The sequence below is a fragment of the Clostridium sp. AM49-4BH genome (assembly GCF_003478335.1).
Lineage (GTDB): Bacteria > Bacillota > Clostridia > Lachnospirales > Lachnospiraceae > Butyribacter.
Window position 1 is genome coordinate 1 of sequence record NZ_QUFB01000027.1, and the last position, 42,755, is coordinate 42,755.

The 42,755-nt window shown below is 42.0% G+C and carries 39 protein-coding genes; 2 read left to right on the forward strand and 37 right to left on the reverse strand.

Annotated elements, in window-relative coordinates:
• Positions 1 to 138 precede the first annotated feature (138 nt).
• From DW981_RS08800 to cls, 34 genes are all read right to left on the reverse strand, one after another.
• A complete protein-coding gene (locus DW981_RS08800; RefSeq protein WP_118507452.1) occupies positions 139 to 1,119 on the reverse strand; it encodes an aminoglycoside phosphotransferase family protein in 981 nt (326 codons plus the stop codon).
• A gap of 20 nt (positions 1,120 to 1,139) precedes the next feature.
• A complete protein-coding gene (locus DW981_RS08805) occupies positions 1,140 to 1,370 on the reverse strand; it encodes a cysteine-rich KTR domain-containing protein (RefSeq protein ID WP_118507453.1) in 231 nt (76 codons plus the stop codon).
• Positions 1,348 to 2,100 (reverse strand): DUF3795 domain-containing protein, encoded by a 753-nt coding sequence (locus DW981_RS08810; RefSeq protein ID WP_118507454.1) that lies wholly within the window; start codon positions 2,098 to 2,100, stop codon positions 1,348 to 1,350. The genes DW981_RS08805 and DW981_RS08810 overlap by 23 nt, the downstream gene beginning before the upstream one ends.
• Before the next feature lie 69 nt (positions 2,101 to 2,169).
• On the reverse strand, positions 2,170 to 2,529 hold the full coding sequence (locus DW981_RS08815; protein ID WP_022024825.1) for a hypothetical protein: 360 nt from the start codon (positions 2,527 to 2,529) through the stop codon (positions 2,170 to 2,172).
• A gap of 704 nt (positions 2,530 to 3,233) precedes the next feature.
• On the reverse strand, positions 3,234 to 4,112 hold the full coding sequence (locus DW981_RS08820; protein WP_118507455.1) for a GNAT family N-acetyltransferase: 879 nt from the start codon (positions 4,110 to 4,112) through the stop codon (positions 3,234 to 3,236).
• A 220-nt stretch (positions 4,113 to 4,332) separates the two neighbouring features.
• A complete protein-coding gene (locus DW981_RS08825; protein WP_118507456.1) occupies positions 4,333 to 5,202 on the reverse strand; it encodes a carbon-nitrogen hydrolase family protein in 870 nt (289 codons plus the stop codon).
• A gap of 410 nt (positions 5,203 to 5,612) precedes the next feature.
• A complete protein-coding gene (locus DW981_RS08830) occupies positions 5,613 to 6,284 on the reverse strand; it encodes an ABC transporter ATP-binding protein (RefSeq protein WP_182434202.1) in 672 nt (223 codons plus the stop codon).
• Entirely contained in the window at positions 6,281 to 9,190 is a 2,910-nt protein-coding gene (locus DW981_RS08835; RefSeq protein ID WP_118507458.1) for an FtsX-like permease family protein, read from the reverse strand. Before DW981_RS08835 ends, DW981_RS08830 begins: the two co-directional genes overlap by 4 nt.
• 321 nt (positions 9,191 to 9,511) lie before the next feature.
• Positions 9,512 to 10,786: an MFS transporter gene (locus DW981_RS08840; protein WP_182434203.1), complete on the reverse strand. Its 1,275-nt coding sequence runs from the start codon at positions 10,784 to 10,786 to the stop codon at positions 9,512 to 9,514.
• Positions 10,787 to 10,940: 154 nt separating this feature from the next.
• On the reverse strand, positions 10,941 to 11,627 hold the full coding sequence (locus DW981_RS08845; protein ID WP_207663994.1) for a WYL domain-containing protein: 687 nt from the start codon (positions 11,625 to 11,627) through the stop codon (positions 10,941 to 10,943).
• Between the two features lie 32 nt (positions 11,628 to 11,659).
• Positions 11,660 to 11,860: an HTH domain-containing protein gene (locus DW981_RS15370; RefSeq protein WP_207663995.1), complete on the reverse strand. Its 201-nt coding sequence runs from the start codon at positions 11,858 to 11,860 to the stop codon at positions 11,660 to 11,662.
• Positions 11,861 to 12,146: 286 nt separating this feature from the next.
• Positions 12,147 to 13,268: a 5-methyltetrahydropteroyltriglutamate--homocysteine S-methyltransferase gene (locus DW981_RS08850; RefSeq protein ID WP_022024817.1), complete on the reverse strand. Its 1,122-nt coding sequence runs from the start codon at positions 13,266 to 13,268 to the stop codon at positions 12,147 to 12,149.
• 488 nt (positions 13,269 to 13,756) lie between these two features.
• Complete coding sequence (locus DW981_RS16175) at positions 13,757 to 14,326, reverse strand: ATP-binding protein (protein WP_347474548.1); 570 nt, start codon at positions 14,324 to 14,326, stop codon at positions 13,757 to 13,759.
• A gap of 162 nt (positions 14,327 to 14,488) precedes the next feature.
• Positions 14,489 to 15,418, reverse strand: a complete 930-nt coding sequence (locus DW981_RS08860) for an acyl-CoA thioester hydrolase/BAAT C-terminal domain-containing protein (RefSeq protein ID WP_182434204.1) — start codon at positions 15,416 to 15,418, stop codon at positions 14,489 to 14,491.
• 229 nt (positions 15,419 to 15,647) lie between these two features.
• Positions 15,648 to 16,565, reverse strand: a complete 918-nt coding sequence (locus DW981_RS08865; RefSeq protein ID WP_118507460.1) for a hypothetical protein — start codon at positions 16,563 to 16,565, stop codon at positions 15,648 to 15,650.
• A 167-nt stretch (positions 16,566 to 16,732) separates the two neighbouring features.
• A complete protein-coding gene (locus tag DW981_RS08870; RefSeq protein ID WP_118507461.1) occupies positions 16,733 to 17,218 on the reverse strand; it encodes an HD domain-containing protein in 486 nt (161 codons plus the stop codon).
• 104 nt (positions 17,219 to 17,322) lie between these two features.
• On the reverse strand, positions 17,323 to 17,985 hold the full coding sequence (locus DW981_RS08875; RefSeq protein ID WP_118507462.1) for a thiamine diphosphokinase: 663 nt from the start codon (positions 17,983 to 17,985) through the stop codon (positions 17,323 to 17,325).
• Positions 17,986 to 18,101: 116 nt separating this feature from the next.
• Entirely contained in the window at positions 18,102 to 18,818 is a 717-nt protein-coding gene (locus DW981_RS08880) for a PilZ domain-containing protein (protein WP_182434205.1), read from the reverse strand.
• Positions 18,808 to 19,479, reverse strand: coding sequence for a ribulose-phosphate 3-epimerase (gene rpe, locus DW981_RS08885; RefSeq protein WP_182434206.1), 672 nt, complete (start codon positions 19,477 to 19,479; stop codon positions 18,808 to 18,810). The genes DW981_RS08880 and rpe overlap by 11 nt, the downstream gene beginning before the upstream one ends.
• A 54-nt stretch (positions 19,480 to 19,533) precedes the next feature.
• A complete protein-coding gene (gene rsgA, locus DW981_RS08890) occupies positions 19,534 to 20,412 on the reverse strand; it encodes a ribosome small subunit-dependent GTPase A (RefSeq protein WP_118507465.1) in 879 nt (292 codons plus the stop codon).
• Positions 20,412 to 22,499, reverse strand: coding sequence for a Stk1 family PASTA domain-containing Ser/Thr kinase (gene pknB / locus DW981_RS08895; protein ID WP_118507466.1), 2,088 nt, complete (start codon positions 22,497 to 22,499; stop codon positions 20,412 to 20,414). The genes rsgA and pknB overlap by 1 nt, the downstream gene beginning before the upstream one ends.
• A gap of 23 nt (positions 22,500 to 22,522) precedes the next feature.
• The gene (locus DW981_RS08900; RefSeq protein ID WP_022024713.1) at positions 22,523 to 23,242 is read right to left on the reverse strand and encodes a Stp1/IreP family PP2C-type Ser/Thr phosphatase; all 720 of its coding nucleotides are present in this window, start codon (positions 23,240 to 23,242) and stop codon (positions 22,523 to 22,525) included.
• 138 nt (positions 23,243 to 23,380) lie between these two features.
• Positions 23,381 to 24,406: a 23S rRNA (adenine(2503)-C(2))-methyltransferase RlmN gene (rlmN, locus tag DW981_RS08905; RefSeq protein WP_118507467.1), complete on the reverse strand. Its 1,026-nt coding sequence runs from the start codon at positions 24,404 to 24,406 to the stop codon at positions 23,381 to 23,383.
• 30 nt (positions 24,407 to 24,436) lie between these two features.
• On the reverse strand, positions 24,437 to 25,837 hold the full coding sequence (gene rsmB, locus DW981_RS08910) for a 16S rRNA (cytosine(967)-C(5))-methyltransferase RsmB (protein ID WP_243034702.1): 1,401 nt from the start codon (positions 25,835 to 25,837) through the stop codon (positions 24,437 to 24,439).
• 23 nt (positions 25,838 to 25,860) lie between these two features.
• Complete coding sequence (gene fmt, locus DW981_RS08915; RefSeq protein ID WP_118507468.1) at positions 25,861 to 26,814, reverse strand: methionyl-tRNA formyltransferase; 954 nt, start codon at positions 26,812 to 26,814, stop codon at positions 25,861 to 25,863.
• An 81-nt stretch (positions 26,815 to 26,895) separates the two neighbouring features.
• Entirely contained in the window at positions 26,896 to 27,372 is a 477-nt protein-coding gene (gene def / locus DW981_RS08920; protein WP_022024709.1) for a peptide deformylase, read from the reverse strand.
• A gap of 16 nt (positions 27,373 to 27,388) precedes the next feature.
• Complete coding sequence (locus tag DW981_RS16180) at positions 27,389 to 27,514, reverse strand: hypothetical protein (protein ID WP_347474549.1); 126 nt, start codon at positions 27,512 to 27,514, stop codon at positions 27,389 to 27,391.
• The gene (priA, locus tag DW981_RS08925) at positions 27,511 to 29,625 is read right to left on the reverse strand and encodes a primosomal protein N' (RefSeq protein ID WP_347474550.1); all 2,115 of its coding nucleotides are present in this window, start codon (positions 29,623 to 29,625) and stop codon (positions 27,511 to 27,513) included. The genes DW981_RS16180 and priA overlap by 4 nt, the downstream gene beginning before the upstream one ends.
• Positions 29,626 to 29,655: 30 nt before the next feature.
• Complete coding sequence (locus DW981_RS08930) at positions 29,656 to 31,125, reverse strand: UDP-N-acetylmuramoyl-L-alanyl-D-glutamate--2,6-diaminopimelate ligase (RefSeq protein WP_118507469.1); 1,470 nt, start codon at positions 31,123 to 31,125, stop codon at positions 29,656 to 29,658.
• Positions 31,126 to 31,208: 83 nt separating this feature from the next.
• Positions 31,209 to 32,057, reverse strand: a complete 849-nt coding sequence (gene dapF, locus DW981_RS08935; protein WP_118507470.1) for a diaminopimelate epimerase — start codon at positions 32,055 to 32,057, stop codon at positions 31,209 to 31,211.
• Between the two features lie 67 nt (positions 32,058 to 32,124).
• Positions 32,125 to 33,126 carry a Holliday junction branch migration DNA helicase RuvB gene (gene ruvB, locus DW981_RS08940; protein ID WP_118507471.1) on the reverse strand — a complete coding sequence of 334 codons (1,002 nt, stop codon included), beginning with the start codon at positions 33,124 to 33,126 and terminating at the stop codon, positions 32,125 to 32,127.
• A 31-nt stretch (positions 33,127 to 33,157) separates the two neighbouring features.
• Positions 33,158 to 33,769, reverse strand: coding sequence for a Holliday junction branch migration protein RuvA (ruvA, locus tag DW981_RS08945; RefSeq protein ID WP_022026150.1), 612 nt, complete (start codon positions 33,767 to 33,769; stop codon positions 33,158 to 33,160).
• 98 nt (positions 33,770 to 33,867) lie between these two features.
• Positions 33,868 to 34,119: a MerR family transcriptional regulator gene (locus tag DW981_RS08950; protein WP_022026149.1), complete on the reverse strand. Its 252-nt coding sequence runs from the start codon at positions 34,117 to 34,119 to the stop codon at positions 33,868 to 33,870.
• 89 nt (positions 34,120 to 34,208) lie between these two features.
• Positions 34,209 to 35,861 (reverse strand): cardiolipin synthase, encoded by a 1,653-nt coding sequence (gene cls / locus DW981_RS08955; RefSeq protein WP_118507472.1) that lies wholly within the window; start codon positions 35,859 to 35,861, stop codon positions 34,209 to 34,211.
• Positions 35,862 to 36,037: 176 nt separating this feature from the next.
• On the opposite strand from cls, the gene DW981_RS08960 reads away from it, so the two are divergent.
• Positions 36,038 to 37,231 (forward strand): ribonuclease H-like domain-containing protein, encoded by a 1,194-nt coding sequence (locus DW981_RS08960; protein ID WP_182434207.1) that lies wholly within the window; start codon positions 36,038 to 36,040, stop codon positions 37,229 to 37,231.
• A gap of 203 nt (positions 37,232 to 37,434) precedes the next feature.
• Here DW981_RS08960 and rpmF read toward each other — a convergent pair whose 3' ends face one another.
• Both rpmF and DW981_RS08970 read right to left on the reverse strand, forming a co-directional pair.
• Complete coding sequence (rpmF, locus tag DW981_RS08965) at positions 37,435 to 37,617, reverse strand: 50S ribosomal protein L32 (protein WP_022024243.1); 183 nt, start codon at positions 37,615 to 37,617, stop codon at positions 37,435 to 37,437.
• Positions 37,618 to 37,713: 96 nt separating this feature from the next.
• Positions 37,714 to 38,904 carry an acetate kinase gene (locus DW981_RS08970; RefSeq protein ID WP_022024244.1) on the reverse strand — a complete coding sequence of 397 codons (1,191 nt, stop codon included), beginning with the start codon at positions 38,902 to 38,904 and terminating at the stop codon, positions 37,714 to 37,716.
• 181 nt (positions 38,905 to 39,085) lie between these two features.
• Here DW981_RS08970 and DW981_RS08975 point away from each other — a divergent pair, with 181 nt between their 5' ends.
• Positions 39,086 to 40,420, forward strand: coding sequence for a nucleotidyltransferase family protein (locus DW981_RS08975; protein WP_118507474.1), 1,335 nt, complete (start codon positions 39,086 to 39,088; stop codon positions 40,418 to 40,420).
• Here DW981_RS08975 and DW981_RS08980 read toward each other — a convergent pair.
• The gene (locus DW981_RS08980; RefSeq protein WP_118507475.1) at positions 40,395 to 42,491 is read right to left on the reverse strand and encodes an Ig-like domain-containing protein; all 2,097 of its coding nucleotides are present in this window, start codon (positions 42,489 to 42,491) and stop codon (positions 40,395 to 40,397) included. The two genes, DW981_RS08975 and DW981_RS08980, sit on opposite strands and share 26 nt — an antisense overlap.
• Positions 42,492 to 42,755 lie beyond the last annotated feature (264 nt).

Here is a 42,755-nt window from a genome sequence, read left to right on the forward strand (position 1 = left end):
GAAAACGCCCGGTACTTCATTTGCAAAGCTGAAAGCTCCGTCCTTACTGCTAAAGAAATATCCTTTTCTCATTTCTTTACCACATTTTGAACATTTCATCTTCTAATCCTCCTGTGCCTGTGCTTTCTTTTGCTCTTATCAATTGTGATCCATCACAGCCGTTTCCAGCTTCCCCACTTCTCTTGCAAAATCATCCAACACCCAGTCATACATATGTGGATCTTCGTATTCACGATATCCGCACTCCACCACCATTCCCAAGCGCTGCCAGATACGATAGATCTGAATACGAATTTTCTCATTTTTGGTAAATTCTATTTTGCCATAGCCTTGCAGAAAATATGGATTAGGAACATCTCCAAAGTCGTGAAAATCATGGCTTAATAATGGATCTGCCCATAACACCGCTGCATAATCAATAAGTCCTGTCAGCTTGCCGTTTTTTATCAAAAGATTACCATCCCATGTATCGGTATGTACATAAACCGGGACAGTTACTTCATCCAATTCTTTTCCATACTTCCGAATCAGTTTCTTAAGGTCAGCCGATGTAATTCCGGGAATAGCAATTCCCTTTTCTTCGGCATCACACAACAGCCAGTCAAACAATAGATTTATAAAATCACTGTTTTTCTTGCAATAACTTTCCGGTATATTGGGAATTCCAAAGATATCTGCCTTTAAGGAACATATCTTTCGTGTGATCTCTCCCATTTCCTTCTTTACATCTGCTCTTTGAGCATCCGTAATCGTCTGATCATCACACAACGGCACTCCATCCAGATAACTCATAAAGAAATACGGAACATCACATATTTCTCCACTGTCATCATAAAAGAGTAATTTCGGCATCGGAATATCCAGCCATTCCTGAAATAATTTCAACATTTCCGCTTCCGTTGGAATATATTTCACTTCATTGCGCATAACCTTTACTCCTGTTCCGGATGCAAGCTTAAGTACCATTTTTTCTTCAGCCGTTTCTACCAGATATACGGCACTACAAAATCCCCCGGATAATCTCTTAATGTTTTTTATTGCAACCGGATGGCCTAATGCCTGATCTGTCATTTGCTGTATCTGCTCCTCGGAAATCCAATTTTTCGTAATTGCATCCATTCTGCTTTCCTCCTCTAAATTTAATTATCACCCTTATAAACGGCATTCATATAACTGATCCGAATATGACATGGGGCAAATATAGTTGCAAATATAACCAACATAATGTTTCCACTGATAATACCACTCTCCTTACATTTTGGACAAAACAGTGGAAAACGTTTTAATTCCGTATCGTCCAATATCTGTGTCCTGGTCTTTGCTCTGCATACCGGACATAAGATCCATTTATCCGTTACTACTGTCTGCATCTGACTCATCACCTCCCGATAAAGCTTGTAAAATATCCTCCCCGACACCCAAGCCTTTTAAATATGTCATCCCCGTATTGTGAAGCATACAATACATATTTTCTTTTGTATCCTGAACGATTCCCGAAGCAATCAAGGTTCCCATTCCCTGTGTATATACCATCATCGTCATGGCAAAATCCATTGCCTGCTCTATCGTAATTTCCAACATATCTGCTATCTTCTCATACATATTGGGTCCATCTGAAAGATCCTGCTGCAGCTCGAAACCATTGCTTAAAAGCTGACTTCTCTCACCCGTATAAAGAAAACGAAACAGATATGGTCTCTCCAACGCTAAATCTATAGTTCCTTTTCCTCTTTGTTCAAATGCGACAAATTCATTTTCATTGAAACTATAGTAGGTATTCTCCACATATTTCTCTGCAAAAGGAATTAATTCCTGCCGCAATCCTTCCATCTGCGAACAATCAGCACAGGTATCCAGTCCATTTTTCCGAACACAATTATGTATAGGACAGAGTTTGTCGCAGAACGGTGTTTTTACACCCTCTATGCGACATCCGACGCAGTTGATCATTTCCGGTGTGATCGTTACCCCGTTGAGCTTGCTCCACAGAGTGGCGGTTTGCTCACGCAGGGCATTGTCGTCTGTAATTGTTGCGATCCTGGCATCACACTTTTCGCAATCAAGTCCGCAACAGCCAATCAGTTGGTTTTTGTTTTTCATCGTTTTCTCCATAGCGTTTCCTATATAACAAAGAATTATTGAACTCTTTGCATAGATAAAATTTCAGTTTTACTTTGTAAGAACCTTCTTACAATATTTATGTGCTCCACAATGTGGACATACTAATTTTCGCTTTGTAATTGTATGAGGTCCCATAATATATGACTTCATATTTGGAACAAATCTATTATTACATTCAGGACACTCATAGGCTCCTGCTTTTATATCAAGGACACAGGCAATTGCAATTCCTCCAACCAACACAACAAAACCTATCCCTATAAGAAGTACTCTAATCCAGTTCTCTATCTCCAGCATCCCCGACAATATAAATAATGGAACTGCCGCTATAATTGTAAGTCCTGCCACCATTGCTGATAGGACAATTTTCTTTTTACTTTCCTGTGCTTCTTTGACTAAATTCACCATATTTTTCTCCGCTTTCTTTATATAATCTTCTACGCTCCCCCGTAGAGTAACATTTTAAATTTACTTGTTGCGCAAGAACAATGTTCTTAACTATTGTTCCTTTTTAACCATGTCATCCATTGCGTCTTCCCCCTTTCCTATCTGCAAATACGCTCCTTTTATCCATTCGCTTTTTTCTTTCTGCGTTCTGCAATCCTCCGGTTTATCTTATCTGCCTCTTCTTTCTCGAGATACCACTTCACAAGTTCTTCCGTTACTCTCATCGTTTTTCCTTTCCGGCTCCATAGCTAATGTCCTTATTCTCACAACCATATCTTCTATAGCCTTTGCCCCCGCACTATTTTCCTGCGCTGCTGCGGTTACATGTTCAATTGCCTGGTAATTGCTCCGTGTATTAACATTTACCTGCGGTACGCTCACAAAGCATTGTAAAAATAGCAGCAACTGCAATTAACACCATTGCTCTTCACAATAGTTACAAATATAACCGCACAGATTGCCAGCAAATATTTAACATATGCACCTTCCAATTTTGCAATATTCACAATGTCTGTACCAGGACTCCACTTCGTTCTTCCATACCAGCTACCTCTCCATATATTATTTGGCAATTTGCCACTGTAATTACTCTATCGTGATTTGATTTCATTGTCTATATACAGACAACTAACATGCATAAAATGGATACCAAAATGCATCCGTCTTTATGCATGTGAAAGTTTCGGAAAATAAAGTTTTTCCTTCTCGATACTTTTTAGCTGCTCCCCGAAATAAAACAGCCTGTAATCGTCGGATCCATCATATTTCTCTGCCTCGCACATATCCATGTCCTTCAGATCCGGCACGAAACCAAGCTGACATTTATGATATTCCCCTCTCACTCTCTGCAAAACATCCGAAAGTGCCACTTGATTTTCACAGATGATACTCTGTAAAAATAGTGTATCCCCCTCTGTCTCTGCTACGATAAAACAGTCCATATCCTTTGCATAATATACATTTTCCATATCTGCAGTATAAAACATCTGCAAACCAAATTTGTTGATCTGCTCCATAGAAGAATTTGCTGCACTGTGCCGGATCATGTCCATATATTTTTGCTTCATCTGCACATCTGCAGTATTTACCGGGACAAACCACTCTCCCTTAGACCTGTTCCTGCAAAACTCCTCTTTGACCTTATACTGATACTCCGTTTCCCTTGAAAAGCCACACTTATCATAAAAGTCTAACGCATCCAGATTGGCAAACAGATAAAATCCGTCACAACTATCCTTGTACTGTTTCACCACATGCTCGATCAGTTTTCTTGCCAAGCCCTGTCTGCGATATGCCTCATCGGTCATGACCGTTCCGATCTGTATGTAATTTCTCTCTACACCATTCTGAAGAAAAGTCATCCGATTTGCGGATACATTTGCAATTATTTTTCCATCCTCAATAAAGGAATAGGGAATATAATCTCCCTCAAAATATCCACCTGTCACCCAGTCTTCAAAATCGAAGAAGAATGTTTTTCTTGTCAATTCATTCAGTGCGTGGCGCATGGTATCCTCACGCATGTAATCGCTTACTAATTCCATGTTTTAACCCTCCTCTTTTCCCTTTTGATCCTTAAAGTTAAAAGCTGCAATGCAACACCCAAAAGCACCTACCCACACTAATGCAGCGTAAATTCATTGATCTATAAGACCAAATATGCAGCCGGCTATCACCAGCAATATGCCTGCTGTTCTTAATAAACGAATTGCTTTTTCAAACATCTTCCCCTTCCTCCCTGTCAATTCCTTTCTTCTCTCGAAATCAATTTAAAAAGTTTGATTGTTTTAACAGCTCATTCTGACCAGGTCTTATAAAGGGTTCCTTAATTTCTTTACTTAACAACTGACTGTATGCTTCTACCTTACGAAATGTATTTCCTAACATTTCCCGCCTCCTATAATCTCTAATCGCTTCCATATCAAACTCCGCATAAAAAATCCCCTCTGTTTTATCGTCAGCCAGCAATACTGTATTATCAACACACTCTCCATTTCTGTCCCAGCAAATCGGGCTAAATGCACAGGAACATCCAGCATTATCTCCATTCGGATTTGCCATAGCAACTGCAACCATATTTTCATATGCTCTTGTAGAAAGTGCTCGGATTCTTGGCTGCATAGAACCACAATCATTTGGTACAAGAATGATTTCTGCACCTTTTAACATCAGTATTCTTGCACTTTCCGGATACTCTCTGTCATAGCAAATCATAACGCCCAATTGTATTCCCTCAAAATCGCACACCTTAAATTCCTTCCCTGATTCAACATTTCTTTCATCGGCAAAATCACAGGTATGTACCTTTGAGTATTTCATTAATATATTGCCTGATTTATTGATAACAAAGGCTGAGTTCTGCGGTTGCTTATTACCTTTTGTAAATGCCGTGAGTACTACACCTATTTTATATTTTTTCGCTTTCTCGCATATTTTTGCAATGCTTTTATCATCATCTGCAATGCTTTTCTCATACGACATAGGCAGATCATACCCGGTAACAAAGCATTCCGGCAGCAAAAGAATATCTGCATGATTTTCCGATGCCTCTTTCATTGCCATAATAATGCTTTCCATATTCTTTTCTATTTGTGCATTAAGGGCTCGTTTTTGTAATATTGCAACCTTAAACATTTTTATGTTCTCCTTTCACTAACTCTCAACATATATTTTTCTTTCAAATATCATAAACAAAACGCGGAACCAATCCATTTTTCTTTTCGGATCAGCTCTGCGTCTCAGCGTCTGGCTCATTTATGATTTGTGTTTCATCAACAGGTGATGAAACTAATGTAACCTGCCTTAATACACTTTATTGAATAATTCTCTGACGAACAGGATTCATAAAAACATCCGCAATTTCTGTTTTTATTAAGTTTCTTCTCCTTTTATTCTCTATTTTGATTATATTCTCATTTTTGATAATGTAAAGTGTTATTTTCTTTTTGTATTTATTATCACTACAGAAAAGACGCAGATGAAAGCCAGTTAGTTATTTACTGGTAATCTTTCCCCTGCGTCTCTGGTGCTTCCATTATCACTGGTCATGACTCACAAATCATTCCATCCGATAGTTTAATAACATTTTCACATTTCATTGCAACATCCATATCATGCGTTACGATCACAACTGTTTTTTTCAATTGATGCATCTGGACAAAAATATCCATAATCTCTCCGGCAGTTTCCTGATCAACATTACCGGTTGGCTCATCTGCAAGTATCAGATCCGGATCATTGATCAATGCTCTTGCGATTGCGACACGCTGTTTTTGCCCACCTGAAAGCTCTGTTGGCAAATGCTTCTCTCTTTCTTCCAATCCTAACATGGAAATAAGGGAGTGATAATATTCCATATCTATTTTTTTCTTTGCAATTAATCGTGGAAGCAAAATATTTTCCTTCGCCGTGAGTTCGTCAATCAGTCTAAAATCCTGATATACAAACCCGACCTCCATATTGCGATATTTCGCCTGTTGCCCCGCATTATAATGGCTAATATCAGATCCCTTAAAGAAGATCTTCCCCTCTGTTGGCAGATCAAGTAACCCGATCATATTCATCAAAGTCGACTTTCCGGAACCGCTTTTCCCAATAATAGCGTAATTATGTCCCTGTTCAAGTTCTAAAGCAATCGACTTTAATGCCTGCACCTGATTCTTTTTGCCTTTTCCATAAACCTTACTTACATTTTCAATCTTAATCATAGCACTCATTCGCATTTATTCCTCCCTTCCTTTTGTCCGCATGTGCAGATAATAACAATTGTACCAATAATAAGTAATGAAACTGCTACACTTACCAATACTGTCTGTAGAAGATTACCATTCCATAAATCATACTTTGGAATGGCTTCCACCCACGGCTTGCTAAGTATGAGTGCATCATATGTATCATTCTCATACGCATTCCGCATTAAGTCGTTTGCATATGCTGCAATTCTGGAATACCCCCACACAGGCAGTATACTGATGCATCCTCCAAAAAGACCTATTTTTCCAAATCTCATCCAAAGAAGAAGTCGTATTTTCCTTTTTGTCATTCCCAAATCATTTAATAACATTCTTTCTTTTTTCATGGAAAAAATATTCATGGATATCGTATTGCCCGCACTGAGAATGCTTAACAAAATTAACACAGCAAGCAACAGGTAAAAAATAGCCATCACTCTTTTGCTGATCATCTGTTTTTCCCGAAGTATACTAAACACATCTATTTGCGCCATATACTTAGCCTCGCTGACATATTTTGACCATGTCTTATCAAAGGATTTTAATGCAGTATCGTTGTATTTTTTCAGTGTAACTCCTACTCTGGTATAATTTTTATTAGGAAGTTTCCATTTTGTAAATGCATCTGTTGATGTTAGAACATTAACAGTGTTCACGCCATTATCGTCCTCAAAATAAAACGAATCCAAATCAGCATCAACCAGTACAATTCCACCTATCCTTGCATCCAATGGAATCATTTTTTCAAAGCACAAAAATTCTTTTGTCACATTTTGCACGGTAACCTTATAACTGCTTTTTTGATTCTCGTATCCTTTTGGAATCTGTCCTAACATGCATTCTGTGCTCTCATCTAACGTCTTATCTCTTATAAAGTCTACCAATGGTAACTTGTCCCCCACCTTAAAGTAACTTGCCAGATCCTGATCCGTGACCATCAATAGAACTTCCTCTCCTGTTTCTATCTTCTTTCTGTCTATCTCTCCCGCAATAAGATTATTTTTTGCAAAAGACATCACTTCCTCAGTGGAGAGTCCGATGGTTGGCGTATGAAACACCTGCTTCTTTTTCAGATCTACACCCAGATACTTCAAATACTCAACACTTGCCAGCGCATCAATCTGATCATTCACAGAATCACTTATTGCTTCTGAAACTTCTGACTGTTGCATCAGCTTATTTGACAACATATCCGTCTTATTAACCACAAGAGCGGTAGAATAATCTACAATTGCCCCCTTTGCACTTTTAACATTCTCGTTTGATTTTAACTCTTGAAACATCTCCGTAGTTACTCCGCTATTATGCATATATTGTAAATAACCGGAATACACATCTACTGGTGACTGTTTCATATAGTAATCAAACCCCTTTATTCTTGCCTCTTTCAATTGAGCATCATAGTTGCCTGTATCGTCAGCAATCTTACATTGAAAAAATTGATATCCAAACACTGCCGAAACAAGCACAAGGCATATTATAATATTAGGCAGTATACGATACCTGATTTTGTCAATTCCCATGTAATGATTTAAAAGATAATAGAGATTTTTACACTCAAATTTTCTTTTCTTCTTTGTGACTTTCTTCATTTCATATTGTATTGGTTTCATACGAATTAACTGCACAAGGTTGATGATTGTAGCAACGACAACACTAACACCAACAACAAAAGCAGCAGTGGTATATGGGTTCCATGTCACCTTGTTAATATACGGAATATAAAATGAATCAAAATCAACCACAGATAGTAAATGTATATTTAATAAATCATTTGCGAGGCTGATAAGAAATTCATATCCCCATTTTCCACAAAAAATTCCTGCTAATATGGTCACTGCCAATACAATCAACATTTCCATACTATAAAACAGTGCAATCTTTTTGCTATTCATTCCCAGCCGAAGCAGAGTCCCATAGTAATCATACTTTCTACGGATATCCATACGAATCGAGTCAAATATCCCCACCAAAACCAGTGTAAAAATTAACAGCAATAATACCGGCATAAGATACTTTGTATATCCATCGACTGATATATTTCCATTTTCCATACTGCTTGAAACAACATTTGCCAAACTATCTCCATTCGTATCTGCTCCCAGTATATTCGCTATTGTCCATTCTCTGCCAAAAGACCTGTCAGTAGTAATATGTAAGTCTGATAATAAATCAGAATCATCTAAATAGGACTGTACTACATTGGCAGAATTTTCCTTTTTTACTACATCCGCCAAAATATGTATTCCTTTTGGATTCTTTACTTCTTCCGGATAAATATATGCATATGGGAAATTTACATTGTTCATATTACTGGTTGAAAACATTTCTTCCGGATAAAACCTTGTATCATATGTTTCACCTGTATCATGTTTTTGAACCTCTATAATTCCAACCAATGTATATGTTACATTTTCTGACGTATCATCGCATGTCAATTGAATCTTTTGTCCTAACTTTTCCGCCAAACCATTCGATTTTAACGTGATACGATCTATGCATATTTCCCCTTTTTTATTCGGATACCTTCCTTTCACCGGATTAACATAATACATATCCTCTGTTTTTTGATCCTTAACCGCACCAACTTCAATACTATTTCCGGTTTCCAAAAAGCGATACTTTCCCTGATCAAAAACATACCCCAACTCCGAAAAACGATTGTCTTTTTCAATAACATCCTTTAATTTATCACTCACTTGACAGAAAGCAACATCATAATTGCCATAATCTGATAAAAGTGTATCTGCATATAGCAGCTTTCCTGTCCTCGTTAATAACAGGGAGATTACAATTGCAATAACCCCTAAAAAAATCGTGCAACCAAACAATGCAAAATTTCTTTTCGACTTTTTTATATCTGTTCTAATAAATCTCCAAAATAGCTTCATAAAATTCCTCCCCCAAAAATTTTATTGTAATAACTTATAGATTTAGTTTAAATAACTATTGTTTAAGATTCAATGTGATTTTTGTTTAAGATTTGTTTAAGATTTGCTCAAAATTTTCCCCGACAAAGTATGCCCTGTCAAGTTGAATACTATTATGACTATCTACATGTCTGATATACCATTTATACTCAAAGTTTTTTCATAATACTAATAAACTGCAACACTGCATCAAAGAAATCTCTTTCACAAAGTAACCTTCCGGGAATCCAGTTGTCAATATATTATTTTGTTGCATCTGTAAACTGTGTATGACCGTCATGTCTACAATTGATCCAACTGTTTTATGGCAGGATTGCACTTCATAATCGTTAATGCGACAGTCCCTGTTACTCCTGCAATAACAAATATTAAACCTATTCCGGAACCACTCTGCCGTCCAACAAGAAAGGTGATCATATTTTTATGCAAAGACATCTTTTTCATAAATGGTTCAAAAATATAATCAGCCAGCATACCTCCCATTAAAAATCCTAATGGTGTTAATGCCTGTGTAATCATGCCTTGCAAAGAAAAAACACGACCTTGCATCGTTGTATCAACTTTCTCTCTTATAATAATTGTCTGATATGTATGATATATTGGGCTTCCAAAACATCCAATAAATACCACGATACACCACCACACGAGATTTCTTCCCATTCCAAACAATGTAATTCCAAGCAAACATAGATAACTGCCAAAATACATGACTGGCAATTTTTTATGAGGCTGCTTTAAGATAGACAATAGGACGCTTGCCACGATACAACCTATTGCCATAAACGACGAAACAATTCCCACGATCGTTTCATTATTGTTTGTTCTCGCTAAAAGAAGTGGTGTGCACATACCATCAAAGGAAATTGCGCCTGTAAATTCCAAAATGCAATACATCACTAAAAGCATCAAAATTGATCGATTACCAGCTATAAAATTAATGCCTTCTTTCAACCCATCCCATATTTCTGAAATCGATGTCTGTTTACCCGAAGAAATTTCATCAGGTATCTCCACAACAAATAGTAATACTAAAAAAGCAACTAGGAAGGTGCTCAAATCAATTATTAAAATCCATTGCAAGCCCAATGTATTAAGAATGGTGGTTGCCAGAACTGGCTGAAATATACCAACTAATGCGCCCATTGTTGATTGAATCCCACCAATTCTTGCATAATCTTTTTGATCCACCAATAAGGTTACCGTAACTTGAGAAGCGGGATTTTGAAATGCATTCATAAATCCATTGATCACATTTACCAGACACAATACCCATAACTGTAAACATCCCAAAATATAACAACTCAAGAGAATGACAGAACCTGTTGCTGCAATCGAATCGCAAATAAGCATGATTTTTTTCTTATCCATTTTATCAGCAACCGCTCCACCGAAAAGACTTACAACGAGATATGGCACTGTACTGCATATTGCCAGTAAAGACGCCGACATCACCTGTCCACTATTAGAATACATCCAAATAACAGTTGCAAATCCAGTCATGGAAGTTCCTAATTCTGACACCATCTGGCTAATAAAAAAAATCATAAAATAATACATCTTATTTTTTGTTCTTTTCATAAGTAATTTCCCCTTTGATCTTCTACGACTTCGTTATCATAGTGATCAACCGGTTATCAGACGCATACATCAGTATTGGGCAGTCACTATGTTCACTTGCCTTTGCACCAATTATAGCATTTAATTACGACAACTAGCTGTCGTAATTAGATAAAAAATTTCTTGCCGTATCAATCAATTCCCTTTTATATTCCTCTGGTGCTACTACTTTTACACGGTCTCCAAAACTTAATAAAAGTGCTTTCCATAATCGTTCCTTTGCTGGTACACCAATAAAAGTTCTACACACTCCATTCATCATTTTCTCTATTTGACAATCCGGAAAATATTCTTGTATTAAACCACTTTCTTGCTCTTCAAAGTGTACTTCAATATTTATACAAGTTTTGTAATAATTTTGTTCACTTTCTTTCATACGCTCTTCGATATCTCCATGATCTGTCATGGATTTTTTATTTAATATTTCAACATCTTTCATTCGTGCAACCTTAAAAGTATAATATTGCTCCTTTTCATCACGATACGCAAAAAGATACCATGCATACCATTTATAATGTATTGCTAAAGGTTCTACTGTCAGATCAGATTCTTTTCCACTGGCATTTCTATAGTGAAAAGAAATATATTTCTTCTCTGTTATCGCTTGTTCCAATGTTTTATTAACATTTTGAACCTGTTGATTCTCTTTTGTAACACCAAAATCCCAAAAAATTCTTTGTCCACCTTCTTTTCCGATAATGGAATTGTATTTTTCAATGATTGAATCCAATGTATGATTCGTATAGGAAGTGGATAAAGTTTCCAGTGCCTTAATAATCATCTGTTGTTCATCATTTTTAATATTTGTATTTTTCAGTTTATATGTTGATAAAATAGAATAACCACCATTTTTCCATTATCCGAATAAATAGGTATGCCACAAGACGCAATATTCACCATATCACGCTGAATCGTCCGAACCGATACATCATATTTTTCAGCTAGAGTTTTCGCTGAAACCTTATCATGATTAAAAAGATAAATAATAATTCCAAGTATTCTGTCAATTTTCATCTCTATTTCCCCCATTATAAATGTTGTTGTCCTTTCAGTATCATATCTACATACTGATTTACAAAGAACAACTTCTTGATGACTGCATCAAAATTATACCAAATGAACCATTATCCTTCTACAACGATTCTTTTTCATATTACACTGGTCCTGATCCAGCTCCTGCTCTTGCGGGAAAATTTTAAGCGTGACCAGTTGCTCGGCAAAAACGCAGAAGCATTTTCCCCGGTCACAGAAGCCACATCCCAATAAGAGGGCTGTGATACGATATCACAGCCCCCTTTTGCTATTTCCAAACTTCTTCTGCAATTTCTTTTACCAGCTTAAGCTTTGCCCACTGTTCTTCCTCTGTGAGTTTGTTTCCAATCTCACATGATGCAAATCCGCACTGTGGACTAAGATATAAACGATCCAATGGAACGTATTGCGCAGCCTGCTTAATTCTCTCTACAATTGCTTTTTTATTTTCCAGATCAGGTTTCTTGGTGGTAATGAGTCCCAAAACCACTTTTTTGTCCCCTGATATTTTTGCAAGCGGCTCAAATCCACCAGATCTCTCATCATCAAATTCGAGGTAATAGGCATTGACATTTTCTTCCCCAAACAACAGATCTGCCACACCATCATATGCACCTGAACTGAAAAATGTTGAGTGATAATTACCACGACACACATGTGTATTAATTGTAAGATCCTGTGGTGCTTCTGCCACAACATCATTATTAAGTTTTAGGATGATTCTCTTATATTTCTCTAACGCCTCTCCTTTTCTGCCCGTAAGTTCAACCGCTAATTCTGGGTTTACCATGCCACCCCATACGCAGTCATCAAACTGCAGATTTCGGCAGCCAGCCTCATAAAGTTCCTTGATAAACTCACCGTAAGCCTTAATGACATCCTCAGCAAATGCTTCCTCTGTGCCGTATATTTTCAAAGTGTCTTCCAAAAGCTGTGTTCCGGTAAAATAAGCATAAAACTGTCCCGGAGATGGTATTGTCTGTTTGGCAACGGTATTTTCATCTTCCAGTGCCTTTACAAATTTAAAATGTTCAACAAATGGGTGATTCTTTACGGAAATTTTTCCAACTATATAGGTATCGTCAATCATGGCAGCTTCCGCATCAAACGTGGTATTTCCATCTACTGTTTTTTTATGTTCGATCCCTTGAAATCCCCACATAAAATCCAAATGCCATGTTGCTCTTCTGAACTCTCCATCTGTGATCACATGATATCCAAGCTCTTTTATTTTGTTGACAAGTTGTATAATGCACTCATCTTCTACGCTCTTCAACTGTTCTGCACTGATTGTTCCAGCCTCATAATCTGCCCTTGCTTTCTTTAACTTTGCAGGTCTCAAAAAGCTTCCGACATAATCGTATCTAAAAGGTGTTTTCAAATTACTCATCTTGTTCTCCTTTCATTGCATCACATATACAAAGCTATTATAGGCAGCATAGGAATCTTTGCAAAATACAAAAAAAAGAGAGTTGACCATAGCTTTTTTCTATGGTCAACTCTCTTTTTTCATTTTACATAATTGCTGAATCGACTGCCCTTACCTTTATGTTAATACTAAAGTTACTTTTCTGTTGTATTAAGCACGTAAATCGTACTTCTTGAAGCACCCTCCTTTCTTAACCAACCATCCTCTATCATATTGAACAAAATCTCTCTAGCCCGACGTTGTTTCAAATCAAGAAGTGTCATAACTTGTGCCCTTGTGATATATGCATTTTCCAAAACGTATCGGTAAATCTTTTGTTCCTGCTCACCTCTCGGCAATTCTCCGGCGGTTCTCCGGCGGTTCTCCGGCATTCCTCTGATATTTCATTGTATAGCACCAACTGATCTCTCACACAATCGGGATAACTACTATTATCTGGACTGTTACTATTATTTCGATAAAATTTGTGAATATCCCTCCTTCATTCGCTCCAAAGTCTGCCCCATTGGAAGCTTGCCTGGAGAAGTAATTTCTAACCGATCATCGTAGATTGCGATCTGAATATTCCCATGATCCAGATAACTTCGATGCACAGCCGCATTAATAATCAACTCACGAATAGCATCTGGCGGAATTTCATAAACATCTTGTCGATATATTCCGACAATATTCGCTCCCAAATGAATATTTCGAAGAACATATTGAAAAGCCTGCTCTATTTGTTCCCAAATTGGGCCATCATACTCCCGTCGATCCACAAAAACCTCTTTCGTCGACCCCTTAAACACACCACACTGTGTTGCAGTATGAAATGCACCTGCCCCTGTTAAAATCGCATAGGCATTTGTTGGATAATCTTTGCCATCACGCTCTATAAGAATTCCCCAAGAACGCAGCTGCTGTCTTCCCACCTCTTTCACAGATTCTTTCTGAACTTCATTATTTGCATTTTTGACCGCCTGTTCCTTCATAGATTGACAGAGAGAATCAATATCCTCATCTGTAATGCTTAATCCCATACATAAAGTTTGATCAAAATGGCGATTGCTCCCCTCAAACATCAATTCCTTATAATTATTTTATAATGAATACATCAAAAAAACAACCTTTCATAGTATTCACCTTATCACCTATAATTCAATAAAATATATGCTACACGTCTCTGTCAAGCTTCTAAAAAACTACTCTGCCCGCCATTCTTTTAATGCCGCAGAAAGCTTTTTGTCAATATCTTTTCTCGTTGCCTCACACTCCTTCGGATATTCTTTGGCTGCTCTAAAAATAAACCGCAGCACAAATTTTAGTCCTACAGGCAATGCCATACGGAGCATGGATTCCGGCAATACAAAATGAGTCCCGTGCTCATACACAAGCGGTACATATTCACAAGTATGAGGTCGCTCTTTTAATCGTTGGTCCATGCGGCGGATATATTTTCCTGCTTCCCAGAAAGAATCATCCTCCGCACCCACAAGAAAAAGTTTTCCTTTAATATTCTCGACTTTGATCATTTCCTCTTCCGTATGCTCTCTTGCCTTCTCGGAGTCAATAAACAAACAAGTGCTTCGCTCGATATCACCGGAGCCTTTTGTTTCCTCTTCAATCTTCTGCCAGTACACCGGATGTTCATACACAAACGGCATGTAAGGCAACGGCTCTCCTTTCCACGAAAGGGTAGATGTCTCTGGAATCTTCCATTCTTTGCAGCCATCTTTATTTCCCTGCTCAAATCCCTGCCATACAAAATCACTGGCTGTAAGCGCAAAAGTCAAGGTAATATCCGGGAAATAAGAAGCTGCGACCAGCGAATCCATCCCCGCCGTGCTCATTCCCATAATGCCAACTTTACGATTGCCGTTAGCCTGCAGCCATTTGATCGCTGTCTCGATTCTTTCTAACGGGTTATTGACATGACTATAATTTTTCTTACCGGGAGATACGCACAAAGCATTCACTCCATTTTTATGTAACCATTTTGCCCCACACTTTGCCATGTAATCATTTGGATCATCTCCAAATAAACCAATGACCGTACAATCAGATCCTGTGGGATTTTCATAATAAGTTCCATAGAAACCATCTCGTTCAATTTCAAAAAACAGCTTTTTCATCACAATTTCTCCTATACCACTTGCAAAGACTCGTTCCATATTTTGATGTATGCCTGTCTGGCATTCATCATTTACGCCTTACTCAAGTTAGCATATACTAACCAAATTGTCAAACTTTCTTCCCACTTGATCCTACGCTACAGTCCTAACGGTATAAACTTTCTGACATTCAATTTTACGCTGCATTCCTAGCAATATAATAATGTCTCTTCCCGCATTATGGTTACATTTAAAATAAATCCAGCATATTGTCCAAATAAATCTTTTCACGAACCACTAGCTGATATTCCGGCTTTGTCAGGTAATAAAGCAAAAATTCTAAGATCAATGCACTGCCGAGTCCCCGTCCCTCAATCTTAAAATTGGTAAATCCCATCGGCAAATACTTTTCTTGTATATCAGTAACACCAATAAAGCCCGGATTTTTCATCGCTTTCGAAAAACGGTACCCTTCTTCCAGATCATTGGCTGTGCAGCGATGCCCGCAGCCGCTTTCTCCTAAATTTTTGCGGCTGACCGCTTCATAACAACGCTTCCTATCTTTGCAGGCAAACGAGCAGCACTCGTTGCACAAAAATTCCACTTTATCTTTCTCTGATTTGGATAATGTCTGTAACTTATCAAACTGTTTATTGAAACGAAAATCCGGCACGACATAGCGAAAATCATCCCGCTTTACTTCGCTCACAAATTGCTCAAAATCCGTCAATACCTTTGTCGTTGAAGATACAAAATAAAGCTCCGGATAGTTTTCTTGTAAATATTCTAACAACAAATCTGAATGAATGATAATACCATTTTGCACACCTTTATTTTCAGCAAATAATGCACAAAGGGCATTACATTTTGTATCCGACAGGTGTTTTTTTTGAAGCAGAGAATTACTAAAAGTTAAACGGCCTGATATTCCATATCGACGCAATAATGCTAGCACTTCTTCCGGATTTTCCGCACCGAAGGTAGTTCTTCCTCCACCCCAAAGGCAATCGGCGGGTGCGCCATAAATAGAGCCGATCTCACACCAGTTATAAAAATACTCCCTGTGTTCATAAAACAGCGCTAAAAACAGACGATATAATTCATAAAATTCAAACAATCCGGGCAAATGAAAGTACGCAGTCTTATTTATTAAATTGTTCTCTTTCATTCTGTCACCAGCCTCCGTTATTTTCTATCGTTCTTCCCTTCACTCTCTCGTCCTATCGTTTTCACTGTATTGTATCTCGTCCTATCGCTCCCGCTGTATCCTATCTCGTCCTATCGTTCCCACTGTATTTATCTTGTCCTATCACTCCCACAGTATTCTATCTTGCCCTATCGCTCCCATTGTATTCTGCCATCCCCCATAGTCTCGGAAAACGCACAGTATTTATCCACAAAGCAGACAACCCACGCCTCTAGACATCGTGGCGGCAACACCGTCAACGGGAACATATGTCTCGCAATAATATTTCTCTCTTTCCTATTCAGCGAAAAATCTTTGCTTGCATTATAAAGGGCGAACGCCGGATGTCGAAATCCATGCAGCCGATGTCCGCCATCCTTTTCATGCCAGTCATATAAAAAATAATCGTGCAGCAAGGCCCCTCGCACTAATGATTGTTTATCAACTGGCAGACGATAATTCTCCACCAACAGAAGGCTCTTATAGGCAACGTTAACACTATGCTCATAGACCGATGTACTTCCATGCTGCATCGCATTCTGCTCCTCCAACAAACGTCCCTGCTCACACAATTGGTGTATCACTTCATCTAACAAGTCATAATTTTCTTCCGATAACTCTACCTTTCGATTCATACAGCCCCTCATTTCTGTTATCTAAGTCATCTGCATCAAGTTTACAACTACTGCGATCATTATAGCACACAACATAATGCAAGCAACCCCTATCTGATTGCGCTCTAATCCCTAGATTCGATCACGATCAATTCCCCATGTGTAAACGAGATCGTTGCCGTCTGCGCTTCTGGCGCAAACTCATTGCTGATCGCGCGTCCATCACCATATGTAAGCGTATAATCTTTCAGTCCATATTGAAATCCGGTCAAAGTCACCGGATACACTTTTTCGGAAAGCGGCTGCAAGGATATATATTGGCCAAATACCTGCTCTCTGTGTAAGGTTGTCTCTCCGTCAATCAAGTATAACCGATTATGCGAATCTACAATATACGCCGGGATTCCCTGCTTAAGTGGTTTCATCAAAATATTTAGATTGGATAGAAAATGATCCAATCGTCCCCCGGTAGCACCCAGAATAGTGATTTCAGATGCCCCTTCCGACAATATCCATTCCAATACCATCTGCGTGTCCGTATAGTCTTTTGCCTTAGGATACTGCACAAACTTTGCTGCCTTATCCGCAGACCGATACTCTGCCAGTGTCTCTTGCGATACACTGTCAAAATCTCCCATAATATAATCCACGTTAACTCCTACTGTGTGTGCCGCTTCCAAACCGGAATCTGCACATGCTACCGTATCAAAAGACTTGTCGGCCAAATATTGTTTTATAAATGCAATATCATACTTTCCGCCGCTAAATAATATTGTTTTACCAAGCATTATACTTATCCCCTCTCTTCTCTTACAGAAAGTAGTTGCTGTCCTAAAAACGGCACTGCATACATCTTATCCCGTTACATCTTATAAGATCGCTATCCCCAAAAAAGGGCAGTATACTACTGCCCTCTGGTTTTCTTCAAAATATCTCTCTGTATATCATAGATGTATTTCATTAACTTACGATCTGTCATCGTCATCTCACATCCATAATAAAAGTTAAATTTATGATTGGTGGCACGTAGCTCGTCACGACGCACGACCTCTGCTCTGCAATGCAGCATACCATAAGGTGATGGAATGTCGAAAAACATGCCATCCTCCAATTGAAACTCAAAGTCAGAGTATAACCCCACTCCGCTTTCACTGACATCTTTGATCACACCACGCACGATCTCTGGTTCTATCTCCTCGATAACATCTGCATTTTCTTCTTCATCTGCAGGGCTTGGTGGTTCTGATAATCTGCGAGGTGCTCCCGGCACATCATAGTAGCCAATTAATGTTTCTTCGCCGATCTGGACGCGATATGCATTGCGTCGATTGTATGAATGACCCTTATCGTTAATCTGAAATATATGCACCGGCTCTCCGTCCAACTTCGCAATGCCTGCCTTCACTTTTGTCCATTCCCACAGTCTGTCTGCATCGCGATATACAATGCATATATCATCCTCCGCATGAAACTGAAAAGCTCTTCCATTGGATGCGATCAAACTAACACATACCTGATTTAATTTGGCTTCCTCTACTTTACTGACTAACCGATAACGATAACCTTCACGATCAATATAAATTTCTAATGTTCTTCCTAATGGAATATTCTCAAGAAGCATTTTGTCCCTCCGTGTTGATTTCTTCTTGCAAAACATGAATGTTCTCCTCGATATCCCCACGAAAAACAGCGGTTCCAGCCACGACAATATCCACACCGCATGCAGCAACAGCACGTGCATTTTCCTTTGTCACGCCGCCATCAATCTCTATTTTGAAGAACAATCCGCGTTCTTTGCGAATCTTGTGCAGCTGTTTCACTTTTTCCAAGGTCTCCCAAATCAGAGTCTGACCCCCAAAACCAGGCTCTACCCCCATTATAAGCACCATATCAACTTGATCCAAAATACCATCTAACTTGCTTAACGGTGTTTTTGGACTCAAGCACACTGCCGGCTTCGCACCACTTTCTCGAATGGCCGCAATCGTCCCCGGCAAATCAGCGCACGCTTCCGCATGCACAGTTAACCCATCCGCTCCGGCCTGACGCAAGGCGTTGACATAACGGATCGGTTCCTCTATCATCAGATGCACGTCAAAAAACATGTCTGTATGTTTCCGCAATGACGCAATCACCGGCATACCAAAAGAAATAGATGGTACAAACATTCCATCCATCACATCAATATGGAGGTAATGTATGCAAAGCTTTTGCAATTGTTTCAATTGCTCTCCCAGGCAGATAAAATCTGCCGACAAGATTGACGGTGCCAACTGTTTCATATTTCTTCTCCATTCTTTCATAGACGAGTCTATGAATGCATCTTCCTATCATATCTAATAGCGTTTCCGATTTTTGAGTTCTTCATAAAATAGTTTATAATTCTCATATCGGCTACTCGACATTTTCCCCTGAGCCAATGCCTCCTTGACCCCACAATCCGGTTCGTTGATGTGAGCACAGCCAAGGAAACGGCATTGCAATGCATATGGTCTAAACTCCTGATAATATTCCCTTAATTCTTCTTTTTCCAATTCCGGCAAAAGAAGCGAAGTAAATCCCGGTGTATCCATCACATACGTTTGATCCGGCAGCGAAAACAGTTCCGAATGTCTCGTTGTGTGTTTCCCTCGCTTAATTTTGGTACTAATCTCCCCAATTGCCATATCTGCTTCCGGAAAAAGTGCATTCATTACAGAAGATTTCCCAACACCGGATGGTCCGGCAAGCACTGTTGTCTTCCCAATCAAACTTTGATGCAGCTCTTCTAGCCCCTTCCCATCGTAGGTACTGGTAAAAAAGAGCGATGCACCACTGTCTTTATAAATATTGGTGTATTCTTCTATAAAACCATCATCTGCGGTGTCCAATTTATTAAAGCATACACTAACAGGTACATCCTGCCACTGCATCATCAGCAGAAAACGATCCAGCAAATTGATATTTGGTTTTGGATAGGATGCTGCAAAAATAACAATCGCCTGATCGACATTAGCAACTGCCGGGCGTATCAACTCCGAATGTCTAGGCAGTATCTCCTCAATATTCCCCAGCGCATTCGCCTCGTCCAGTATTGTTACATCTACATTGTCTCCAACCAAAGGTTTGACCCTTCGGTTGCGAAACGCACCCTTTGCCTTGCATTCCAACAGACCAATGCTTGGAACGTGTACATAATAAAATCCGCCTACACCTCGAATGATCTTTCCCTGCATTACTGCCTTTCCTTCTTAAACTCTACATTGTATGGGCCACCTACTTCTACGCCATCTTTATACAACGTAATCTTACCATTGTTATCACTGTATCCCTCAACCGAAAACTTACGCGGGAAATCAGAATAACTCAAAGTTCCTGACCAGGCAGTTTTAGATTTACCATCCTGCTCTAAGACTAATTTGATGGATGCCGGAGCTTCATCTTCGTAGTCAAACGGATTGGCAGAAATCGTCAAAGAACCTGTATATTTGTACTTCGGCTCTGTCGTCGGTGTCGCAGCCGGTTTCTCAGTTGCCTTATGCTTAGATCCTAAGCTGACGGTAAATTCAATCACCGTTCCAACCTCAACCTTGGTACCGGACTTCTTAGACTGGCTGACCACATATCCCTTCTGTACTGTATCACTATATACATAAGTCGGCTCATCTGGAGCTTCCAATCCTACATCTGCTAATCGTTCTCTCGCAACCTCTAATGATTTCTTCACGAGATTTGGAACACGTACCATATCATTTTCCGGTCCCTTACTGATGATCAAAGTAACTGCTGTTCCTTTGGCTACACTGGAACCCACAACAGGATCGGTACCACATACCTTTCCTTTGGCTACGATATCACTATATTTCTCTGTGGTTCCCTTAACGGTCAAATTGCTGCTCTCTAATTGAGATGTTGCGTCTTCTAAGGATTTATTTGTTACATCCGGAATCGTAATTCCACTGGATTCCTGACTGTAATAAATAGTAACTCTCGTTCCTTCTTCTACCTCTTCGCCGGATTTCGGTTCTTGATCCGTCACGGTATTAGCGTCCTCCTCAGACTCTACCGGCTTAAGCTGATATTTTAATCCTGCCTCGTCAAGCATCTTCTCTGCTTCTTCAAGTGTATGATTCACGAGATCCGGTACTGCCACTTTACCTAAAGCAGCCGCAGAAGACTGTGGATCTGCACTTGCATCTGCTGTCGAAGTCGGCGTTGGTTTCTTGTTGGAACCGCCACCCCACCAACCGGCCACTTTGCCGATCAGCAAAATAACAACTAACACAATGATCACCGCAACAACACCGCTGCAGATTTTCAAAATACGCTCTAATTTAGGATCAATAGCATCATCGTCCGATTCTTCCTCTTCATTTTCCGGCTGAACTGTACGGTCTTTTTCTGCTAAAATAGCACTCTTTTTCAACTGATCCACTTCATTTTTGTCCATAATGATCGTCGGCGAATCGTCGACAACATCGGAGATCACAACATAATCCCCATCCGGCTCTATTAACGCTCTCTTCAGATCTGCGATCAATGCAGAAGCTGTCATATAACGCATATCCGGCTTCTTCTGCATACACTTCATCACAATCTTGGATAAGCTGTGCGGAATTTCCGGATCAATTTTATCTAACGGTGTTGCCTCTTCCTGAATATGTGCAAGTGCAACAGTCACCGTGCTGTCTCCTTCAAAAGGTACTTTGCCTGACAGCATCTCATACATTGTTACACCAAGAGAATAGATATCACTCTTTTCGTCGCTGTAACCACCTCTTGCCTGCTCCGGACTGATATAATGCACAGATCCCATTGCATTAGATGTGATTGTATTTGACGTTGCTGCCTTAGCGATACCAAAGTCTGTAACTTTTACTTTGCCCTCTTTGGAAATAATGATATTCTGTGGTTTAATATCACGGTGAATAATGCTGTTATCATGTGCAGCCTGCATACCCTGTGCGATCTGCACACCGATCCCTATCGCCTCCTTGACATCGAGACGACCTTTCTTTTCAATAAAGCGCTTGAGCGTAATACCCTCCACAAGCTCCATAACGATGTAATACAGATCGTCATCTTCACCAACATCATACACATTTACAACATTCGGATGTGACAATCCCGCTACAGACTGCGCCTCCCCTCGAAATTTGGAGACAAACTTTGCATCATTACTATATTCCGGTTTTAAGATCTTGATCGCCACGAAACGGTTTAATCTCTGATCTCTCGCTTTATATACATCCGCCATTCCGCCGGATCCCACGCGGTCAATAATCTCATATCTCTCGCTTAATAACATTCCTGGACTTATCATTTCTACCCTTACCTCCTCTTAGCTTATACCTCAGCTAATACAACGGTAATATTATCATTACCGCCGTTCTCATTAGCTCTAGCCACTAACGACTCTGCCGCTGTCTGCAGAGTATCACTATTCTTTACAATGTATTCCATGTCTTCATCTTCAATCATATTGGACAAGCCATCACTGCAGAGCATAATAACATCCCCTTGCTCCACATCAATCTCAAAGAAGTCAGCCTGGACTTCTTCATTGATGCCAAGGGCCCTCGTAATAATATTTTTCTGCGGATGTATCCTTGCCTCACTCTCCGTAATATTACCCTGTTTGACCATTTCCTCTACCAAAGAATGATCATCCGTGATCTGCTCAATCCCATCTCGTATCAAGTACAATCTGGAATCCCCAATGTTGGCAATGTACAGTGTATTTTCCTCTAATGTGCAGGCTACCACAGTGGTACCCATGCCCTCATATTCTACGTGTGACGCAGACTCCTCAAAGACTGCTTTGTTCGCAGCTGTAACTGCTTCCTCAAACAAGGAAACCGGCGTCTTATGAGCACTCTTCTCCAGCGACTGCACCATTGTCTCTACACATAAACGTGATGCATAGTCTCCGGCTCTATGTCCGCCCATACCATCTGCCACGATCAACAGATTTTGGAAACTACCAACAGGTTCAGTATTGCAATACATATAGTCCTGATTCATAGATCTCTTGCTGCCTATATCTGTCTTTGCATATGCTTTCATGTAGTTTCCCCTCCTTTGTTTATAATCAACCTTACATGTATACTATCTAACATATTTTATCATAATAGTGATGTAGTGTCAAAATCTGACGCTTTTTCCATCTATTTCACAACTGACACGGGATTTATCTTCCACGAATTATATATTTTTACCGCGCAGCTGACCACAGGCAGCATCAATATCGCTTCCCATCTCTCTACGGATCGTTGCGGTAATATGCCTGCTCTCCAATATTTTCTGAAACTCCAATACTTTGGTACGCTTGGATCGCTCTCCCATACGCCCTTCCACCGGATTCAGCGGGATCAGGTTGACATGGCAATTCAGACCGTGCAGCAAATCCGCCAGCTCCTCTGCATGTTCTGCGCTGTCATTCGTCCCATCCACCAAGCTATATTCAAATGTAACTCGGCGTCCGGTGTGATCCACATACTCCCGGCATGCTTTCAAGATCTCTGCGATCGAATACCGATTGGCAACCGGCATCATTTCCCGGCGCAGTACATCATTCGGCGCATGCAATGAGATTGCAAGTGTGATCGTTAAATCTTCTTTCATCAGACGATAGATTCCATCTACAAGACCGCAGGTCGACAATGTTATATTTCGCTGACTGATATGCAGTCCCCGTTCATCCGAAATCATTCGAATAAAACGTACAACATTCTCGTAGTTATCCAAAGGCTCTCCAATTCCCATAAGGATCACATTAGAGACACGCTCTCCGGTGATCCGCTGTACCTCATAGATCTGCTCTAGCATTTCCCCGGTTGTCAGACTGCGATTTAAGCCGCCTACCGTGGACGCACAAAAACGACATCCCATCCGGCAGCCCACCTGAGTGGATATACAAACGCTATTGCCATGATGATATTTCATCAACACTGACTCTACTTTATTACCGTCACTAAGCTCCATCAAAAACTTGTTCGTACCATCTGCGGAAATCTGCCGCTTTACCATGGTACAACCATTTAACGCCGCCTGCTCCTCTAATTTATCACGAAACGCTGCGGACAGATTGGTCATACTCGCAAATTCTTTGACCATTTTTTGATGCATCCACTGATATAACTGCGTTGTGCGAAATTTCTTCTCTCCAAGATCTTCCACAAACTGCTGCAACTCAGCAAATGTCATGCTTTTAAGATCCACTTTCTGCATCTGTCCACTCCTTCTTTCCTAATTACTTTGTCATATTCCTTTTCGCTGAAATTTTGCCACAAAGAAACCATCCGATCCATTTCCCGGCAACACTTGCAAATATCCCTCTTTACCGGTCTTTCCTCGCAGCGATTCCGGAAGGTCTTCCTCGATCGAAACCGGCACAAACGGAAGTGTCTCCTCGATCCACGAAACGTTATCATTATTTTCTTCTCTTGCAACGGTACACGTACTATATAGCAATATACCACCCGGCCGTACATATTGGCTGACAACCCGCAAGATCTCTCGCTGCAGCGATGCCAGCTCATCAATATCTTCCCGATGCGTGTGATATTTAATATCACATTTGCCACCGATGACTCCCAGTCCGGAACACGGTAGATCTGCGATCAAAACATCCACCGAATCGATCCAATCTTTGCGAAGGATCCTGGCATTCTGACGGTACAGTTCGCAATGATCTACCCCGGCGCGCTCCATATTTTCCTGAATCAAATGCACTTTCGTCTCGCTTAAGTCACAAGAAAAGATTACACCGGTACCTGCCAATAAATCCGCTGCGTGCAGAGATTTGCCGCCCGGTGCTGCACAAACGTCCAATACCTCTTGTCCCGGTTTGATCCCGGAAACAGCACCAACAAGCATCGAACTTTCATCCTGCACCTGCAGTCTTCCTCTCACAAACGCCTCCATAGAATCCACTCGCTCAAAGCCGGATAAGTGAAGGGCATACGGGAACCATTTTCCGGGCTGTACTGTTACCTGCTGCCGCTCCAAAGACTCTATGATCTCAGGAACCGCAAGATCCGGATTTCCGCTCGGATTTTGCAGATTCAGATTGCACCGCACGGTTACACCACTTTCCTTCTGCATAAAACCCTGCAGGATCTGTTCTGTTTCAGCTTCACTGTATTCTTCTAAAAAATATTCAATGATCCAACCCGGCATCGAATATTTGATGGATGCGTAGGAAATAAAATCTTTCGCATCTGGATATTTAATCTGATCTTTGCCACGGATAACACTTCGAAGAACGCCATTGACAAATCCACTAAGACCTTTCAAACCACGTTTACGTACCAGTTTCACAGCTTCGTTGCAGGCTGCACTGTCAGGCACTTGATCCATATAGAACAACTGATATACTGCCATACGCAGTGTTTCACGGATCACCGGTTTCATCTTGACCACTTTTGTTTTTGAAAAACAATCTATGATGTAATCCAAACGGATTGCCTGTTCAACAGTTCCTTCTACTAATCTGGTAAGAAACGCACGCTGTTGTTTGGACAACGTATCCTCTCTATTTAAGGTACGGTGTAATGTCCGGTCACAATACTTGCCTTCTTCCATCACCTGCAGGAGAATATCCAGCGCAATGGCACGTACATTTCGCATATTCTGTTGTGGCGTCTGCCGTTTCTCCATGGTATTACTGTCCTTTCTATTGCCTAATCACAGGCAAGTATCGTTCCGCAGTCAATCTGCATGCCGCGCAGGAAATCTGCAATATTCATTCGTTTTTTGCCGGCGAGCTGCAAGCTTTGCACACTCAGGCAGCCATCTCCTGTCTGGATCCACAAGCGATTTTTATCAATCAATACGATCTGACCGCACCGGCCTTTCTCGATCTGCTCTGCTGCCTGCTGCTCCGCATCGACAATATCTGCATCCCAAATTTTTAGCATTTTACCCTGTAAGCCCGTATAACAACTCGGCCACGGATTAAGTCCTCGGATCAAACGCTCTAATTCAACCGCCGGTCTGGTAAAATCAAGCTTTCCTGTCTCCTTGGAAAGCATCTTGGCATACGTATATTCTTCTCCCTGCGGAACAGGATGGAGTTCTCCGGCTTCTGCCTGTTTCAATACCTCTAGTATCATCGGACCGCCAAGTTGTGACAATTTATCAAACAAACTGCCCCCGGTCTCTTTGGCATCCAATGTATATTTCTGAACCATCAACATATCTCCGGTATCCAGTCCCTCATCCATCTGCATGATCGTTACGCCACTTTCCGGATCTCCGTCAATAACAGACCACTGGATCGGTGCTGCACCACGAAGCTTTGGCAACAAGGACGCATGCACGTTCATGCATCCGTATTTTGGCAGTTCTAATATTTCTTTGGGTAATATCTGGCCAAATGCTACAACGATGATCACATCCGGGTTAAGTTCCTGCAAGACCGGATAAAACGTTCCGTCCTTTATGCGCTCCGGCTGAAATACCGGAATCTGCACCTCCACGGCGGCTTCCTTCACCGGAGAAAACTGCAGCTTACCGCTTCTTCCCTTCGGTCGGTCCGGCTGTGTCACAACACCAACTACTTCATGTTCGCTCTGTATCAGAGTTTCCAATGTCGGAACCGCAAAGTCCGGTGTCCCCATAAATACAATACGCATGCTTTGTCCACTCCTTTGTCTCACTCTAATCAGGCACTGTCTTCTGCAGTCTGCCTCTCTATCGTCATCCTATGAGATCATTTACTCGATCGGCTCTACGTCCTGAATCCCATTTTCCGTCTTGCTGACATACAGCGTACCGGAAAGATGGTCGATTTCATGCTGCAAGGCTCTCGCTAACAGCTCTTCCCCTTCCACAATGATCTCATTCATATTTTCATCCAATGCTTTTACCTTCGCATAATTGGCGCGTTTTACAATACCAACTTTGCCAGGCACACTCAAGCAGCCTTCCTGTCCGATCTGCTCTCCGCTAAGTTCAATGATCTCCGGATTGACCAATACGATCGGATGATCACATTCCGGTGTAACATCAATCACGCAGATCTGCTTCAAAATACCAACCTGAGGTGCTGCAAGACCTACGCCCTCTGCGTCATACATCGTCTCTAACATATCCTCGATCAATGTTTTAATCCTAGGTGTCATCTCCTTTACCGGGCGACACTGCTTTGTCAATATTTCATCTCCCATTACTCGAATTGTTCTTAATGCCATTTTTTTCTTCCTTCCTTTATTCATGATCAAAAGAAAACTGAACACTTAAATGCTCTGACAGTCCTCTTTGCCGAATGTACTGTTCTAATCGATCTTTTTCCCGTACCAAGCACTCATACTCCGCCGATTTTCCATATATCATATATCGATATACATCCCGAGTTTGGCGATCGGTGCCTCTGACGGTCCCAAAAGTACAAGCCCCTCTGTGCCACGAAGCATGTCCGCTAACTCATCTGCAAATGACGTCGCTAACGCCTCATCCTTAGAAAGCACCAATACTCCTAGTATATGGGAAACGGGCGGATATTGCAACATTTGACGCATTAAAATTTCCTGCTTATAAAATTGCACGTAGTTTTGATCTGCTGCGCAGGTAATGCTGTAATGCTCCGGCTGATAGGTCTGCAGGACAACTTCTCCGGCAAGATCGCCACGTCCTGCCCGTCCTGCCGCCTGCGCCAGCAACTGATAAGTGCGTTCTGCCGCTCTGTAATCTCCTACATTAAGCGACAGATCTGCCGCCAATATGCCAACTAATGTTACCTTCGCAAAATCATGGCCCTTGACGATCATCTGCGTTCCTACCAAAATGTCTGCCTCTCCCGCCGCAAATTGCTTTAAGATCCGGTCATGCCCCTCTTTGCCTCCGGTCGTATCCGCATCCATGCGAAGTACTCTTGCACCCGGAAATCTGCTTGCCGCCATCTGTTCTACCTGCTCTGTGCCTAGTCCAAAAGTGCCAATGTATTTCGATCCACAGGAGGGACAAGTCTGTGGCATCGGAATCGTATAGCCACAATAATGGCAGGTCAGATGCGTTACTTTGCCAGCTCTGCTGTGCGGTTTGAGTGACACGGCACAATGCGGACAGCCAACGACTTCTCCACATTTGCGACAGGACACAAAGCCTGCAAATCCGCGACGATTCAAAAATAAGATTGTCTGTTCGCCTCGTTCCAGTCTCTTTTGGATCTTACCCGTTAAACTCCGGCTAAATATCGAGAAATTCTTTGCTGCCAGTTCTTCCCGCAGATCCACAATTTCCACACGAGGCAGTGAAGCCCCTCCGGCGCGCTCCGTCAGTTCAATGCGCGTATACTCCCCTGTGGTCGTATGATAATATGCTTCCAGCGATGGTGTCGCCGATCCGAGTAACACGCTTGCCCCAAGCATCTTGGCACGCTGTACGGCAACTTCTCTTGCATGATATTTCGGAACATTTTCACTTTGATAGCTGGACTCATGTTCCTCATCCATAACAATGATCCCCAGTCGCTCAAACGGCGTAAACAATGCAGATCGCGGCCCGATCATAATATCGATCTCTCCCATCTGCGCACGTTCAAACTGGTCGTACCGCTCTCCCGCAGATAGTCTGGAATGCATAACCGAAACTCTGTCTCCAAAACGCGCATAAAAGCGCTGTACTGTCTGAAACGTGAGTGCGATCTCCGGGATCAGCACTATGGCCTGTCTGCCGCTGCGGATGACATGCTCGATACATTGCATATATACTTCCGTCTTTCCGCTTCCGGTAACACCATGCAGCAGATATACCTGCTGCTGTCCCGCATCCATATTGCCACAGATCTGCGTTACAGCCTTTTGCTGCTGCTCATTCAATATCACTTCTTTGTCTGCCGCATGAAGTGTGTGATAGGGATTGCGGTAAGATCTGCTCACCTCTATACGGATCCATCCTTTGTCCTGCATTGCTCGAAGTACAGATAGCGTTGCCTTATGCGCCTTACAAAGCACATCATAATCCATCCCGTCTGCATAGTCTTCTGCCTGCAGCAAAGCATCTATGATCCGCACTCTTGCCGTCTGATGCTTGCCTGCCAGTTCCTCGCGTATCTTTCTAAGCTCTTCCCTTGTTGGGATCGGTATGACACGCTTTTTCTCTTTTATCTGGATTTCACGCCGCACCGGCATAACAGCCTTGATCGCGTCATTCATCGTGCCGCCGTAATGTGTTTTTATCCAGTAAGCAAGGGAAAGCAGGTGCGACTGTGCTACGACGCCCTGCTTTACAACTGCTATAATATCTTTGGTTCGGCGAATGTCAAACTTCGCCTGATCTGACAACCCGATAATATATCCCTGCACTGTTCGATTTCCTTTGCCAAATGGAATATCGACCAATGCGCCGATCACCGCGTCCGCCTGTAACGGATCCGGTACACGATATTGAAACGGGCGGTCTAGACTTTTCACCGATATATCGATGATAATATCTGCAAATAGCATATAAACCCTACATTCCTTTCGGTTCTGTCATCACTGCAGGAAGTTGCCGTCTTTGACAACATCTGCCACCAGTTCTCTCTCATCCATATGGTATTTCTTGCCACAGATTTCCTGATAATCTTCATGTCCTTTACCGGCTAAAACGATAACATCACCCTCTTGTGCATGCTCGATCGCATAACGGATCGCCTCGGCTCGGTCAATGATCGTGATGTATTTTCCATCCGCTTTTTCCACGCCGGTGACGATATCTGCAATGATCGCTTCCGGCTGTTCATTACGCGGATTGTCCGAAGTCACGATCGTCAGATCTGCCATCTTAGAAGAAACCTCTCCCATTTCAAAGCGACGCTCTCTGGAACGGTTACCACCACATCCAAACAGGCACACCAGACGCTTTGGATGATACTCTCGCAGCGTAGACAAGAGACTCTCAAGACTCATAGCATTGTGTGCGTAGTCGATCATAAGCGTAAATTTAGAAGAAACCGGAAGGATCTCCACTCGCCCCTTCACACGGATCTGCGATAAAGAGTTCAATATCGTCTCTTTTTGTACTCCGAAATGTCTGCAGATCGCAATCGCCGTCATCGAATTATACACACTAAATGTGCCCGGAATATCAATCTCAACGTCCATATCCAATGCCCCACTCATGTGGTAAGCAACACCAAGCGTGCCGCCTTTATCCATCAAATGAACATTAGACGCGCGAAGATCTGCATCTTCTCCAAATCCATATGTCTCCACTTCACACGTATGACCTTCCAATACCTCATCCAGATGATGTGCATCAGCATTGAATATACCGTGTTTACACTGCTTAAACAAAAGGCTCTTGCAATGAATATAGTCTGCCAGATCCTTATGCTCATTCGGACCGATATGATCCGGCTCCAAATTTGTAAAAATGCCGTAATCAAATACAAAACCGCTTACACGGTGTAACATCAACGCCTGTGAAGAAACTTCCATCACCACGCATTTGCATCCGGCGTCCACCATTTTGCGGAAAGATTCCTGCACAACATACGATTCCGGAGTTGTGTTCACCGATGGGATCACCGTATCTCCAATGATCGTCTCGATCGTTCCGATCAAGCCGGTCTTAAAGCCGGATGCCTCCAAGATCGAACGAACCATGTACGTTGCCGTTGTCTTCCCCTTGGTTCCGGTAATTCCAATCGTTGTCAGTTCTTTGGCAGGATGGTCAAAATATGCTGCTGAAAGCTGTGCAAGCGCTAACCTGCTGTCTGCCACCCGGATCACGGTAACCTCATCGGGAACGGTAACTTCCTTTTCCACGATCAACACCGCAGCGCCTTTTGCGGCAACTTCCGGTGCAAAATCATGTCCGTCGCGCACTGCCCCGCTAATGCATACAAATACAGAATCCTGCTCTACCTTACGTGAATCATATACTAAGGTACTGATCTCGCGGTCCTGCTCCCCCTGCAGTACCGTATAATCCATATCCAATAATAACTGTGATAATCTCATATTCTGCTCATCCTTTCTGTCCTATCTATATTTCTGTTACATTCCTAACCACAAACAACATCATATTCTCTGTCTCTTACATTCTACACATCAATATCTGTGATATCGATTTCCCCATCGAATACAACCGTAGCCGGTCCCGTCATAAATACTGTCTCTGCCTCACGATCATAGACAATATACAGATCGCCTCCCAGCAAATGTACAGTTACGTTCTCATCCGTTTTGCCATTTAATACACAGGCTACAACAGCCGCACACGTTCCTGTTCCACAAGCAAGTGTCTCTCCGGCCCCTCGCTCCCAAACACGCATATTGATCTCACTGCGGTTTAACACCTGAATAAATTCTGTATTTACTCTCTTCGGAAATGCTTCATGATGCTCAAAACCCGGTCCGATCTTTTCCAACGGAAGTGATGCAGTATCCTCCACAAAAACAACGGCATGAGGATTTCCCATAGATACCGCTGTTACATGATACTCTTTCCCCTCCACGATCAATGGCTCATTCACACACTGCTTCTCTCCGATCGTTACCGGAATCTCTGACGGGCAGAGGATCGGCGATCCCATATTCACTTTCGCCGTTTTCATCTTACCATCCTGTACTTCCATATCAATATATTTGATACCGGCTAACGTCTCGATCGACACCTTCGTTTTATCGGTCAGCCCGTAATCATAGACATATTTTGCAACACAGCGTATTCCGTTGCCGCACATTTCTCCACGGGAACCATCAGCGTTGTACATCGCCATGCAAAAGTCTGCCACCTCAGACGGCTCAATTAAGATCAGTCCATCCGATCCGATGCCAAAATGGCGGTCACTCACAAATTGTGCTACCTTATCCGGATGTTTCACCGTTTCCTCCAGGCAGTTCACATATACATAATCATTGCCACACCCATGCATCTTTGTAAATTTCATACGATCATTCCTTTCCCGGCTCATTTTAGAGCCGCAGGTACCATAGTTACTTTGTGTCTCTTGCTTTCTATGTTTTATTCTTTCGGTATCCCGAATGATAATACGCCTCATCTGATGCAACACGGCCTCTCGGCGTTCGCAGGATCAGTCCATTTTGAACAAGATAGGGTTCGTATACATCTTCTAACGTACCCGGGTCTTCTCCGATCGATACGGCTAACGTTTCTAATCCTACAGGCCCACCGCCAAATTTTTGGATCATCGTCATGAGGATCTGTCGATCCGTCTGATCCAACCCCAGCTTATCAACCTCTAATAAATTCAGCGCAAAATCAGCCACCTCTTTCGTTATACGTCCATCGTACTTGATCTGTGCAAAATCACGCACTCTCTTGAGCAGCCGGTTAGCAAGGCGCGGCGTCCCTCTGGATCGTCTGGCAAGCTCCAAAGCACCATCTTTATCAATTTCTACTTCTAATATTTTAGCAGAGTGCAAAATGATCTCCTGCAGCTCTTCTACCGTATAGAACGCCAGACGGCTCACAACCCCAAAACGATCTCTTAACGGTGCCGACAGCATGCCGGCTCTTGTCGTTGCACCGATCAATGTAAACTTTGGCAGATCTAAGCGGATCGACCGTGCCGCTGCACCTTTCCCGATCACGATATCGATCACAAAATCCTCCATCGCAGGATATAATACCTCTTCTACCTGGCGATTCAACCGGTGGATCTCATCCACAAACAGCACATCTCCATCCTGCAGATTATTGAGGATAGCAGCCATCTCACCCGGCTTTTCAATGGCAGGTCCCGCTGTGATCTTTAGATTCGTCCCCATCTCATTTGCCACGATCCCGGCAAGTGTTGTCTTACCAAGTCCCGGCGGGCCGTACAACAGTACATGGTCCAAAGAGTCCCCTCGCTCCTTAGCAGCTTCTATATACACTTTAAGGTTGCTCTTTACTTTTTCCTGTCCGATATACTCCCGAAGATACTGCGGTCTGAGACTGGTCTCTATCCCTGCATCTTCATTCGTAAACTCCGTTGTAATGCTTCTCTTTGCCATCCGTTATTAATTCCTTTCGTCTGACTTTGTTTTACATATTTTTTAAGCTCTGCTTAAGCAGTTCTTCTACCGTCATGTTCTCTGCCGCAGGAACTGCCCGCACTGCTCTTAGCGCATCCGTTGCCGAATACCCGAGTGCCGTCAATGCACTGACAGCATCTGCCTGCAGAGCAGAAGAATGCTGCGTCATATCTGTCTTCGACTGCTCCCCTACATCCAGTGCCGTCTCAATCGACTGCTGCATATCAATCTTATCCTTCAGTTCCAGAATAAGTTTTTTGGCTGTTTTCGCTCCAATTCCCGGTGCAGTTGCAATCGTCTTGGCATCTTCAGAAAGGATCGCAAACCGAATATCATCTCCGGAAAGTGTTCCCATCAACGCCAAGCCTCCCTTTGGTCCAATTCCGCTGACCGTGATCAATAGCTTAAACAGGTCTTTGTCCGCCTGTGTCGCAAACCCAAACAACTGCATTGCATCTTCACGCACCGAAAAGTACGTGTATATTTTCACTTGACTGCCTGCCACCGGCATTTTTGACAGCAAGGAATCCGGCACCAATACCTCCAGTCCGATCCCCTGGTGATCTATGATCACACTGGTCGCTGTCGTTGCCACCAGCTCTCCTGCAACATAACTGATCATCTTAATCCTACATTCCTTTCTCTGCCTGCAGATCTATGCATGTTTTCGCATATTACCACAGGCGTGGTATTAACATCGTCAATTATCTTTCTTATGTACTAGTCCGGTATCCGACTAAAAGTCCCATGAGACTTAGACAACCAACCTTCTTCCATATATTTCAAGATCACATACGGATGGATACCAAGTTCCTCTGAAATCTGCAGCGCATTGCTGTTTGGGAAGCGGTGCAGATATTCTACAATATCATCCAACTGATCCTCATCCTTATCACGACAATCCTTGCAGCAGCAAGTACGGATCTTCGAACGAAACACCTGATGACAGTGCTTGCACACATTTGTATACATCGTACGTTCTCTCCTCTCCTCCAAAGTTTCTTCCACAAAGGCATATATCTCGGTACTTTTGCGCCCTTCACTGCACATACTGTAATCTATTACAGCAAAATGGAAAACAAATTCAACACCGGCTCGATAAATTTATATCTTCGCGGTCTGTTCTTCCATTCTTCATAACTAACTTCATGACTTTCCTCAAAAGTAGCACAAAAATCCTTGCGGATATCTTCCTGTATCTGCTCTCCTGACATCCAAATGCCGTTTTCATAATGCAGATAATAACTGCGATAATCCATATTGATCGTTCCTACGATTGCTGCATCCTCCGTCAATATCTGCTTCGCATGCACAAATCCCGGCGTATATTCATAAATACGGATCCCCTCTTTGAGAAGACTGCCATAATTATAATATGTCAATATTTTAACCAGTTTTTTATCCGGAATACTTGGCGTGATGATACGTACGTCAACACCTCTCTGTGCTGCCTCGATCAATGACTGCTTCATGTAATCTTCGATAACAAGATATGGCGTCGTAATATACAAATATTCATCGGAATACATGATCATCTGATTATAGATGCTCTCAATCGGATTAAACGGATTGTTGGCCGGGCCATCTGAGATCACATGACAATACGTATCGCCCGTACTTTCCGGCATAACACGATATCGCAAATAACCAACATGTTCCGGGTCGGTCGAACTCGCTTCCCACATTTGCAGAAAAACGATCGTCAGTCCCCAAACCGCTTCACCGCTCACGCGAACACCCGTATCTTTCCAAACGCCAAAGCGTTCTACCAAATTTGCATATTCATCTGCCAGATTAAATCCTCCGGTAAACGCCACTTTACCGTCTACCACAACAATCTTTTGGTGTGAACGGAAATTCATATACAATTCGCCTGTATATTTGTGGATCGGATTAAAGACACGCACGTCAATTCCTGCTTTTTGTAACATCGTCGAAAAATATTTACCCGTTCGGATTGCTGCACCAAAGTCATCATACAAAAACTTTACTTCAACGCCCTGTGCTACTTTCCGTTTTAATATTTCAAACGTTTTATCCCACAAAGCTCCTTCAGCAACGATAAAAAAGTCGATCAAAATATAGTCTTCTGCCTGTTCTAACGCCGCAAAAATATCTTCAAACGCATCTTCTCCCATCGGGTAATACTTCACATCATTTGCCGCAGACAATGGGAATTCTGCCGTCTCCATGTACTTAACCATACGACCTGCCACAGGATTTTCCCGCAAAAACTTCTGATATGCCTGCTCATCGTGTATCAAGAACTGATTTCCATAAGAAATCTGTCGCAAGATATGTTGATCCAACTTCTTTTTGTTACGGCTGGATCTTCCCCACAGATAATACATTACAAATCCACTGATCGGCAGGATCAACGCTAATGCGATCCAAGCCTGCCGATACGCCGGGCTTTGACTGCTATTGATCAGCGTCAGCATGGCGATCACCGCAACAATCTCCAATATAAAGTAGAAATACACTGTTTGATTTTGTAGCAGTAACGGGAGCATTATTATCATTACAAACTGGATCAAAACGATAAATGCTGTCAATATGATGCGCAAAAATCCGGATAAATTATTTTGGATCCGTCCTTTTAACCCTCGTAAATGCTTGTAATGTTCCTCTCCTCTGCGAAACATATCTGCGTCACGTTCTCTCTGTTTACGTATCCATCTTTCATAACTGCTGTCTGATGGAGTTTTCTTCATAAACACCCTCCATTCCAATTCGTTCCTGTCGAAGTGCAACTATTACCATTCTTTGCCGCACTACAGAGACCATTATCATCATTACTCACTTCTGCATATTAGTATACTCGAATTGCTCAAAAAACTCAAATGGTCTATAATGTCCTCAAACGATGTTTCACAAACGGAGGAAACGAATGAAAACCATTACAGATACAATTACATTAGCACTTCCGGCTGCTGCTTTTCCAATGGATCCGGAACGTATTTTATTTTTTGATATTGAAACCACGGGGCTGTCGCCACGTGCATCTTCCCTATATTTGATCGGTACCATACACGCTTCCGGTGCAGACCAATATACGATCACACAATGGTTCGCCGACACATCTGCCAGTGAGCAGGAAATGCTAACATGCTTTCTGGAGCAATTAGAACATTATGATGGCCTGTGCCATTTCAATGGACGCACCTTTGATATCCCCTATATTTTGAATAAATGCGACAAATATCACATCACACCTTCTTCCCATTGTCAGGACATCTTATCCGACACAACGCAGACAAGATCGTTTGATATGCTGCTGCAGCTACGACCATTAAAGAAGTTGTTTGGTTTGGCGCATGGTGCACAAAAAGACTGGGAACAGTTTATCGGCATTGACCGAGAAGATATTTATTCCGGCGGAGATCTCATCCAGGTATACAGCAGCTACCGCCAAGATCTGCTGCTTCACCCGGAACAAGCGGCTGCCAAAGAACATCTGTTGCTCTTGCATAATCACGATGACCTGATCGGTATGCTCCACTTAGTAAAAGTTCTGACCTACCGACTGCTCTTGACACGCAAAAAAGAATCGCCTGCCCGGATCGAACACGCCACACTATTAGAACGCCGCCCCGGCTACAGCGCGGCTACGATCTCGTTTGAACTGTCGGCAGCCGTTCCCCGCAAAGTCCATGTCACAGCACCGATTCCTTGGCCAAAACTATTCCGGGACCAACCGCAAAAAGAGTTGGAACTTACCTTGGAGCACTCTCTGGGATTGTTGACGATACCTTGTGTTCATGAAGAATTGAAATATTTTATTCCGGATTACAAAAATTATTATTACCTGCCGGAAGAGGACACTGCCATCCACCGCAGTGTGGCAGAGTTTGTCGATAAAGCACATCGCAAGGCAGCAACTGCTGCAACCTGTTATGTCCGAAAGACCGGCGATTTTATTCCCTCTGTTTCCGGCAAAATAGACTGTGACGGATTATTGCTGTTTCAGCAAGAGCATCGTGACAAATTATGTTTTGCAGCACTTCCGGAACCTGCTTCAGAAGATGATGGTTCCTCATGGCTCCCTGCTTATGTGGCAGCACAGCTTGGCTGCTTTTTATAAATAGACTGCCGTACAGCTTGGCTGTTTTAACAAATATATCATTGTACAGCCTGATTACTTTAACAAATATATCATCCCACAGCTTGATTACTTTAATAAGATTAAAGTGCCAAAAGGACTTTTGACACCTTAATCTCTAATAGCAAAAAAACCGATACGTTTCCGTATCGGTTTTTTATTTCATGTACTATATGGAATGTCCATTATTCAGCGTTTGCAAGGATCTCTTTCTTATTGTAAGATCCACAAGCCTTGCATACTCTGTGTGGCATCATTAAAGCACCACATTTGCTGCATTTTACCAAGTTTGGTGCAGACATTTTCCAATTAGCTCTTCTCTTATCTCTTCTAGACTTAGAAGATTTATTTTTAGGGCAAATAGACATTTCTTTCCACCTCCTATTTGTAATCCATTTCCTTTTGCAACACTTTCTCGATTATATCAACTCACGATTGCTTTGTCAACATTTTTTTTGTGAATCTTATTTGCAGACCAGACGAGCTGTCTCTCTGGCAATAGCAAGCTCCTCATTAGTTGGTACCACCCATACCTGAGCCGCACTATCATCGGTAGAAATCTTACGCTCATCACCGCGTACTGCATTTGCCTCAACATCCAGCTTGATACCGATCGCAGCTAAACCTTCAACGATCTTGGCACGAAGCTCTAAGTTGTTCTCACCAACACCTGCTGTCAGGGCAATGGCATCTACTCCGCCAAGTGCCATATAATATGCACCGATATACTTGATCACACGATATACCATGACATCTAACGCATTGATCGCATCCTGATTGCCACCCTGTGCAGCTTCTACAAGATCACGATAATCATTGGATAAGCCGGACAATCCAAGAGCACCGGACTTCTTATTCAAGATTGTTGTCATTTCCTGTACCGTGATATTTTCTTTCTGACAGATAAACTCAATGATGGCAGGATCCATATCACCGGAACGCGTTCCCATCATCAGTCCCTCTAATGGTGTCATACCCATGCTGGTATCTACAGACTTACCATCTTTGATCGCGGAAATGCTTGCACCACTTCCGATATGGCAAATGATCATACGGGAATTGTTAATATCCAGTCCTGCAAGTTCTGCCAGTCTCTTGGATACGAAGCTATGACTGGTTCCATGGAAACCATAGCGACGAACACCGTATTTCTCATAATATTCCTTTGGAAGAGCGTACAAATATGCCTTGGATGGCATTGTCTGATGAAATGCTGTATCAAATACTACAACATTCGGCACGCCCGGCATAACTTCCTGACATGCACGAACACCCAGCAGATTGGCCGGGTTATGTAATGGAGCCAGATCATTACACGTTTCAATCTGTTTGATAATCTCTTCATTTATAATAACGGAAGAAGAAAATTTCTCCCCACCATGTACCATTCGATGGCCAATTGCGCCGATCTCATCTAAGGAGGTCAACACTCCAATTTCCTTATCCAACAAAGTATCCAATACTTTCTTGATCGCAACTTCATGATCCGGCAGATCAATCTCCTGCTTAATCTTATCTCCGTTTACTTTGTAGATCAAAGCTCCGTCAAGTCCAATTCTCTCGCAAAGTCCTGAAGCAGCTACTTCTTCTGTCTCGGAATCGATCAACTGAAACTTAAGAGAGGAACTTCCGCAATTAACTACTAAAATTTTCATCTTAAACCTCATTTCTGTGCACACGTTTTTCGTATAAGATTTGGTCGGGTGCACTCTGGCTCAAATCTTGTAAATGGAATGTGAATCCATACAAAAGTATACTTGATTCATTTTTCTTTGTCTAGTATTATTGAGAAAAACGTGTGTTTTAATATCACAACATCAGAAAGGCAGACACAATATGAAAGCAGTTGGAATCATTGCAGAATATAATCCATTTCATAATGGTCATAAATACCAGATCGAGCAGGCACGCCGCATGACAGACGCCGATTATGTTATCGTTGTAATGAGCGGTTCTTTTGTGCAGCGTGGCACCCCTGCCTGGACGGATAAATATTTGCGGACACAGATCGCACTGGAATGTGGCGCCGATATGGTATTTGAACTGCCGACCGCCTATGCCACTGCCAGTGCGAAGGATTTTGCATTTGGCGGAGTCAGCCTTTTGCAGGGATTAGGCTTTGTCGATACCCTTTGCTTTGGATCAGAATGCGGTGATATTCATGCGTTATGGAACGCCGCTCAGTTTCTCGCTGATCCCGGAGAAGCCTTTGAGACTACGATCCGTGAACTGGTCGGCAAGGGGTTATCCTATCCGGCTGCCAGAGCACAGGCATATGCGATGCATGCTCCAACAGACAATATAGCACATCCGCAAAGCACAAACATGGATGGCACGCTCAACGATATGACACATCCACAACACATAGACATGGATAGCACGCCAGACAACAGCAGTACGGCGTCCTCTTTGCTGCAATCGCCAAATAATATTTTAGGTATTGAATATTTGCTGGCACTGAAACAGTTGCACAGCAAGATCATACCGGTGACGATTGCTCGAAAGGATCACGGCTATCATGAAACAACAGCCAAGGATAAATATCTTTCAGCAACCGGTATTCGTGACTATTTTCTGACTCAGGGCAAGATTCCTGTCGACTATCTTCCTGCAGAAGCAGTCAATATATTGCAAGCAGCAAGAAACCATTATCCGGTTACATTAGATGACTTTTCGGAAATGTTGTACTATAGACTGTCCACTTGTTCCCCGGAAGACATGACTCGCTGCGCAGATGTTTCGGACGCTCTTGCTGCCCGCATCTACAATCTTCTGCCAAAGTACAAAACAGCTTCTGATTTTATCGAGCTGCTCAAGACGAAGCAGTATACTCATAGCCGCATCAGCCGCACTTTACTCCATCTGCTGCTTCATACTACCGGCGAACAGACCAAACTCCCGGTCAGTTATGGCAATCTGCTTGGTTTTCGCGGCTCTGCCAGCGGACTGCTGCGTCAGGTCAATGATTTTCCGATCATTACAAAAAAAGCCGATGCACTCTGTCAGTTTCATAAACTGACAGAGGCATCGGCAAAGCATGCTATTTCTCTTTGGAACACAGACTTACTGGCTGACAACTTATACCGTCAATGCCTGCTGCACAAAACAGGCTGTGCACTGCCGGACTGCTATCATGCCCCACTGATCATTCCTCGGTATCCTCTTTGCTGATCGTGAGACTTGCTGTACGATCATCGGAATTGCAATAGTTTTGAATATAGTATGCGCGTCCGGCTGTAAGCGCTACATTCATGGTTATATTTTTCTCATATACCCAACTGTTCGTAGTGTTGTCATAGATCTGATTGGATTTACTAAATGCTGTAGTGATCAAGTCATCCATTGTATATACATTGATCGAAGTGTATTCCTGATCTGACGAATCCATCGTAATCGTATAGTTTCCAGTCTCTGCCGGAATAAATTTCATGTAATTACCGGCCGGAACTGAAACAGTATTGTCAAGCGAGAGTGAACCATAAACTTTTGAGGATTCACCTTTGGTAAGTTTGACAGTACGATTTCCTCCTACACCAAATGTAGCCTTATATTCTACAAAATTCTTCGTTGCGTTTATCGAATAAGTTCCTTTTTTCAAAAATAATGTTTTTCCATATCCTAGATAATCTCTGTCACTGTCATACCACGAACAAGTCAGATCATCTGAGCCGCAGGATAATAACACTTTATACAACGCAAGTTTGAAATTGACGGTTGCACCATTCTTACCAACATGCTTACTGCTTACGGTATGCCGAACATCATTTTTAGATGCATAAAAATTATAGCGAACCGATGGATATACGATCATATTATAGTCGCCTGACTTCATCTTGGCATTACCATAACTATCAGTATCTCCATTCGAATAACTATATCCATAGCAGGCGTTTCGATAATACTTGTTATTATCATTCTTAAAAGAAGCCACTACAGTCGCATTATCAATTCCGGTTCCATCTGCAGCAAGTACACGCCCGGACACTTTCACACCATTCACTGCATTGACTGCCAATGTTCCCTTATTGATATGTCCCTTGGTGTCTTTTACCTGATAAGCTACACTATAATTGCGAGCCGGCAGGTATATCTTCTTATTTCCATTGCCATCATAACGATAACTGTCAAACACAATGTCACCGCTATTAAAACTAATATATTTGTTGGTATTAGATGGTAATGTATACGTATAAGCACCGGAGCCACCTACGGTATATACCTCAAAATATTCAGAAGAATTGTCATTGGCCAGGATCACCCTTCCACCAGCTTCAATATAGCTGTACATTACGCTGGAACTACCAATATAACAACTATATTTCTGCACCAGTTTTTTACCTTTTTCATCTTTTGCCGTAAGTGTCATAATACTTGCCTTGGCAGTCTTTAAGGTTCCCTCCAATTTGAAATAATCACCTTGCATCTTGGCAGTCAAACCATTTGGCACACCGGTGATCTTCATGCTATTTAAATAACCGATATGACTCTGTGAAAATCCCACGGAACGTTCTATCTTGTCTCCAACAACTCCCGTAAAGTATCTGGCTTCTGCATTTTTTGTATAACAAAATTGTGTTTGTCCTGATTTATTACCCGGTAATGCAGATACTGTTACCTGTACATAATCACCATCCTCAATATAATTTATATCGTATGGGATGTTATCATCGGTAGCCAAGCTTACCTCATACACCTTAGAGCTGAGCTTTGTTACACTTGCAACGCGCAGGGCGTATGCAAACTGTCCTGATCCGTCTGCTTTCTTGCGAACCACAAAGTTAGATGCCTTTAAGGCTTTCGCCGCCGTCAAATTTACGCGCACTGTCTTGCCATCTAATACAGCAACAGAAGCAACGCCAGCTTTCTTAGCTGTCTTTTTGGTGACTTTTACGGTCCAAACCTTCTTTTTCTTACCATATTTTGCAGTAATCTTGGTCGTACCTGCCTTTTTGGCTTTTACGACTCCTTTCTTGGATACGGCTGCAACTTTTTTCTTGCTGCTCTTCCATTTGATCTTGGTCTTTTTAGAAACACCCTTGACTTTTAATTTTTTCTTACTGCCAACTTTCAACGAAATCGTATTCTTAGATTTCTTACTCGATTTCTTGCTTGATTTCTTACCAGCTTTTTTAGCTGCTGTCTTCTTGGCTGCACTTACTGTTTGCGTGGTCATTGGCACGGAAGTGGCCGCCAACGCAATCGCAATGCCGACTGCCATTACTTGTTTTGTCACTTTTCTCATATTGTACCTCCATAAAAATATCTGTTATCTCTGCAAATAGTACTACGAAAATATTTCCGTTATTTGCACCAACACCATCATTATACTCTCCCACTGCCCTTTCCGCAACGTGATTTATTATTTTGTTAAGTCTCTGATGAATACATGCCCGAAGGATTGTCTGAGATGTCCCGGTTTAGCAAGGTATCATCCATTTTTGGACGGGACGCTTTCGCTACGATGCGCTACGTCACGTTACTTAATGTCTCTGAAATACGAGACATA

Coding starts and splice junctions, on each gene's coding strand:
- pknB (WP_118507466.1), bottom strand. CDS start 22,499: ATGATAAGTCCAGGAATGTTATTAAGCGAGAGATATGAGATTATTGAC.
- rpmF (WP_022024243.1), bottom strand. CDS start 37,617: ATGTCTATTTGCCCTAAAAATAAATCTTCTAAGTCTAGAAGAGATAAG.
- DW981_RS08950 (WP_022026149.1), bottom strand. CDS start 34,119: ATGTATACAAATGTGTGCAAGCACTGTCATCAGGTGTTTCGTTCGAAG.
- DW981_RS08980 (WP_118507475.1), bottom strand. CDS start 42,491: ATGAGAAAAGTGACAAAACAAGTAATGGCAGTCGGCATTGCGATTGCG.
- rsmB (WP_243034702.1), bottom strand. CDS start 25,837: ATGGAGAAACGGCAGACGCCACAACAGAATATGCGAAATGTACGTGCC.
- DW981_RS08815 (WP_022024825.1), bottom strand. CDS start 2,529: ATGGTGAATTTAGTCAAAGAAGCACAGGAAAGTAAAAAGAAAATTGTC.
- DW981_RS08850 (WP_022024817.1), bottom strand. CDS start 13,268: ATGAGTAATTTGAAAACACCTTTTAGATACGATTATGTCGGAAGCTTT.
- DW981_RS08930 (WP_118507469.1), bottom strand. CDS start 31,125: ATGAGATTATCACAGTTATTATTGGATATGGATTATACGGTACTGCAG.
- DW981_RS08975 (WP_118507474.1), top strand. CDS start 39,086: ATGAAAGCAGTTGGAATCATTGCAGAATATAATCCATTTCATAATGGT.
- DW981_RS08865 (WP_118507460.1), bottom strand. CDS start 16,565: ATGAAAGAGAACAATTTAATAAATAAGACTGCGTACTTTCATTTGCCC.
- DW981_RS08845 (WP_207663994.1), bottom strand. CDS start 11,627: ATGATTATTAAGGCACTGGAAACTTTATCCACTTCCTATACGAATCAT.
- DW981_RS16180 (WP_347474549.1), bottom strand. CDS start 27,514: ATGATATATGGAAAATCGGCGGAGTATGAGTGCTTGGTACGGGAAAAA.
- DW981_RS15370 (WP_207663995.1), bottom strand. CDS start 11,860: ATGAAAATTGACAGAATACTTGGAATTATTATTTATCTTTTTAATCAT.
- DW981_RS08900 (WP_022024713.1), bottom strand. CDS start 23,242: ATGAAAGCATATGCAAAGACAGATATAGGCAGCAAGAGATCTATGAAT.
- ruvB (WP_118507471.1), bottom strand. CDS start 33,126: ATGGCAAAGAGAAGCATTACAACGGAGTTTACGAATGAAGATGCAGGG.
- DW981_RS08800 (WP_118507452.1), bottom strand. CDS start 1,119: ATGGATGCAATTACGAAAAATTGGATTTCCGAGGAGCAGATACAGCAA.
- cls (WP_118507472.1), bottom strand. CDS start 35,861: ATGAAGAAAACTCCATCAGACAGCAGTTATGAAAGATGGATACGTAAA.
- fmt (WP_118507468.1), bottom strand. CDS start 26,814: ATGCGTATTGTATTTATGGGGACACCGGACTTTGCGGTTCCGACATTG.
- rlmN (WP_118507467.1), bottom strand. CDS start 24,406: ATGCAGAAAGTGGATCTTAAAAGCATGACATTTGCTGAGTTGCAGCAG.
- rpe (WP_182434206.1), bottom strand. CDS start 19,479: ATGAAACAGTTGGCACCGTCAATCTTGTCGGCAGATTTTATCTGCCTG.
- DW981_RS08875 (WP_118507462.1), bottom strand. CDS start 17,985: ATGCTTGGTAAAACAATATTATTTAGCGGCGGAAAGTATGATATTGCA.
- DW981_RS08870 (WP_118507461.1), bottom strand. CDS start 17,218: ATGAATCGAAAGGTAGAGTTATCGGAAGAAAATTATGACTTGTTAGAT.
- ruvA (WP_022026150.1), bottom strand. CDS start 33,769: ATGATCAGTTATGTTGCAGGAGAGCTGGTGGCAACGACAGCGACCAGT.
- DW981_RS08805 (WP_118507453.1), bottom strand. CDS start 1,370: ATGCAGACAGTAGTAACGGATAAATGGATCTTATGTCCGGTATGCAGA.
- DW981_RS08840 (WP_182434203.1), bottom strand. CDS start 10,786: ATGTATTATTTTATGATTTTTTTTATTAGCCAGATGGTGTCAGAATTA.
- DW981_RS08960 (WP_182434207.1), top strand. CDS start 36,038: ATGAAAACCATTACAGATACAATTACATTAGCACTTCCGGCTGCTGCT.
- DW981_RS08820 (WP_118507455.1), bottom strand. CDS start 4,112: ATGGAATTAGTAAGCGATTACATGCGTGAGGATACCATGCGCCACGCA.
- DW981_RS08970 (WP_022024244.1), bottom strand. CDS start 38,904: ATGAAAATTTTAGTAGTTAATTGCGGAAGTTCCTCTCTTAAGTTTCAG.
- priA (WP_347474550.1), bottom strand. CDS start 29,625: ATGCTATTTGCAGATATTATCATCGATATATCGGTGAAAAGTCTAGAC.
- DW981_RS08880 (WP_182434205.1), bottom strand. CDS start 18,818: ATGCTTCTTGAGAATATTCCATTAGGAAGAACATTAGAAATTTATATT.
- dapF (WP_118507470.1), bottom strand. CDS start 32,057: ATGAAATTTACAAAGATGCATGGGTGTGGCAATGATTATGTATATGTG.
- DW981_RS08810 (WP_118507454.1), bottom strand. CDS start 2,100: ATGAAAAACAAAAACCAACTGATTGGCTGTTGCGGACTTGATTGCGAA.
- DW981_RS08825 (WP_118507456.1), bottom strand. CDS start 5,202: ATGTTTAAGGTTGCAATATTACAAAAACGAGCCCTTAATGCACAAATA.
- DW981_RS08830 (WP_182434202.1), bottom strand. CDS start 6,284: ATGAGTGCTATGATTAAGATTGAAAATGTAAGTAAGGTTTATGGAAAA.
- def (WP_022024709.1), bottom strand. CDS start 27,372: ATGGCATTAAGAACAATTCGAGTAATGGGAGATGAAATATTGACAAAG.
- DW981_RS08835 (WP_118507458.1), bottom strand. CDS start 9,190: ATGAAGCTATTTTGGAGATTTATTAGAACAGATATAAAAAAGTCGAAA.
- rsgA (WP_118507465.1), bottom strand. CDS start 20,412: ATGCAGGGAAAGATCATTCGAGGTGTAGGCGGATTTTATTATGTACAC.
- DW981_RS16175 (WP_347474548.1), bottom strand. CDS start 14,326: ATGGGATTAAGCATTACAGATGAGGATATTGATTCTCTCTGTCAATCT.
- DW981_RS08860 (WP_182434204.1), bottom strand. CDS start 15,418: ATGAAAAAGCTGTTTTTTGAAATTGAACGAGATGGTTTCTATGGAACT.